Below are 56,595 nucleotides of genomic sequence, written 5' to 3' on the forward strand. Positions count from 1 at the left end.
CTGCGGGGCCGCCTCCTCGGCGGCCAGCAGAGCCCGGTAGCACTGTTCGGGCTTGTTCCACTGGTCGAACGCACGGGCCACATCGGTGAAGAACCGGGCTTGCCGCTCGGCGGTCGGCAGCGCGGTGGGGTCGATCGTGGAGGCCAGCTCGATTGCTCGGCCGGCGTCACCAAGCTCGTAATGCACCGACAACTCGTGCAGGGCGACGCCCTGGATGCCGTCGACCAGGCCGGAAGCCCGGCCGGCAGCTGCGGCGCTGTCGGCAGCCTCACGGATCAGCGAGTGCGCGTAGGTGCGGTCGCCGGTCTTCGCGGCGGTATAGGCCGCAGTGGCGTACAGGTCGCCGCGGGCGGCCAGGCGGGCAGACTCGGGGACCGCGGTGTCGGCGAGGAGGTCTTCGGCGGCGACCACCACGATGTCGGTTGCTCGGGCCAGGCTGCCCTGGCGGCGCCAGGCGCTGGAGACCATCCGCTGTGCCTCGGCGACCACTAGCGGGTCGCCGCCGTCCCGGGCGGCGGTGAGCGCGCGGTCGGCGGTGATGGCCACCAGGTTGTTGTCACCGATCTTGATGCACAGCCGAACTGCGATGTTGTAGAGCCGGGCGACGTTGCGAGCCCGCTCCTCGGTGCTGCCGACCATCTGGGCGGTAGCGATCCGGCTCGGCAGAGCCTCAGCGAGCGCGTCGTACTTGGCTGCCTTGAACTCGCGACGGGACGTCAGGAGGGAGGCGGCGACTGTCTCGTGGGTGGGCTCGCTGCGGGGCGCCGGAACCCGCCCTGTCCCGTAGAGCAGCAGGTCCTCCAGGCCGGCCAGCGGTGAGGCTGCCTCGGCGTGCGCGGCCTGCTGGCCGGCAACCGGGGTGAACAGGGCGGCAGCCGCCAGGGTCAGGAACGGGCGGCGTCGCACATCGTCCTCCTCGGCAGCGGAACTGCTCGTCAGCGTAGCCGAGGTGGACTTGCGGGGGCGGGACCTCGGCCGGTCTGCGGCTGGTTGCGGTAAGGCCATCAGCTCGTTGAGCTCGCAGCTCAGTACCTCCGCGAGGCGCCGGAGCAGGGTCAGATCTTTCACCTGCTGCAAGTCCCGTTCGACCAGGGACATCCAGACCTCGCTGCGGTCGAGCTCAGTGGCGAGGCGGAGCTGGGTCCACTCCATCTCGGCGCGACGGAGCGCGATGAACTTGCCGAACGTGATGCCGTTGCCCCCCACGCTGGCCCCCGGTGCCGTGTTGAAGCCACTACGGATCGCTACCGTACCGATGCTGGGGGCCACGGTGTAGTGCTTTCGGACCGGAGCTGGCAGTGACCGCGTTGTCCGGGAAGGTGCTGCTGGTTCGTGGGCCGGCCCTGGAATGCCTGAGGCCCGCTGTGTAGGCGAGCCTCAGGCTGCGGGTCACGACCAGGTAGTGCCGGCGAGCAGGCCGTCGAAGGCAAGTGCCCGCATGGCGGTTCCGTAGTCGTCCCACTCGTGTTCGGGGGCGGTGAAGTGCAGGTCGAAGTAGGCGCGGGTGAGGTCGGGCTCGTGCCACTCGGTCGCGCAGCGGCAGCGGACGAAGACCTGGTGGCGGACGTTGAGGAGGAGCCAGTCCCGGCGGGCGCGGCAGTCGGGGCAGGTGATGGGGATGCCGCGGGCGTCGAGTTCGCCGGGGTGGGGGACGGCGCGGATGACGGCTCTGTGGTGGCCGTCGTGGTCGGTGCTGGGGTTGGTCAAGTGGGGCCCTTCGGTGTCGGGTGACGGCTGGCAAGCACACAAGACGCACGGCGGCCGGGGTGGTTCCCGGCCACCGGAGAAGACATCGAACCGACATCTATGGCACGGGCGTTCGTGTGACTTGGGGGCGCGGTTCAGGCACGTGAGCATCAGCGTCGGCGGGTGGGATCGCTGGCGGCCTTGGGGCTGGTCGGCACGGCGGGCGTGGTGGGCGCGGCCTTCGCGGTGGTGCTGGTGGTGTGGGCTCGGGCGGCCTGGGCGCGCTGGTCGATGCGGTCGCTGGTGGCGTTGCGCAGGCGCCAGAGGAGGACTTCGGCGGGTCGGTCGGCGGTGGTGAGTTCCCGTTGCTGGGCGGCCTCGGTGAGGGCTCGGCGGGGTGGTTGGCCGGAGGATTCGGCCTGGGCGAGCGCGGTGGCGAGGGCGGGCCAGGACGGGTCGGCGAGGATGCGCTGGGCGTGGTCAGGGACGGCGGCCTGGACCTGGGCGGCGAGGCGGTCGGTGGTCTTGGGGGTGGGGGTGCGGCGGGTGAGGTCGGCGATGACCGGCTCGGCCGTCTGCCGGTAGGCGGTTCGCAGGTGGACGAGGGACTGCTGGGCGGCGAGGGCTTGCTGCTGGTGGCCTCGGGTCTGGTGCCAGCGGGCAATGGCGATCACGACGAAGACGGCGGTGGACAGCAGGGCAGCGGCGGCGGCGCCGTCCTCGCCGGAGCCAGCGGTGTGCAGGAGTTGCTTGGCGGCGGTGCGAAGGGCTGCGGCCTGCTGGTGTTCGGCACGGACCTTGGATCGGGTGGCGCGGTTGAACGCGTTTGCGGCGGCTCGTAGTTCGGCGCGGGTGTGGGCGGGGGCGGTGAGGGCTGCGGTGTGGAGGAGTTCGCCGAAAGCGGCGGCCTGGGCCTGGACGACGGTGTCGAACGCGTCGACGTCGGGCACGTCGGGGTGGTGTTGGTCCTGGAAGGCGAAGCGGGCGGTCTCCCGCAGGGTGGTCTCGGCCTGTCGCCAGCGGTCCGGTTCGACCGTGCCCCGTGCGGGCGTGGTGGGCTGCTGGGTGGCGAGGCGTTCGCGCAGGCGGTTGATGGACAGGTCGGGGGAGAGCTTGGAGCCGCCGAAGTAGACGGGTTCGCCTTGGGCGTTGACGTCGCCAGGGCGGGCGAGGCTGTAGCCGATGACGTCGCCGCTCTCGGGTCCGATGCGGTAGCGGACCTGGATGCCGAGGGCGGTGAGGGTGGAGAAGTACTCCTGCTCGTCGCGGACGGCGGCGGCGACGGCTTGGGCCTGTTCCTGCAGCCACTCCTTGGCGGTCTGCTGGTGGCCGGTGCGCTGGGCCTTGGCCTGCTCGGCGCTGGTGGGCATCGGGGCGGCGGTGTGGTCGCCGGAGTTGAGCTGGCGCAGGCCGAGTTCCTTCTCGATCTTGCGACACTCGGCCTGGGCGCGTTGGCCGTCGCGCTTGTTGCGGGGGCGGCGGCCGTCCTCGCGGACGCTGGTGGCCATGATGTGGATGTGGTCGTCGGCGTGGCGTACGGCGATCCACCGGCAGCCCTTGTCGTCGCCATCGGGCGCGATGCCAGTGGCGTGGACGATCCGGCGGGCGACCTCGGCCCACTCGGCGTCGGTGAGGTAGCGGTCGCCCGGGGCGGTGCGCACAGGGCAGTGCCACACGTGCTGCGGGACCGTCGCGCCCAGGCGCCTCTCGCGGGCGCGGACGGGCTGGTCAAGGTAGTCAGCCAGTTGGTCGAGGAGCTGATGGTGCTGGTCGAGGGGGGCTCGGCCGGGGTCGGGCAGGCCGGGCATGGCGAACGCGGCGACGATGTGGGGGTCGGTGTGTTCGTCGCGCCGGCCGGGGCCGAAGAGGTAGGAGAGCAGGCCGCGGGTGCGCGAGCCGGTGGAGACGTCAGGCACCACGGCGGCCTCCCGGCAGGACGCGCTGGTAAGCGTGACGGGCCTGGGTCGCGCAGGCGTGCAGCTCGGTCAGGACTTCCATGGCGCGCTCGGGGATCGGGCCGCTGTAGACCTCGACCATGAGCTGGTTGAGGTTGTTGCCGGCCCGGTCGATTGCCCGCTGGTGGGTGCCGATCGCTTCGGTGAGGAGGGCGATGGCCTCGTAGTCGGGCATGGGGACGAACGCATTGAGGCGGCCGGTCCGCATGTACGCCTGGGCGACGCTCATGGCGGAATCCGCGAGGAACGCGGATCGAGAGCGCTTGAGCTTCGTGGCGACGAAGTCGAGCAGTTCCTTCTCCGCCGGCTCGACCGAGCAGGTGATCTGGTCGTCGCGCTTGGTTCCGGAACGCGGCCGGTACATGCGTTCGGCAAGCGGAGCGGTGTTGTCGTCCACCGGAAGCGCGGGGCGGTCGAGCACCGGAACGCGCTCGTGGATGAACTCGGCAGGGGTCACGGTCGGCGCTTCACGCACGACGCGGTCGTCGGCGTCGGCACGCTCGGCGTCGATGTCGTTGTGCGGCTCGGTGTCGTACGGGGGAAGTTTGTCGTGGTCATGACCGCCCTCGGTCATGACCTCCTGGTCCGGCGCGCCCTCGCGCCGGTCCTGCCCCGCCACCCCTGGGGCGGGGTCAAGCGCAAAGTCCGCGGCGCCAACGGCGTTGTGGACTTTGCCCCAGCTTGCTCCGTCGTCGTCGTGACCGTGGCCGCTCCAGGGCAGGGCCTGCTTGACGCGGGCGAATATGCCACCACGTCCGGGCTTGTCGCTACCGGTTCCGCAGGGCTGTGCTTCCTGTTCGGGCGTGGCGGAAGCAGGGGCGAGGTGGTGCTGCTGGTCGGGCACGGGGATCTTCCGGTTCTTCTGTGAGGGCAGGGGGTTGTCGGCTGGTGGGGCGTTCGCCGGATGCGGGGTGATGGTCCGGCGGAAGAGGGGTTTGGCGGTGCCGGAGTTCCGGTGTAGACGTCGCCGGTTCAGGACTTCCGGGGTCTCCGGATGGACGCTGGGGGAGTTCCGGTGAGCGTCGGTCAGCTTCGGTGAGGGGCCGCTCGCCCGGTCCGGAAGCGGTCCGGTGCTCGGGCGAGCGGCGCGGGCCTCAGGCCGCCGAGGCGCTGGCTTGCGCGGCGGCCTGCTGCCTGGCCTCTTCGTCCTTGAAGCGCTGGGTCAGCTTGCCGAGGCGGTCGCTGGCGATGGGTATGCCGGCCTCGCGCAGGACTGTCCTGATCACGGCCTGGGTGGGGCCGTGCTCCTGGACGGCAGGCCGGACGATCTCGGCCAGCTCGTCCATCGAGGCGGCGGGCTTGCGGCCGGTGCGCTTGGTGCCCACCACCGGTTCCCGGCTGTCGGGCCGGACGTCGTCGTCGGGCTCAAGCACCGGTTCGTCGGCGGGCAGGTCGCCCTGCTCCGCGTCCGTCACCGGTGCGGACTCGGTTGCCGGTGCAGGCTCGGGGTTTTCGCGGAGCGGGAGTTCGCCATCGGCGCGCTTCGGGTCGGTGGCGGTGGTGTTGTGGGCGAGGAGGGTGCCGCCGAAGAAGGCGAGGGCGGGCCATCCGGCGACGAGGATCCGTAGCCAGGCGGGGACGTGGGCGAGGTCGAGGAGGCCGGCGGTGGCGACGTTGGCGCCGAGGGAGGCGGTCAGGGCGATGGCGAACCAGGTCCAGGCGGTGCCGGCGGGGCGGCCGGTGGTGCGCAGGGTTCGCATGCGGTGCCAGGCGGCGACGAGCAGCAGGTCGACTGAGACGGGGTAGGCCCAGGCTTTCCAGCCGTGTTGTCCGGCGGCTTCGGCGATGTCGTGGAGGTGGGCGAAGGACAGGGCGCCTGCGATGGCGGCCTGTACGAGGACGGCGTCCGGGCGGGGCAGACGCGGTGGGGTGGTGGAGGTCATGCGGAAGTGGTCCTCGCGGGTCGGGCGGTGGTGGTTTGTGGGATTGCCGTCTTTGCCGTCTTGCCGTCTTGGTGCTGCGGGACGGTCTGTGGGCTGGGGCGGATTCGGCTGCCCGGGTGGTGCCTTGGACGCGGCGGAGCTCGGGTTCAGGCCGGTGCGGTATCCGTCTTGGGGCTTGTATCCGTCCCGGAGGCATGGCCTTTGACCTGCGGTTTTACGGCAGGGACGGCTGGGACGGCACAAGACGGATGTGTTTCCCGTCCCGCCACCGGGCCCGCCGCTCACGCCCCGGACGGGGGCGGCGGCGGGCGCTGGCGGGAGTGGACGGCTGCCGTCTTGGCATGGGGCCTGATCCGTCTTGGTGCGGATGCCGTTGCCGTCTTGGGGTGCCGTTCCGTCTTGGCGGCAGGTGCGGTGACTTGCGGTTTTACGGCAGGGACGGCAGGGACGGCATTTCGGGGAGGGTGGTCAGCCTCTGCTGCCCGCTGCGGTGGCGTTCACGGGGTGGACTGCGGGGCAGTAGCGCCGCCAGGCGTCGAGGAACTTGTTGCGCAGGTAGCCCTTGCGCTGGGTTCCGTCGGGCATGCGGACGTTGCCGGAGGAGATGCCGAACTCGCGGAGCATCGCGCCGAGGCCGCGCGGGGTCAGCCCGCCTCGGCTGGTCTCGGCCCAGGGGGCCTCGGGGTCGCCGTTGAGGTTGAACAGCAGTTGGTCGGTGGCGATGCTGTCCGGCTCACCGGCGGCGTGGAAGATCCGCCGGATGTCCGCGAGGATCCGCGCGCCGCCGGGGTTGTCCTCCTCGGTCTGGACCTCGGCGTCGACCATGCGCTTGCACGCCTGGCGGGCCAGGCGGGGCCATGGTCCTCCGGCGAGGTCGGCGATGATCACCAGGGGTTCCCAGGTGTCGGCGGCGCGGTCCTCGACCGGCATGCTCGGCTCCAGGTGGAGGGCCTGGTCCGCGAGGGGTGCGGTCCAGCGGGCGATCTTGTCGCGGATCGCGTGCAGGGCGGGGCGGTCTCGCGCGGTGCGGTACGGCGCGACGCGCTCGCCCTCGGCTCGGCGGCGCATGCGGATCACGATCGAGCGGTCCATGATCGTGTCGGGGAGGTCGCCGATGCCGGCGATGGCCGCCATGGCGAAGGTGGGGAACTGGCGAGGGGTGTGGTCGTTGCCGACCACCCGCAGCACGTACCGGTCGCGCTGGTGCCCGGCGTTCAGCAGGCCACGCATCTCCTCGTTCTTCTCCGCCGCCTTCGGGCTGCCGAAGATCGTGTCCGCCTCGTCCACGAGCAGGGTGGGCGGCTCCTCGCTGATCGAGCGGAAGATGGCGGCCGGAGAAGAGTTCACCGTCAGCATCGCCTGGTGGACCGTCTCGGCGAGCACGTCGAGCAGGCGCGACTTGCCGCAGCGCTTTGCCGGGCCGACCACGGCCAGGCGCGGGGCGTGCTGCCACGAGCCCTGCAGGTGGGTCGCGGCGACCCACAGCGTGGCGGCGTCCAGGGCCTGCCCGGAGGGAAGGATCACGAACTTCGCGATCAGGGCCCTCAGCTGCGCGAGCAGGTCGGCGCCCTCGGTCACCTCGGTGTCGGGCATCAGGTCGGTCCCGTCCGGGACGGTGGGCTCGGCAGGCGCCGCCTCGGCGTCGTGTCCACAGGCTGTGGACACGACGGGCTGCTGGGCGGGCAGGTAGGTGCCGGGCTCGCCGGCCTTGGCCACGGGCGGCCATGCGACGGCGGGCTTGTCCGCTGGGAGGGGTGTGGCGTGGGGCTGGGAGGCAGTAACCTCGGTCATGGAGATCCTCACTCGGCGGCTCCGGGGGGCAACCCGGTCCGCCGTAGGTCGACTGTCCTGGGATGGGCGGTGGCGAGGTTTTCGATCAGCCCCCGGTGTTCGTAGCGCCGGGGGCTTCGCGTTTTCCTGGGGGCATTCGGGCTGGCGCCCGACCCGGCTTAACCTCTTCTCGGTTGGTAGTTTCATGCTGGCATGGTCGAACGTAGCGGGATATCGGCTCCAGTCAAGCGATTCACGCATGGCAATCTCAACCTCTCTCGGCATTTCTGCTGGCTGGACTGATTCGTGAAGGTTTCGTGAAGGTCCAGGCAACCGCTTGGCGGTTGGGCTTTTCATGCTGCTACAGTCACTCCTGTCGTCGCGCCGCGCCTGCTCGCAATCGGAAGGAGGTTGATATGGTCAACCCCATGGTGCATCGGTACAAGGCCCTGGAGGGCGAGGCCCTCGTGGCCCACAACCTGAAGGTCTTGCGCAAGGCCGCCCGCCTCTCCCAGGAGGACGTGGCCGAACGCATGACCCGGCTCGGCTTCAAGTTCCACCAGACCCAGGTCGCCAAGATCGAGAACGGAACCCGCCCGGTCCGCTTCGACGAGGTGATCGGCCTGGCCAAGGCACTCAGCGTCCCGCCGGCGAACTTCATGACCGAAGCCGTGGCCGGCCCGGACGAACCGGACTACGAGCTGCAGGAAGCAGGCTTCGCCGTCGAGAAGGCCGAGCAGGAGTGGAGAACCGCCCACGACCTCGAACAGGCCGCCAAGGCCCGGTACGACGAGGCCCTGCGCACCTACGAGGAGATCGCCGAACGGCTCGAAGCCCAAGGCGTCGACCTCGGCCCCTCCGGCGCCGAGCCCACCTGGTACCCGGCCCCCAGCTCCCAGTGGGACCCGCTCCGCAAGGACCCCTCGGCCGACCGGTAAGCGAGCCCGCCCAGCTCGCCGCCTGGGGCATCCTCGCCGCGACCCGGCCGGAATCCTAAAAAGGCCAGACCGGCGCACGCGCCCAAGATCTTTTTTCGTTTCCGGCCGGGGCCGCCGTAGTGTGCCCGTCCCGCCCACCACCCCGCTGCCCGACCCTCGGCGCTACGAACGCTGAGGGCCGCCCCAGCTCGGGATCGACGGCCTCGCGGAGCATCATCGCCGCGACCCGGCTCGCAACCTAAAACGCTCGACCCGGCCCATGCGTCCAAGATCGTTTTAGGCCCCGAGCCGAGACCGCCGTAGTGTGCCCGCCCCGCCCACCACCTACCCCGCTGCCCGTCCCCCGGCGCTACGAACGTCGAGGGCCGCCCGGCAGCCCATCAACCCACCGCCCATCCCAACAGTCGCCACGGCGGCGCGTTGCCCCGCGCCGCTGGGAGGAACACCTATGCCTGAAACGCCCCTGTCCCTCGCGCGCCTTGCCGGCGCAATCGGCCTCACGGAGCACCAGCTCCTCGCCCTCGTCGCCAGCTGCGGCACGGAGGTGCCGGACCCGACGCTCGTCGCCCTCACCGTGGAGGAAGCCGCCCGTCGTCTCGGCGTCGGCCGGACGACCATGTACGCCCTGGTCGCCTCCGGCGAAGTCCCGTCCGTGACGATCGGCCGTCTCCGCCGAGTGCCCGCCGAGGCGCTCAAGGAGTACGTGGCCGCCCGTACGCAGGCTGCCCCTTCGACCGTCGCGCTCGCGGCCTGAGCGGGGGAACCGAATGGCGAACACCCGCAAGCCCAACGGCGACTCCTCGATCTACCAGGGCAGCGATGGCCGCTGGCACGGCCGCGTCACGGTCGGGGTCAAGGACGACGGCACCCCCGACCGCCGCCACGTCAGCGCCAAGACCCGCCCCGAGGTCACGGCCAAGGTCCGCAAGCTGGAGAAGCTGCGCGACAACGGCACCGTGCCCAAGGCTGGCCAGAAGTGGACGGTCGGCAAGTGGCTGACCCACTGGATCAAGGAGATCGTGCCGGGCACCGTCAGCGAGAACACATACGCCGGATACGAGGTCGCTGTCCGCGTGCACCTCGTCCCCGGCCTCGGCGCGCACCGCCTGGAGAAGCTGGAGCCCGAGCACCTGGAGCGCTTCTACAAGAAGATGCAGGCCGCCGGCAGCGCCGCCGGTACCGCCCACCAGGCCCACCGCACCATCCGTGTCGCCCTCGGCGAGGCTCTGCGGCGCGACCACCTCACCCGCAACGTGGCCACGATCGCCAAGGCCCCGAAGCTCGAAGAGGAGGAGGTCGAGCCGTTCGAGATCGAGGAGGTCCAGGCGCTCATGGACACGGCGCGCAAGCGCCGCAACTCCGCCCGCTGGATCTTCGCGCTCGCCCTCGGCCTGCGTCAGGGCGAGGTGCTCGGGCTCCAGTGGAAGGACATCGACTTCACCCGAGGCGTCGCCTGGGTCAAGCGCGGCCGACTGCGGCCCAAGTACCGGCACGGCTGCGGCGACCGCTGCGGGCGCAAGCCCGGCTTCTGCCCGAAGAAGGAGCCGATCCGGCGCGAGACCAAGGACACCAAGTCCCGAGCCGGGCGACGCGCGGTGCCGCTGCCCGAGCCGCTCGTCGTGATCCTCCGGCAGCACAAGGAGGAGCAGGACCGCGAGCGGGCCCTCGCGCGCGACCTCTGGACGGACAAGGGCTACGTCTTCACCTCGGAGACCGGCGAGCCGCTCAACCCCAGCACCGACTACCACCACTGGAAGCGTCTCCTGCGCGAGGCCGGCATCCGTGACGGCCGCCTCCACGACGCCCGCCACACCGCCTCGACCGTCCTGCTCCTGCTCGGCGTGCCGGAGCGGATCGTAATGGCGATCATGGGCTGGTCCTCGACCTCGATGGCCCAGCGCTACCAGCACGTCACCGAGCCGATGCTGAACGACGTCGGCAGGAAGATCGGCGCGGCTCTGTGGGGCGACGTCGGATCTGGCCCAGAGGACGCCGGCGAAGACGCCGCCTGAGGCCCAGAACCCCAACTGAGACCAAAACTGAGACCACGACATGAAGAAGGCCCCGACCGGAAACCCGGTCGGGGCCTTCAACTGCCTTGCTAGGCAAAGGCGGAGGATACGAGATTCGAACTCGTGAGGGGTTGCCCCCAACACGCTTTCCAAGCGTGCGCCCTAGGCCACTAGGCGAATCCTCCGTGGGAGAGCTTAGTACATGTTTTGGGGTGCTCGCGACCACGTATCCCGTAGGTCGGAAGCGGGGGTGGCCTGCGGATGGTGGGGCGGGGTGGTGGTGGAGGGGTGGGGCCGGGATCCGGTAGTGTGGGGGCCAGCCCCTCGTGTGGCGCTAACTCTCTGAACTCCCCCAGGGCCGGAAGGCAGCAAGGGTAGGAGGGCTCTGGCGGGTGCGCGAGGGGTCTTTGCGTTCCCGGGGGGCCGGTGGGGCGCGGGGCGTCGAGGGGCGACGCGTTTGTCGGTCCGTCCCGATATCGTCGGGGGTGTGTCCCTAGCCCTGTACCGCCGCTACCGCCCGGAGACCTTCGCGGAGGTCATCGGGCAGGATCACGTGACCGCTCCGCTCCAGCAGGCCCTGCGTAACAACAGGGTCAATCACGCGTACTTGTTCAGCGGCCCCCGCGGCTGCGGCAAGACGACGAGTGCCCGCATCCTGGCCCGCTGTCTGAACTGCGAGCAGGGGCCGACGCCCACGCCGTGCGGTGAGTGCCAGTCCTGCACGGACCTCGCCACGGGCGGGCCCGGGTCGATCGACGTGATCGAGATCGACGCGGCCTCGCACGGTGGTGTGGACGACGCGCGCGACCTCCGGGAGCGGGCCTTCTTCGCGCCGGTGCACAGCCGGTACAAGATCTTCATCCTGGACGAGGCGCACATGGTGACCTCGGCCGGCTTCAACGCGCTGCTCAAGGTGGTGGAGGAGCCGCCGGAGCATCTGAAGTTCATCTTCGCCACCACCGAGCCGGAGAAGGTGATCGGGACGATCCGGTCCCGGACCCATCACTACCCGTTCCGGCTGGTGCCGCCCGGCACCCTGCGGGACTACCTGGCGGAGGTGTGCGGCCGGGAGGGGATCCAGGTCGAGGACTCCGTGTTCCCGCTGGTGGTGCGGTCGGGCGCCGGTTCGGTGCGTGACTCGATGTCCGTGATGGACCAGCTGCTGGCCGGCGCCGCCGAGGGCGGTGTGACGTACGGGATGGCCACGTCGCTGCTCGGGTACACGGACTCGGCGCTGCTGGACGAGGTGGTGGACGCGTTCGCCGCGCACGACGGGGCGACGGTGTTCCAGGTGGTCGACCGGGTGGTCGAGGGCGGTCACGACCCGCGCCGGTTCGTCGCGGACCTGCTGGAGCGGCTGCGCGACCTGGTGATCCTCGCCACAGTGCCGGACGCGGGGGAGAAGGGGCTGATCGACGCCCCGGCGGACCGGATCGCGGTGATGCAGGCGCAGGCGGACGCGTTCGGGGCGGCGGAGCTGAGCCGGGCGGCGGACCTCGTCAACACCGGGCTGACGGAGATGCGTGGCAACGCGGCGCCCCGGCTCCAGCTGGAGCTGATCTGTGCCCGGGTGATGCTGCCGGGCGCGTACAGCGACGAGCTGTCCTTGCAGGCGCGGCTGGACAAGCTGGAGCGGCGGGCCGCGAGCGGTGGGTTCGCCGTGGCCGGCGGTGTCGCCGTGCCCGGCGGTCCGGTGGCGGCGGCGCCGATGGCCCAGCCGGTGCAGGCACCGGCGGTGGCGCCGGCGGTGTCCGAGATGCCGCAGGTCGCGCCGCAGGTCCCGGCCCCGATGCAGCCCGCGCCCGTTCCCACCCCCGCCCCCGCGCAGCCGGCCGGCCCGGCACCCGGGGCGTGGCCGATCAAGCGCAGCTTCCCGCCCGCCGGGGAGGCGCCCGCGGCGGAGGCCCCGGCCCCTGTGGCCGCCCCGGCCCCCGCGCAGCCCGCTCCGACGGCAGCCCCGGTGGCTCCGGCGCCGGCTCCCGCTCATGCCCCCGCTGCGGCGTCCGGCGGGCAGCCGTCGGCGGCGGCGCAGCAGGGCGCGGGCCAGGTCAGGCAGCTGTGGCCGCAGATCCTGGAGGCGGTGAAGAACCGGCGCCGGTTCACCTGGATCCTGCTCAGCCAGAACGGCCAGGTGGCCGGATTCGACGGCAGCGTGCTCCAGGTCTCGTTCATCAACGCCGGTGCCCGCGACAGCTTCGTGAGCAGCAACAGCGACGACGTGCTGCGGGCCGCGCTGGCGGACGCGCTCGGCGTGGACTGGCGGGTCGAGTGCATCGTCGACCCGTCCGGTGGCGCGGGTGGCCCCGGTGGCGGCTCCGCCGGTGCCGCGGCCCCGAGCGGTGGCGGCGGGGGTGGCTGGGGTGCCGCACCGGCGCGTCCGGCGGCGCCCGCGCCCCAGATGGCGCCCGTCGCGCCGGCTCCCGCAGCCGCGCCCGCTCCGGCGCCCCGTCCGGTCGCCGCGCCGGCCCCGGCGCCGGTCGCGCCGGTGCCGCCGCCCGTCCAGGCCCCGCCCTCGCCGTCCCCGGCGTACCCGGCCTACCCGGCGCAGGGGGTGGCCCCGGAGGACGACGTGCCGGAGGAGGACGACCCCGATCTGAACGAGGACGTGTTCTCCGGCCAGGAGCTGATCATCCGCGAGCTGGGCGCCACGGTGCTGGAGGAGATCCGGCACGGTGGCAACTGAGCAGCACGTAGGCTCGTCGAGGACGTAGCAGGAGCGGACCGAACGCAAGGAGTGAGCCGTGTTCCCCGGTGGTGGCCAGCCCAACATGCAGGCGCTGCTCAAGCAGGCGCAGAAGATGCAGCAGGACCTCGCCCAGGCGCAGCAGGAGCTGGCCGAGGCCAAGGTGAGCGGTTCGGCGGGCGGTGGCCTGGTCGAGGCGACGGTGACCGGTTCCGGCGAGCTGGTGGCGCTGACCATCGCCCCGGCCGCCGTCGACCCGGAGGACACCGAGACGCTGGCCGACCTCGTGCTGGCGGCCGTCCGGGACGCCAACCAGGCCGCGCAGAAGATGCAGGCCGAGCGGATGGGCCCGCTGACCCAGGGCCTCGGCGGCGGGATCCCGGGTCTGCCGTTCTGACGGTGGCTCGCGAGCGTGGCGCCCCGCCCGTGACAGCGGGTACGGACCGGGACACCGGAGCGTACGGGGCGGACGGTCGGGTCCGGAGTTCGGACAACGGACCTGTGTGATTAATGCGGGAGTCGGGCGTCGGGCGATGCGCCCGGCGTCCGATTCGTTGGATGATGGCACCGGAGCACCCCGCGCGGGTGCCACCGGTCCAACCCGAGGGAAGGCGCGACGTGTACGAGGGCGTGGTTCAGGACCTGATCGACGAACTGGGCAGGCTGCCCGGCGTCGGGCCCAAGAGCGCGCAGCGGATCGCCTTCCACGTCCTGCAGGCCGACCCGGTCGACGTCCGCCGGCTGGCGCACGCGCTGCTGGAGGTCAAGGACAAGGTCCGGTTCTGCGCCGTCTGCGGCAATGTCGCGGAGGCCGAGCAGTGCCGGGTCTGCCTGGACCCGCGCCGCGACCTCGCGGTCATCTGTGTGGTCGAGGAGTCCAAGGACGTCGTCGCCATCGAGCGCACCCGGGAGTTCCGCGGCCGTTACCACGTGCTGGGCGGCGCGATCAGCCCGATCGAGGGCGTCGGCCCGGACGATCTGCGGATCCGCGAGCTGCTGGCACGCCTGGCGGACGGCACTGTCACCGAGCTGATCCTGGCCACCGACCCCAATCTGGAGGGGGAGGCGACCGCCACCTACCTGGCCCGGCTGTGCAAGCCGATGGGCCTGAAGGTGACCCGCCTGGCGAGCGGCCTGCCCGTCGGCGGGGATCTGGAGTACGCGGACGAGGTCACACTCGGTCGCGCCTTCGAAGGGAGACGACTGCTCGATGTCTGACCGGACGATCAACCAGCAGCCCCACGCGCCCCATCAGGCCGGGCCGGAGGAGGAGCGGGACACCGCGCAGGTGCCGCACCCTCCGCACACGCACGCCCACGGCTCGGAGCCGGACGACTTCGCGGTGCAGATCGCGGACTCGGTGGAGAGCTTCGTGCTCTCGGTCACCGAGGTCGCCAAGGGTGACGAACCCGGCAGCGCCGTCTCCCTCCTCCTGCTGGAGGTCTCGCAGCTGCTGCTGGCCGGCGGCCGGCTGGGCGCCATCGAGGACGTCGTCCCGGAGGACCGGTTCGAGCCCGACGCCGGTCCGGAGCCGGACGGCGAGCAGCTGCGGGAGCGGCTGGCGGTGCTGCTCGCGCCGATCGACGTCTACCACGAGGTCTTCGACCCGTACGGCCCGCCGGAGAAGCCGAGCGCGTTCCGGATCTCGGACGACCTGGCCGGGGTGGTGAGCGAGCTGCAGCACGGGCTCACCCACTACCGCGAGGGCCGGGTCAGCGAGGCGCTCTGGTGGTGGCAGTTCTCCTACCTGTCCAACTGGGGCACCACCTGCACGGCCGTCCTGCGGGCGCTGCAGTCGCTGATCGCGCACGTCCGGCTGGACAGCCCGATCGGGGCGGCGCCGGACGGGGCGGACACCGACAACGACGGGCTCACCGACGAGCAGCTGGAGCAGCAGGCCGGTGACCTGATGGCGGCGGAACTCGGTCTGGGCCACTGACGCCACCCGAAGGCGCGGGACAGAGGGGCACGAGCCGCCCGGGGCCCCCGGCGGCGGGAGTGTGACGGAAACCTCACTCCCGGCCACCGGACGGAAAACCCCGGGGCGGCCGTCCCTTCGTCCGCCGATTCTTCGGAACGGCGGACGCCCGCCCGCAGACCTGCCGGTGGCGGTATCCGCACCCCCGCTCACCTGCCGAAACGTGTGTCTCATCATATGGAAAGCGGAGGTCGGGGCACCCCCGCTCGGTAGACTGGCGCCGACCGCACAGCCCCCGCCACCCGGGGGTGCGGGGGCCGAGGGCCCCCGGAAACGACACAAGTCGAGGAGCGCACGTGGGCCTTGTCGTGCAGAAGTACGGCGGCTCATCCGTTGCGGATGCCGAGGGCATCAAGCGCGTGGCCCGTCGAATCGTTGACGCCAAGAAGGCCGGCCATGAGGTCGTCGTCGTGGTGTCCGCGATGGGCGACACGACGGACGAGCTCATCGAACTCGCGGAGCAGGTGTCACCTCTCCCCGCCGGCCGCGAGTTCGACATGCTGCTGACCGCTGGAGAGCGCATCTCCATGGCACTGCTGGCCATGGCGATCAAATCCCTGGGCCACGAGGCGCAGTCGTTCACAGGGAGCCAGGCCGGCGTCATCACCGACTCCGTCCACAACAAGGCGCGCATCATCGATGTGACGCCGGGCCGCATCCGCACCGCCCTGGACGAGGGCAACATCGCGATCGTGGCCGGCTTCCAGGGCGTCTCGCAGTCGAGCAAGGACATCACCACGCTCGGCCGGGGCGGCTCGGACACCACCGCCGTCGCCCTCGCCGCCGCCCTCAAGGCCGAGGTCTGCGAGATCTACACCGACGTGGACGGCGTGTTCACCGCCGACCCGCGCGTGGTGAAGAAGGCCCGCAAGATCGACTGGATCGCCTACGAGGACATGCTGGAGCTGGCCTCGTCCGGTTCCAAGGTGCTGCTCGACCGCTGTGTGGAGTACGCCCGGCGCTACAACATCCCGATTCACGTACGCTCGTCGTTCTCGGGTCTTCCCGGGACGATCGTCAGCAACGACAACCCGCACCAGCCCGAAGGGGGCGAGATGGAGCAGGCCATCATCTCCGGAGTCGCCCACGACACGTCCGAGGCCAAGGTCACGGTCGTCGGCGTCCCCGACAAGCCGGGCGAGGCGGCGCGCATCTTCCGTGCCATCGCCGACGCCGAGGTCAACATCGACATGGTCGTGCAGAACGTCTCGGCGGCGTCGACCGGTCTGACCGACATCTCCTTCACCCTGCCGAAGGCCGAGGGCCAGAAGGCCATCGACGCGCTCGACCGGGTCCGGGAGGGCATCGGCTACGAGTCGCTCCGCTACGACGACGCGATCGGCAAGATCTCGCTGGTCGGCGCGGGCATGCGCTCCAACCCGGGCGTCACGGCGACCTTCTTCGAGGCGCTCTCCGCGGCCGGCGTCAACATCGAGCTGATCTCCACCTCGGAGATCCGGATCTCGGTGGTCACCCGCGCCGACGACGTCAACGCGGCCGTGCAGGCCGTCCACTCCGCCTTCGGGCTGGACAGTGAGACGGACGAGGCCGTGGTCTACGGGGGCACCGGGCGATGACCCGGCGGCCGAACCTCGCCGTCGTCGGCGCCACCGGCGCGGTCGGCGAGGTGCTCCTCGGCCTGCTCTCCCTCCGCCAGGACATCTGGGGCGAGATCCGTCTCGCCGCCTCCCCGCGCTCGGCCGGCCGCAAGGCGGTCGTGCGCGGGGAGGCCGTCGAGGTGCTCCCGCTGTCCGAGGAGCTCTTCGACGGGGTGGACGTCGCGCTGTTCGACGTCCCCGAGGAGATCTCCGCGCGCTGGGCGCCGATCGCGGCGGCCAAGGGCGTCGTGGTGGTCGACAACTCCGGCGCGTTCCGGCTGGACGACGCCGTCCCCCTGGTGGTGCCCGAGGTCAACGCGGCCGCGGTCCGGATGCGCTCGCGCGGGATCGTGGCGAGCCCGGACTCCACCACCCTGACCATGCTCGCGGCGATCGGCGCCCTGCACGCCGAGTACGGCCTGGAGTCGCTGGTGGTCGCCTCCTACCAGGCCGCCTCCGGGCTCGGCCGGGACGGCACGGACACGCTGCGCGCCCAGCTCGCCCAAGTGGCCGGCACCGAGGTCGGCGAACAGACCGGCGACCTGCGGGCGGTGATCGCCGACCACGGACCGTTCGCCGCCCCGCTCGCGCTCAACGCGGTGCCGTGGGCCGGTGTGCTGACCGACGGCGGCTGGTCGTCGGAGGAGCGGACCGTGCGCGACGAGTCCCGCAAGATCCTCGGCCTGCCCGGGCTCAAGGTCTCGGCGACCTGCGTGCGGATCCCGGTGGTGCGCACCCACGCGCTCGCCGTGCACGCGGTGTTCGAGCGCGAGGTCACCCAGGAGCACGCCCACGAGATCCTCCGCGACGCCCCCGGGGTGCTGCTGTACGACGACCCTGCGGCGGGCGAGTTCCCGACGCCGAACGACGTGGTGGGGACGGACCCGGTCTGGGTCGGCCGGCTGCGGCGCGCCCTGGACGACCCGAACGCGCTGGACCTCTTCCTCTGCGGCGACAACCTGCGCCGGGGCGCGGCGCTGAACGCCCTTCAGATCGCCGAGCTGGTGGCGCGGGAGATCGCCGACGGGGCCGCGGCGACCTAGGCCGAGCCGGCCGAGCGTGCCGGCCGTTCCGGTGCCGGCCGTTCCGGGGCGGGCGCCGGGCCGGATGCCGAGGGTGCCGGGACGGGCGCGGACGGTGTCGGAGCGGGCCGGGTCCGCCCGTCCACCCGGAGTCTGCGCGGTTTGTTCGCGGACTGCTTGACGAATCCTCGCCGAATTCCCTGGAGGGGCGTTCGGCCCATGCGCGAGAATGTGCGTGGGGCCGGGCAACCATGACAGGGGATCGAGTGTCCAACGGGCGTGGCGAACGTGATGGTGGGGGCAGGGGCGGGCATCTCGGCGGCAGCCGCGGTGACGTTCCCGTCGCGTGTCCAGTGGCCTGCGGATAGGCCGGAAGAAAGCCAGATGACGGCAGTTGCACCCGGTGCCGCGGGGCCTGGCGCCGGTATCGCTGCCGGTACCAGCGAGGACCTGCTCACCGAGACCTATCAGGCGCACTACCGCTCCTTGCTGCGGCTGGCCGCGCTGCTCCTCGACGATCTGTCGAGCTGTGAGGACGTGGTCCAGGAGGCCTTCATCCGGGTGCACGCGGCCAGGCGGCGGGTGCGGGAACCGGAGAAGACCCTCGCCTATCTGAGGCAGACCGTGGTCAACCTGTCCCGGTCGACGCTGCGGCGCAGGATCCTCGGGCTGCGGCTGCTGCCGAAGCCGATGCCTGACATGGCCAGTGCAGAAGAAGGCGCCTACGATGCGCTGGAGCGGGACCAGTTGAAGGTCGCGCTACGGGGTCTGCAACGCCGTCAGCGGGAGGTGCTGGTGCTGCGCTACTTCGTGGACATGACGGAGGCGCAGGTCGCCGAGACCCTCGGCATCTCGCTCGGTTCGGTGAAGGCGTACGGCTCACGGGGGCTTGCCGCGCTGAGGGTCCAGATGGAGGCCGGGCATGGCTGAGGACGGTCGGACGGGTGACGGCGGCCGGGGGGGATCCCCAGCGTCGGCCGGTCAGGACGAGCGGCTGGTGAGGGAGTTGATGCTGCGGGCGGTCGCCGGGGTGCAGCCGGACCCCGGCGGACTCCAGCGCATCCGGCGGGCGGTGCCGCGGCGGAGGGCCGCCCGGCGCGGGGCCTGGACCGGCGCCGCCGCCGTGGCCGTGGTCGCCTCCTTCCTCCTGCCGGCCCTGCACACCACCGACCACCTCGGCCTGTCCGGCGGTCCCGGCTCGTCCGGCGCGGGGAGCGGCAGCGTCTCCCCGAGCGTCGCCGGCACCCTCCCCGGGGGAGGCAGCGGCGGCGCGCACCGGCCGCCGGTCCCCGACAGCGGGACCTCGACCGTTCCCGGCAGCCCGTCCGGCAGTGTTGGCAGCGAGCCGAGCGCCGGGCAGAGCAGCACCGGTCAGCCGCCCGGCACCTTCGACCCGAGCCCCACCACCACCGGCGGCGGGGCCGACAACCCGGTCCTGGCGCTGTGCACCCGGGCCGACCTCGGACAGGGCACCGCGCAGCTCGGCGCCCCGGACGCGGACGGCCGGGTCTACGGCTCCTTCACGATGACCAATGTCTCCGGACGCAGCTGCCGGCTCGGCGGGCCCGGATCGGTCACGGTCACGGGCAGGACGGGAGCCACCGGCAGCGCCGGCAGCACGGGGGCGGACTCCGGGCGGATCCGGATCGCCTTCCACACCGCGGGCGACCCGGCGACCGGTCTGCCCGCGCCCGGACCTTCGGCCGGCCCCGCGACGGGGGCCGACGCCGGGAGCAACGGCCTCGTCCTCGCGCCGCGCGCGGTCTACCGGGTCGACATCGCCTGGATCCCGGATCCGGCGGGCTGTCCCGTCGCCGGAGGGACGACCTCACCGAGCCCCTCGGCCGGTTCCGGGGGAGCGGGCTCGACCGGCGGCGGTGCGGCGGGCGGTGCGACCGGTGGCGGCGGTGCGACCGGTGGCGGTGCCACCGGGTCCGCGGCGGGTGACGGCGGCGCGACCGGCGGCCCGGGGACGGGCGGGGGCGGCGCGCTTCCCGGGGCGGGCGGCCCCAGCAGCACGGGCTCCGGTTCGGGTTCCGGCTCGGGTTCGGGCTCCGGGTCCGGTACGGGTGCGAGCACGGGCGGTGGCTCCGGGCCGGGTGCCGCCGGTGTCGCGGCGGCGGGCGGCCGGTCGGGCGGGCCCGGGACGTCGACCGGTGCTCCCGTCGGCGCGAGCGAGGTGAGCAGGGCGGGCGGGGCCACCGAGGGGGCTCCGGCGGTCGGTCCCACCGGGTCGCCGAGCACGGCCCCGCAGCCGAGCGGCTCGACCACCGGGGGGAGCACCGGGACCCCGAGCCCGTCCGCCACCCCGGCGCCCGGTCCGAGCCGGGTCCCGTCGAGCGTCACCCTGGCGTACACGCCGGCCCCGGGCAATCCGGCCGCGGCCCGGATCGTCCTGGCCGAGGCCTGCGCGGGCACGGTCTACCGCACCGCGCCGAGGGCCGTCGTGCCGGACGGCCAGGCCCCGGCGCCCGGCGCCTCGCCGTCGGCGGGGTGACGTCTGCGGGTTGACGTCGGCCGGGGTGACGTCCGTGACGTCCGTGAGGTGATGTTCGCGGGGCGACGTCCGAGGGCCGACCGCGCGGCCGTTCCGCCCGGTCGGAGCCGCGCGCGGGAAGTCGGCGGGTCCGACTTCCCGGCCCGAGGTGGGGGCCTGGGGACGGGCGGAGTGTGAGGAGTGGTTACCGTGGGGGGTGTGTACCGGTTTCTCCTCACCCCGCGCTGGCTGAGCGGCACCGCCCTGGCCGTGGCGGCCGTGGCGGTGTGCGTCTGGCTCGGTTCCTGGCAGCTGGGCCGGTTCGAGGACCGCGTCTCCTCCCACCAGGAGATCAGCCGCGCCGTGAACGACTCCGGCGCGCCCCGTCCGCTCGGCGAACTGCTCGCCGCCGACCGACCGCAGGTCACCACCGACACCGTCGGTCGCGCCGTGACGGTCACCGGCACCTTCGACCCGGCGCACCAGCTGCTGGTCCCCAACCGGGAGCTGGACGGCCGGCAGGGCTACTACGTGCTCACCCCGCTGCGCACCGCCGACGGCCGGACGGTCGCGGTCGTCCGCGGCTGGGCACCCGGGACACCGCCGGCCGGGGCGTCCGCGCCCGGTGCGCCGGTGGACGCGCCCACCGGCGAGGTGACCCTCGGCGGCCGGCTCCAGGCCGGCGAGACCAGCGGCAGCAACGGCGCCGTGGCCGGCGGCCTCCCGGAGGGACAGCTCGGCACCATCAACCGTGCCGCCCTCGTCAACAAGCTCGCCCTCGACGGCTGGTACGACGGCTGGGTGTCCGCCGACGTCGCGCCGGAGGGGCTCACCCCGGTGCCGACCGTCCAGCCGCAGGGCGGTGACGGCCTCTCGCTGCGGGCGTTCCAGAACCTGGGCTACACGCTGGAGTGGTTCGTCTTCGGCGGCTTCGTGGTCTTCATGTGGTTCCGGCTGCTGCGCCGCGAGGCGGAGGCCGAGCAGGACCGGGCGCTCGGACTGGACCCGGTCCTGGACTGACCGACCGGCGGCGCCCCCGGTGATCGGGGGCGCCGCCGTCTTCGTCAGCGGGTGGGCTTCGCCGGTGGCACGGCCGGTGCCGCCGGCTTGGACGGCAGTACCGGCGACGGTGCCTTGCCGGACGGCGCCGCTGGCACCGCCGTACCCGAGGGCGAGGACACCGTGCCCGACGGCGTCGGCGAGGCGGTCGGTGACGGCGAGGCGGTCGGCGGCGGGTTGTCGCACCGGCGGCCGTTGTTGTTGCCGCTGCCGTTGGAGTCGTCGTCCGAGTCGTACCGGTCGGTGTGGTGACGCGTCGTGCGGCCGCTCTTCGAACTCTTGGAGCTCTTCGACCCCTTCGAGCCCGACTTGGCGAGCAGCACCACGCCGCCCTCCTCCCCGCCCGCGGCCACCGCCGTGCGGAAGGCGGCCTTCACCGCCGCCGAGGTGGCCGCCGGCGGAACGACGGCGGCCGGCGGGGGAGACACGGGCGAGGACGACGGCGCGGCGGAGGACGGCGACACGGCCGGCGGACAGGCCGCGCTCCCGCCGCCGTCACCGCCGTCCTGCCCCGAGCAGCCGGTGAGCACCAGTGCCCCGGCCACCCCCGCCCCCAGGATCGTCAGCAGGCGTCTCACCCGTGTCCCCCGTTCACTGCTTCTCGGTGTCCGCCCGATTCTCGCCGACCGGCAGGCCGCCGAGGTGCCGGCGGACGAAGTCGATCTCCAACCGCAACTGCTTGATCCGCTCGTCCACGACCAGCGAGCCGTGCCCGGCGTCGTACCGGTACACCTCGTGCGGCTTGCCGAGCCGCTCCAGCCCCTCGACGTAGTTGTCGATCTGCTTGATCGGGCAGCGCGGGTCGTTGACCCCGGCGCTGATGTAGACCGGCACCGCGACCCGGTCGATGTACGTCAGCGGGGAGGAGGCGGTCCAGCGCTCCGGCACCTCCTCGGGGGTGCCGCCGAAGAGCGTGCGGTCGATCGCCTTCAGCGCCTCCATCTCGTCGTCGTACGCGGTCAGGTAGTCCGCGACGGGAACGGCGGCGACGCCGAGGCTCCACAGCTCGGGCTGCACGCCGAGCCCGAGCAGCGTGAGGTAGCCGCCCCAGGAGCCGCCGGCCAGCACCAGCCGGTCCGGGTCGGCCAGTCCGCTCTCCACCGCCCAGCCGCGCACGGCCGCGATGTCCTCCAGCTCGATCAGGCCGACCCGCTCGCGCAGCGCGTCCGTCCAGGCCTGGCCGTAGCCGGTCGAGCCGCGGTAGTTGACCCGGACCACCGCGAAGCCGTGGTCCAGCCAGGCGGCCGGCCCGGCGGCGAAGGAGTCGCTGTCGTGGTGGGTCGGGCCGCCGTGGATCTCGAACACGGTCGGGAACGGACCCTCGCCCGCCCCGGCCGGACGCTGGACCAGCGCGTGCACCCGGCCGCCCGGCCCGTCCACCCAGACGTCCTCGACCGGCACCGAGCCGGGCGGGACGTTGCCGGGCGCGCGCAGCACGACCGTGCCGGCGGTGGAGCGGACGGCGGACGGGTCGGCGGCGGAGGACCAGAGGAACTCCACCGTGCCGTCGGGGCGGGGGGTGGCGCCGCCGACCGTGCCGCGCGGGGTGTCCAGTCGGGTGAGCACGCCGTCGTCCAGGGAGTAGGAGAACAGCTCGCTGCGCGCCTCGTACTCGTGCTCGATCAGCAGCGCCCGGGCGCCGGGGCGCCACTGGGCGGAGAGGTCGCCGGGCAGTTCGCGGCCCTGTTCGTCGCGGAGCGCCAGGGCGGTCTCCTTGCCGGTCGCGACGTCCCAGATCATCGGCTCCCAGCGGCCGGTGCGCTGGTGGGCGACCAGCAGCCGGGTGTCGCCGTCGACGGGCGCGAAGCCCAGGCAGGCGACCCCGCGCGGGTGCTCGTGGCCGGTGACCTCGTCCAGCTCGGCGACGGTGGGGACGGCGGTGGCGTCGGTGGTGGCGTCACCGGGGGCGGTGGCGTCGTCGCCGGGCCCGGCGGTTCCGTCGCCGGAGAGGCGGACGACCCGGATCGCGCCGTGCATGGCGTCACCGTGCTCGGTGTGGTCGATGGCCAGCAGGGTGCCGTCGTGGCTCAGGTCGCCGACGCCGCCGTACTCGGCGTGCCGGTAGATCTCGACGGCCTCGGCCGCGCCCGGGCGGCGCAGGTGCAGGGTGGTGCCGTCCTCGTCGGTGGACCGGCCGACCACCACGGTGCCGTCGCGGCCGAGGGCGAGACCCGCCTCGTAGGACGGGGCCAGGCCGGGGACGGCCTCCTCGTCCGGACCGGCGGCGCCCTCGGGGCGGCCGGCGAACGGCTGGCGGCGCCAGACGCCGTACTCGTCGCCGTCGCTGTCGTCGAACCACCAGATCCACTCGCCGTCGGGGGACAGCTCGGCATCGGTGGTGCCGTTCGGGCGGTCGGTGGCCCGCCGGTGGGTGTCGGTGGCGCGGTCCCAGGCGTAGACCTCGTAGGTACCGCTGGAGTTGGACACGTACAGCGCCCGGTCGGGGGCGTCCTCGGCCCAGTCCGGCAGGGAGACCCGTGCCGCCCTGAACCGCTGCTCCCACGCCGGAACGGCGCTCTTCTCCTCGCTCATCCACCCACCCAACCAGATCGGGGCGAGGAAACGGAACGGGACGGGGAAACGGGGGTGGGGAGGACCGGTACGGCCCTCCCCACCCCCGTTCCCGCAGGTCCTTCCGGTCGTTCCTGTTCTCCTCGTCCTCCCTGTCCTCCCTGTCGTACCTGTCGTACCTGTGGTCCCGGTCCTTCCGACCCGCTCACCCCGTCCGGCGGGGCAGCAGCTGGACCAGGCCCGCCAGCAGCACCTCCAGGACCGCCAGCGCCGCCAGGCTGCGCCCGAAGGCGGTGGCCGGGTCGGCGGCGCCGTAGTAGAGGATGCCGATCAGCGCGACCCCGAGTGCCCCCGCGACCTGCTGGACGGTGGCCACCAGACCCGCGGCCGAGCCGGCCAGCCGGGGTTCGACGCCGGCCAGCACCAGCGAGGTCACCGGGGCGATCACCAGCCCCATCCCGAGCCCGTCCACGAACAGGCCCGGGGCCAGCCACCAGACGCCGCCGGCGGTGCCCGCCAGGTGCACGGCCAGCCCGAGCAGGCCCAGCCCGGCGGCCATCAGCAGCCCGCCCAGCGCGATCGCCTGCCGGCCGAGCCGGGCGGCCACCCGGTGCGCGGTGGTGGAGGTCAGCAGGTAGCCGAGGCCGATCGCGGTGAAGACCAGGCCCGCCCCGAGCGCGTCCAGGCCGAGGCCCGGCTGCAGGTAGAGGGCGAGCACCAGGAAGAACGAGGCCTGGCCGAGCCAGAAGGCCAGCTGGGCGAGCAGGCCGGTGGTGAACGCGCGGTCCCGGAACAGCCGGGTGTCGACCAGCGGCGAGCCGCCCGACCGCCCGCGCCGGTGCTGGTGGACGGTGAGGAGCACGAGCAGCGCCGCAGCGCCGCCCAGGCAGAGTCCGGTCCACAGCGGCCAGCCGCTCTCGCGGCCCTGGATCAGCGGCAGGACCAGGCCGGTCAGGGCGAGGGTGACCAGTACGACGCCCACCGGGTCGAGACCCGGCCGGTGCGGGGCGCGCGACTCGGGCAGGCAGCGCCGCACCAGGGCCAGGGCGGCCAGACCGACCGGCAGGTTGAGCAGGAAGCAACTGCGCCAGTCCAGGCCGAACAGGTCGGCGCGGATCAGCACACCGCCGATCAGCTGGCCGAACACCGCTCCGAGCCCCATCGTCAGCCCGTACATCGCGAACGCCCGGGCCTGGGCCGCGCCGCTGTACGCGGTCCGCAGGATCGCCAGCACCTGCGGGCCCATCAGCGCCGCCGCCAGCCCCTGGGCGATCCGGGCGCCGACCAGGGTGCCCGCCGTCGGGGCCAGGCCGCAGGCGGCCGAGGCCAGGGTGAACAGGGCCAGGCCGAGGCCGAACATCCGGCGGCGGCCGTACCGGTCACCGAGCCGGCCGGCGGTGATCAGTCCGACGGCGAGGGCGAGGCCGAAGCCCGCGACCACCCATTGGACGGCGGCGGGGCCGGCTCTCAGGTCGGCCTGGAGGGAGGGGATGGCGACGTTGACGACGAAGACGTCGAGGGCGGTCATGAAGGTCGCGGTCAGCAGGACCGGCAGCAGGCCGCGCGGGGCGGGGGCGGCGGGGGCGGCGGTCGGGGTGGTCGCCGGGGTGGTGGCGGGGGTGGTCGCCGGGGTGGTGCTGCGGGAGGTCAGGGTGCTGGACAAGGTCTGCTCCGGTGGGTGTGCGGCGGGAGTGCGTGCGGCGGGCGGGGCGGGAGTTCCGGCCCGGGGTCGGGGCGGGCGCACGGGTCGCCCGCCCCGGGGGTACTTCCGGCGGTGGGAGGGCGCCGACGGCTCAGGCGCCGGGCACGCGGTCGAGGAAGCCGTGGACCGAGGCGATCCGGCCCTCCGCGTCGGCGACCAGCACGTCGAAGCCGATGACCAGCGGCTCCTCCCCGGCCGGGCCGAGGTTCCACGTGAAACGTGCGATGTCGTGGTGGGCGTCGACCGGGCCGAGGGTGAACACCAGGCCGGGGAACTGCCCCTGCGCCGCGCCGATCAGCGCGTCGACGCCCTCGCGCCCGGTGACGGCGGCCAGCGGGTCGGTGTAGCGGCCGTCCTCGGCCCAGGCCTCGTCGATCAGCTTCCGGCGGGCGGCCGGGTCGGTCTCGTTCCACGCGGCGAGGTAGCGGGCGGCGAGCTGTCCGAGGTCGGTGGGCAGGTTGGCGGTCATGGTCTTCTCCCTTGTCCGGTGCGGTGGTTGGTGCGGTGGTCGGCGGGCCGTTCCCCGCTGGTCCAGAACCTACGGACGGCGGGCGACGGGCGAATCAGTCACGGATAGGTAGGGGTGACCGGTAGGGGTGACCGGGGTGGGCGCCAGTAGGGTCGAATCCGCAGGGCGCGGGGCCTGCGGGGGAGGGGACCGGGATGCTGTACGGGCGGGAACGGGAGCGGGCCGCCGTCGACGCGCTGCTCGACGGGGCGCGCGGCGGTCGCAGTGGCGTGCTGCTGCTGCGCGGCGAGCCGGGGATCGGCAAGACGGCTGTGCTGGAGTACGCGGTGGCGGCGGCCGGTGACGGGTTCCGGGTGGTCCGGGCGACCGGCGTCGAGTACGAGGCCGAACTCCCCTTCGCCGGGCTGAGCCTGCTGCTGGCGTCCGGCCTGGACCGGCTGGACGCCCTGCCGGGACCGCAACGGCGTTCACTGGAGAGCGCGTTCGGGCTCGGCGAGGCGACCGGTGGTACCGACCGACTGCTCGCCGGGCTGGCCACGCTCGGATTGCTCGCCGAACTCGCCTCCGAGCGGCCGCTGTTGTGCGTGGTCGACGATGTGCAGTGGCTCGACCGCTCCTCGCTGGACGCCCTGCTGATCGCGGCGCGCCGGCTCCGGGCCGAGGGTGTCGCCCTGCTGCTCGCCGCCCGTGACACGGGGGCCGGGGCGGACGTCGGTGGGGTGGCCGCCGACGGGGCGGAGGGTGCGGGGGCGTACGGCCCGGCCCGGCCGGGTGCGACGGCCGGACCGCTGGCCGGCCTGCCCGAGCTGCGGCTCACCGGCCTGGCCGAGCCGGACGCCGTCCGCCTGCTCGACGACCGTACGGGCGCGCCCCTCACCGGCCCGGCCCGTCGGCGGCTGCTCGCCGAGGCCGCCGGGAATCCGCTGGCCCTCGTCGAACTGCCCTCCGGCGAAGCCGACTTGGCCTCCGGTGGACTCGCCCTCACCAGTCGGCTCCGGATCGCCTTCCACGGCCAGGTCACCGGGCTGCCGCCCGCGACCCAGACCCTGCTGCTGGTCGCCGCGGCCGAGGAGAACGGCGCGCTGGACGTCGTCCTGGCCGCCGCCGCGGCGCTCGGTGCGGGCGCCGACGCGCTGGAGCCCGCCGAACGGGCCGGACTGGTCACCGTCGGTGCCGACCGCCGGTTCGCCTTCCGGCACCCGCTGCTGCGCGCGGCCGTCCTCCAACGGGCCCCGCTCCAGCAGCGGTTGGCCGCCCACCGGGCGCTCGGCGAGGCGCTGGAGGAGGGCGACCGGCGGACCTGGCACCTCGCGCTCGCCGCCACCGCGCCCGACGCCGGACTCGCCGACGCGCTGGAACGGACCGCCGCCCGGGCCGAGGCCCGGGGCGCCCACGGCGGCGCGGCCGCCGCGTACGAGCGCGCCGCCGGGCTCACCCCGGACCGCGACGGGGCCACCCGGCGCCTCGTGCTGGCCGCCGAAGCAGCCACCGAGGAAGGCAAGTTGGAGCTGGCCGAGGCGCTCGCGGAGCGGGCCGGCGCGCGCACCGACAGCGTCTTCGCGCACGCGCTGCTGGACCAGGTCCGGGCCGTCGCGCACTTCTGGCGCGGCGCCTACCCGGCCGCGTACCGGCTGCTGCTGGACGCCGCCGCGACCGACATCGAACCCGCGCACGCGGCCCGGATGCTGCTCCAGGCCTTCCATGCCGCCTGGTACGTCGGTGAGGAGCCGGTGGCCACCGTGCTCGACCGGCTGGCCGCTCTGCCGCTGGGCGCGGACGAGCCGCTCGCCCCGCTGGCCCGGCACCTGCCGGCCGCCGTGCTGCCCGCGCTGGGGCGTCCGGCCGACCCGCTGCCCGACGTCCGCGCCACCGCGGCGGCGGCCCGGAAGGCCGGGGCGGAGAGCCCGGTCGACCTGGTGCAGCTGTGCGGCGCCACCCTCGTCCTCGGGCGGGACCACGAGACGCTGGAGCTCGCCGCCGAACTCACGGCCGAGGCCCGGGCCAAGGGCACGGTCGGGGTGCTGCCGACGCTGCAGTTCTTCCTCGCCGAGGCCGAGCTGTTCCACGGTCGGCACCGCGACGCCGAGGTGACGGCGACGGAGGGCCTCGCGCTCGCCCGGGACACCGGCCAGGCCCAGTGGACCAGCCAACTCGCCTCGCTGCTGGCCTGTGTGGCGGCCTTCGCGGGGGACGACGGGCGGTGCGCGGAGCTGGCCGCGGCGGCGCTGGTCCCCGGTTCGGCCGCGCCCGCCGCCGGGGAGCCGTGGGCGCACTGGGCGCTCGCCCTGCTGGACCTCGGCCGGGGCCGCGCGGCGGCGGCCGCCGACCGGTTGCACGCGCTCACCACCGGGCCGTACCGGCACCATGTCGGTGCCACCCGGGCGGTTCCCGACCTGGTCGAGGCGGCCGTCCGGCTGGGCGAACCGGAGCGGGCGGCCGAGCCGTACGAGCGCTTCGCCCGCTGGGCGGGCGCGGCCGGGACGCCCTGGGCGGAGGCCCTGCGGCTGCGCTGCCAGGCATTGCTCGGGCCGGACGAGTTCGCCGAATCCGCGTACCTGGCGGCCCTCGACCTGCACGAGGGCGTCCATCGTCCGTTCGAACGCGCCCGCACCGCCCTGCTGTACGGCGAGTGGCTGCGGCGGGAGCGCCGGCGTACGGACGCCCGCCCGCATCTGGGCGCCGCCCTGGAGACCTTCGAGCGGCTCGGCGCCGAACCCTGGGCGGACCGCGCCCGCGCCGAACTGACCGCCACCGGCACCGCCGCCCCGGCCCCGGCCGTCGCCGCGAGCGCGCTGACGGCGCTCACCCCGCAGGAGTTGCAGATCGCCCGGCTGGCGGCCCGGGGGCTGACCAACCGGGACATCGCCGCGCAGCTCTTCCTCAGCCCGCGGACCGTCGGGCACCACCTCTACAAGGCCTATCCGAAGCTGGGGATCGCCTCGCGGACGGAGCTTGCGGCGGTCCTCCGGGCCTGACCTTTCCCTCGACTCCATTGCAACGGAGGTCGCGGCCCGGCATTGCCTTTCGACTTCAGGTCCATTGCAACGAAAGACCCCATCGGCCCATGATTTGCAGCCTTTCACCCTCCATCGTCGTTGACGAACCTGTGAACGCAATGTAGCTTCTTGAGCGTTCGGAAATTCATGAACACCACGGGACGGGGAGGGTCACCATGACCAGCAGCAACGGAGGCTTCACCGACGAGGGCCTGCGCAAGGTGCGCGAGGTGCTGACGCGGCACGTCGAGTCCGGCCGGGTCCCGGGCGTCGTCGCCCTGATCGGCCGGGGCGACGAGACGCACGTCGAGGCCATCGGCACCATGAGCCACGACGGCGGCGCACCGATGGCCCGGGACACGATCTTCCGGATGGCCTCGACCTCCAAGCCGGTCACCATGGCCGCCGCCGCGGTCCTGCTCGACGACTGCCGGCTGCGGCTGGACGACCTCGTGCAGACCTGGCTGCCGGAGCTGGCCGACCGCCGCGTCCTCAAGCGCATCGACGGGCCGCTCGACGACACCGTGCCGGCCCGGCGGCCGATCACCGTCCGGGACGTGCTGACCTCCACCTTCGGCCTCGGCATGGACATCACCGCGCTGGGCAGCCCGATCATGGGCGCGATCATCGAGAACGGCCTCACGCCCGACCTGCCGCAGCCGATGCCGGAGCCGGACGAGTGGCTGCGCCGCCTCGGCACGCTCCCGCTGATGCACCAGCCCGGTGAGCGCTGGCAGTACCACATCGCCAGCGACCTGCTCGGCGTGCTCGTCGCCCGGGTCACCGGCCGGTCGTTCGAGAGCTTCCTCCGCGAGCGGGTCTTCGGTCCGCTGGGCATGGCGGACACCGGCTTCCACGTGCCCGCCGAGAAGATCGACCGGCTGCCCGCCCTCTACGCCCCCGACCCGCAGACCGGCGAGTTCCACGTCTGGGACGAGTCGGCGGACGGCCGCTGGAGCAAGCCCCCGCTGTTCCCCGGCGGTGGCGGCGGCCTGGTCTCCACCGTCGACGACTACCACGCCTACTTCCGGATGCTGCTCGACGGCGGCCTGCACGGCGGCGAGCGCGTCCTCTCCCGCCCGGTGGTCGAGCTGATGACCACCAACCGCCTCACCCCGGAGCAGACCGCCCTGCGCGAGACCCTGGCCAAGGACAACGTGCACCTGTCGTACGGCCAGGGCCAGCACGGCGGCTGGGGCCTCGGCTCGGCGGTGCGGACCTATCGCGGCGACTACGCCCCCGTCGGCCAGTTCGGCTGGGACGGCGGCAGCGGCACCTCCACCTACGCCGACCCGCGGCACGGGCTCGTCGGCATCGTGCTCACCCAGGTCGGGATGACCGTCCCGAACTCGGCCCACCTGATCCACGACTTCTGGACCGCGGTCTACCAGGCCGTCGACGCCTGACCGGGCCGAGCGCCCGGGCCGAGTGACCGGGCGGCTAGGCGGAGTCCCGGAGGCCGCTCCCGGTGCTCCCCCCGACCCGGACGGCCAGGTCCCGGCCGAGCGCGTACGCGGCCGAGACCAGCGTCATGTGATGGTGCCAGCCGGTGTACGAGCGGCCGGAGAAGTCCAGCAGTCCGAAGTCCGAACCGAGCCGGTCCACGGTGCTCCGCGTGGCCGAGGCGGCGTCCAGCAGCGCGAGCACGCCGGGGGCGTCCTCGGCCAGATCGGTCAGCCAGTACCGCCGCGGCCCGCCGTCGCCGTCGCACCGCGCCCACAGCCGGTGCACCGGCGCCGCCGATGCCCCCGAGGGCGGTGCGGCCGTCGGGCCGGGCGGCAGCACGGGGGTGCCGCGGAGCACCGCCACCGTGTCGGCCGCCGTCCGCGACCGCCAGCGGGGGAACAGCGATTCGGCGGGCACGGCGCCCTGGCGCACCCGCCCGTGCCGGCCCGTGGTGGCCTGGAGCACCGGCCGGACGGCCTGCCCGCCGCGGACCTCCAGCAGGTACGGGACGGAGCGGCGGGCGAGTGCGGCGGCCAGCCGGATCGGGTCGTCCGCCGCGTCGAGGCCGACGACCAGCGGCGCCACCGGATGGTGGGCGGCGAGCCGGTCCACCATCCCGACCAGCAGGTCGCCCGCCGGGTGCGGGGCGACGTCCTCGGGGATCCGGGCCCGGGCGCGCCGCTGCGGGTCGTCCGTCCAGCTCGGGTCGAGCAGCAGCGACCAGTCCACCGGGACGGCGTCCCGGTCGGTGGCGACGAAGAGCCCGCTCGCCGCCTGGCATTTGACGATCCGCCCGATCGTCGGGTCGAACCGCCGATGGACGCCCACCACCTGGTCGCCGCGCTTGGGGACGACCGCCAGCGCGGCGGTCCAGGCCCGCACCGGGCGGGGACCGGCGGCGAGCTCGGCGAGCACCCGGCGGGCCGGACGCCAGTCCCAGGGGCTGCCGTTGATGAACTGCTGGAGCGAGAGCGACACGGTGGCCGCCTCCGCCGGCCCGGTGGCCAGGCTGGCGGCCAGGTTGGCCAGGGACTTGCGACCGGGCGCCGCGAGCAGCCCCTGCAGATAGGCCCGGGCCCAGCGGCGCTGATCGGTCCGGCCCAGATGGGCGAACACCAGCTCGGCGAACCGGGAGACGGCGGCTTCGCCGACCGGTGAGAGGGGTTGGGCGTCCATGTGATGAGCTCCCCGGGGTGGTGTGGTGCCGTGAGGTGCCGTCCTCGGGAGGATAGTGAACGATCGCTTTGTTCCGACTTCCCTCCGGGCCCCGGAACCGCTTTGGCGAATTCCGGTATCCCGGTGGCCGACGGCCGTGCAGCGGACGCAGTCAAGTGTTCGGTGTGGAAGCCCGGTTGGGACCTCCTGCCGCCGCGTGCTGCCAGAGCCGCCGGAGCCGCCGCCGGACCTCCTCCGGAGTGGCCGGCCCGGCGCCGCCCAGGGGGACGATCCCCCGCCGCAGCGCCGCCGAACCCGCCACCAGGCAGTGCGCCAGCGTCTCCAGATCGACCTCGTCCAGGACCGGAGCCGGAGCGAGTCCCGCGGGCCCGACGGACCGTTCCACGGCCAGCCGGTCACGCAGCTCGGGCCCCCAGACCTCGTGCCAGTTGCCCGCCGACTCCGGCTGCTCCCAACTGAGCCGAGCGGCTGCCCGCACACTCGGCTCCTCGTCCAGCAACCGGGTGAGCAGCTCGATCAACCCGCCCACACCCGGCTCGACCCGGCGCCCCCCGCCGTCCGCCTCCGGCACCGCGGCACCCGTGAGAGCGGCCCCCTCGGAGCGGACGGCATCCGCCAGCGCGGCCTTGGACGGGAAGTGGAAGGTGAGCGCCCCCAACGTGACCCCGGCGGTCCGACTGATCCGCGCCAGCGAGGTCCCCTCGTACCCGTGCAGATCGAACTCCGTGGCCGCAGCGTGCAGAAGAGCACGACGGGTCTGCCGAGCACGTTCCTGCCTCATCACGCGCCACCGCGAACACGGCGAGCACGGAGCAGGAGATGCGAATGGCCCAACCACATGGTGGAGACGCCCCCTTCGAGCGATCGGAACGCGCCGGTACGTACCGGAACGACAACACTCCGACGCTACGCCGCCCCACCCCCCACCCACCCCCCATCCACCGGATTCCCACCCCACCCCCCACCGGCCCGCCCCGGCAACCACTGGCGCGGCCACTGGGAACCGCCACGACCACGCGACCCGCTCGGGCCGGCCGGCGCACAGACGGGGGCACGACCTCGACGGGACGACAGTGACAGGGGCCCTGTCGGCGGGATCCGAACCCACGACCTCTTCGTCCCGAGTCAGGCCCTTGGAGACGGCTGATCCGAGGTTGCCAGTAAAGATGCAGGCCAGAGCATTGCTGCGTGTCGGTCTTCGTTGGATCGTCGAGGCCTCGAACCTGAGATCACCTCCAGGATTGGCCAGCAGTCAGGGGCCGGGTGGGGCCGCCGTGGCGGGTCGGCGGCCTCAGCAACTGGACGGTCAGGGGCATTCGAAGACCTGGGCTGCCGCCTCAATGCGGGTGTTGCCGTCGGCGGGGAGTCTGGCGATCGGTGATCGCTGATCCAGTCGGGCGATCGTTATGTTGTCTGTAAATACGTCAAACTGATTGCGCTGACGTCGCGTTCTGGGGAAGACTCCCGGGCAGTGACGCGGGACACGCGTGACAGCGTCCTCCGACGGAGCGCCGACTTCAGACGAGGAGTATCGAGGCCCACAAGAGCGCCATCTGCGGCGCTGAGGCCGATGTGACGCTGCCTGGATGTGTTCCTGCCGCTCTCGTTGACGTGGGCTGGATCCGCGGATGTGAGTGCGTGGGCCGACTCGGCGTCTTCGGCTCCCGCGTGGTGTATTCCGCGGGAGAAGTGCTCCTACGGATCCAGGGAGCCTGAAGGAGGCCGTCTCTTGGTACCCCCGACCCCGAACAATGGTGAGCTGACCGTCAACGGTGAGCGGACCGAGCTGTCCAAGCCCCTCCGCCGTGTGCCGTCCATCCCGGATCCCGCGTTGCACAAGGACCTGCGTGCCGCGCTGAAGGCGCGGGGCATGGCCGACCGTGTGGCTGGCGCGATCTCGACCATCTGGACCGACCCGGCTTCTGTTCTGCCCCAGGTCGCCAACCCGCAGCGGCGCCGGATTCCTGGTGCCTACCTGCTGGTGGTCTCCGGATCGGTGTACACCTCCCGGCTCGTGCCCGACCCCCTCAACCCGCGCAACGCGGACCACGTCCAGTTCGCTCTTGCCCAGGCCGCAGGTGCGTCGCCGGCAACCCTGGGACCCGCCGTCCAGGAGGGCGAAGGCGAGCTGGCGATACACGTCGAGAGCCGTGAAGCACTCGCCGAGCAGGTCGACTGGGCTATCGAGACCACCCGCACCCGAAACAGCCCGGTGCCGGACATTGCCGACCAGGGCATCATGGACCCGCCGATCGGTGTGGCGACCACCGTCTATTACGACGGAACTGACGAGAGTCCCACGACGCACATCATCGTGCGCGAGGGTTCGAGCCGCACGAGCCACGGCCTGTACAACGTGGGTGTCTCTGCGGACGATGTCCTGTTCGGACTGCCCCGCAGTGCCAGCCCGATGCAGGCTCACATCGATAAGATCAACGGATTCATCAGCAAGGCCGCCGAGGACGTCCTCCCCATCGAGAAGGCGGCGATCCGCTGCGCTGTCACGGACTTCGAGCTCATCATCGGGGTCGTCCCCGATGTTGTGGGAGCCGTCGACCTGTCGCAGGCCATCAAGGCTCGAGTGGCCCAGGACCACCTCAACACGAAGGAGCCCTGGACCGACGCTGCAAAGCATACGGCGCTCGCCGAGGAGTGCCTGATCTCCGCCCGAGCCGCAGGTGTCATCACCAGCGATGCCGAGGCGGACTGGCTGGGGGGCCGCCTCACCCCCAAGGAGGCTGAGGCCAGCAAGATCGAGCCGTACCGCGATGACCGGGCGGCACGGGCGGTGCACCTCTTCACCACCAGCGATCCCCATATCCACAACGCTGTGCGCCAGCCGATCGCACTGGTGCTGACCAACGAGCCCACCGGCAGCCGCAAGCGCACCCGGGTCACCACCAAGACCAAGCTGCCCCTGGCTGTTGAGCTCATCGCCAGGGAGAAGCGCGGAGCGGCTTCCGAGGGTGAGCTCGACAAGTTCCGCAAGGCTCTCGCTGACGCCCTGCCGGGAGATCTCCAGAAGGTGTCCTGGAAACCGACCAGGCGCACCCCCGAGGCGCTCTACCAGGCGGCGGTCAGGGAGGTCGAGGAGGCTCAGGACGTCCGCCCGGCCGTGGCCGAGCTCTGGGTGCGTGCAGCGTATGTCCTGGCCAAGCACGGCGTAATCGGCAGCGCCCGCCACGATGTCGGGGCTGGAGGTGACCGCCGGAGCGCCAGTGCAGTGATGGAGGCCCTGGCCGACACAGAACAGGGGCTGCTGCACCTTCGCCAGGCGGTCGAGGACGATCGGGCCGGCCTCGCACCGCGCCAGGTGGACGCCCAGGGGCAGCCGCGCAAGAACGGCGCGGGCGAGGACCTGGCCATCGACAACACGTTCCTGCGTACCAAGCTCGCGCCCGTGGGCGGTCAGGCTCCACTGCCGCTCCCGGGTCCCGAGGCCGCCGTTCACGAGCACTACAAGCGTGCCGTACAGGCGACGAAGGACGCTCTCCGCAATCTGGACTCGGAGATGCGCAACCTAGCCGGCCTGGTCGACGAGGACGGCGAGCCGCTGATCGAACGGGAGGGTAAGGCCCATGCCCGACTCCTCAAGGACAAGCTGCAGCAGCTCGCCGCAGAAGCCCAGGACTGGTGGGAGAAGGCGGTGGAGGCCCAGGGGTCGCCTGCGGCCTCCGCCAAGACCGACGACGAGGGCGGCGAGGACGAGGCTGCCTGATGAAGGTCGGCACCTATGCGGCCCTCGCGGAGCTGTGCAGCCCGCATCTGCGGTTGCCGCGGCTGCCGCAGCAGGTACTCCCGCCTCGCCCCGGCGCCATGCCGGATGCATCCTGCGCTGTGTATGCGGCGATCGATAGTCGGGGCAACGTGTGCTACGTCGGTTCGGTCTGCCGACCCGGTGATACGCAAGGCCTTGCCAGCCACGTCGCCGAGTACCTCGAGAACCTGCCCAAGACGGCAAAGTGGACAGGCCTGTACGTGTTCCCGCTACGCCCGGACACGCCGGAGGCGGAGGTAAGGAGGATCGGCGGCGACATCGCTGGCTGGCTCCTTCCCTACGACCGCGAACGTTGGCCGCGCTTGGCATAGGACTGGTTCCTGTGGGACGGCGGGATGCTCGCCGTCCCACAGGAACCAGTTCAGCAATTGCAGCCCGACCACCAGTGGTCCGCCGAGCGCGGTCGCCGGACAGGCTCGTCATCCGTGTACTGCTCTGCACAGCCGCACCGCACCAGACCTTGGGGGAAACGTATAAATGACCACCGTCGCGATCCAGCCGTCGTTCGGGAATGCGACGGCACGCCGCCACTGGCGGGACACCCTGGACCGTGAGGTCGTTTTCACCAGCTCCCGCCACGTCAATGAGCTGACGCCCAGCCAGCAGGGCGCCCTCCTGGAAGCCCATCCTGCCGGACGGGCGCGGTTCTGGGGGGCCACCAAAGCCCAGGACAGGAACATGGAACGCCTCAAGGCCGGAGACGTGGTCCTGTTTACTGGGAAGAACCATGTCCGCGGGGTGGGCGAGGTCGGGATCACATTCAGGAGTAAGGCCTTCGCCGACACCATGTGGTCACAAGACCCCAAGAACGGGAGTTGGCACAACGTCTACAGCCTCACGTCCTTCCAGCCGACCGAGATCCCCTACTCGGAGATCTGGGCACTCCCCAGCTTCAACGCCAACGATAACTTCATGGGACTGCGTATCCTGGAAGGCGACCGGGCGGAAGAAGTCCTCCAGGGGCTCGGCATCGAAACTGCCGCCGACGCCCGACAGCTGTCCTCTCTGGAGTCCGCTGTTGCTGCCGCCCTCGCCGAAGGGACTCGGGTTGTCGCCGTCGAGAGCCTCCACACCCACACGGCTGCGTACCAGCGGGACGCCGGACCCGTGCTTGTCCACCGTGCTGAAGCCCTACTGGTCCGTGAGTACGCATCCAGCATCGCCAGCCCGCAGCTGGCCATCCAGCGCTTGAGGACCCCAGCTGGAATTACAGACCTCCACATCACCGGCCCGAGCGGAACAGAGATCGTCGAAGCAAAACGCAGCGGCGACCACCGCTTTGTTCGTGAGGCTCTGGCGCAGCTTCTCGACTACGCCCCGCACAGCCCTGAGGCGGCTGACCGGCTGACAGGCCTCTTTCCCAACAAGCCGACCGAGCAGGACATCGCCCTGCTTCACCGGTACGGGATCGACTGCGTCTACCGTGTGCGGGCAGGCGCTTTCGAGCGCTCTCCAGCCCCCTCGGACAACCGAGCCTTCATGCGCAGGATCTGGCATTCGTGAAGACGGATCAGGAGCTGGCGAGAGCCATCTGTCCGCGCCGTTGCTCTGGCAGCGGTCGGTAACGCCAAGGAGGGCAGCAAATGAAAGAGGAAGAGGATTTGCGCTTTGGCTCTTTCGTTCTGAATCGAGCCTTGGGAGATACCTGATGTTGACAAAGGTGCGGGCCAGTGCGTTGCTGCGCGTCGGTCTTTGTTGGGTTGTCGAGGCCTTGAGCCCTGAGATCACCTCGGCGGCGTAGCGTCGCCACAGCGCCGGACCCGCTCCGCCTTGGAGAGGGGACGGCATGCTCACCGTGCCGAAATGCTTTCGCAGAACCAGCCGGATAGCTGGCCTGCCTGCCCAGGATTTCCTCAGGCAGTTGCTTCCGCTGCTGCGGAGCGCGGCTGGTGCAGGCCGAACGCCGCCGCGGCCACGTGGGCGGCCAGCAGTGGCGGGACGGCGTTGCCGGCCTGCTCGTACTGTTTCGTCTGGGTTCCCTGCCAGGGGTAGTCGCCGGGGAAGGACTGCAGCAGGCCCGCCTCGGGGACTGTGATGCGTGCTGTGTCGGAGGCGGAGCTGCGGTTTTTCCAGTTTCCGCGGTCGCGGGACTCGGCCAGGGCACGGCGGGCTTGGGTGGGGAAGGGTTCGGCGCCGCCGGTTTTGCCTCCGCCGGCCGTGACGGTGGGGGCGGGCCGGTCGGTGGCGCCCCAGCCGATGCCTTCCGCCATGGAGACCCAGTGGGCCCGGGACTCCCCGAACAGGTTGCCGTCCTCGCCGTGCTCGGTGTGAGTGGGCGCCGGGGGCTGGGCGGTGCGCGCGCGGGAGGCGATGAGGATGGCACGGCGCCGGGCCTGCGGGACGCCGTAGTCGGCGGCGTTCAGGTTGCCGCACCAGGTGCTGTAGCCCCAGCCGCGGAGCACCTCGGCGTAGTGCCGGAACAGTGGAAGGGCGTCAGGGACCTCCTCCATGACCACATCCTCCGGCTTCAGGTCGCGGAGGTAGCGCATCGGCTCGGCGGCGAGCAGGGAGCGGGGGTCCTGGCAGGTGGCCAGCAGTCCCTCTCGGGTGTCCCGGCCCTGGGCGAGGTCGTCGATGGCCTGGTGGACGAGGGGCTGGTCTTTGAGCCCGAGCTGCTTGCCCGCTCGGGACCACGCCTGGCATGGGGGGGACGCGATGAAACGGCGGATGCGGCCGACCATAGGAGCGGTGGCGATCCGGGCGACGTCCGCACGCACGGTCGGGTGTCCAGCAGCGGCCCGCGTACGGCACGCGGCGGCATCCCACTCAATCCCGATGTCGGTGATCCCGTGGTGGGCGCGCAGGCCCTCGGACCAGCCGCCGGGCCCGGCGAACAGGTCCAGGGTGTCGGGAACAGCGGGGACAGGCATCAGGTCTCCGGGCGGGCAGGGCTGCGGACGTGGCGCGGTCAGGTCCGGATCGCCGCATCCTGTCCGACTGGCGACAGGCGGTGCCCGTCGCCCAGCCCAAACGACCTTACAGGGACAGAAGGCCTGTCCGGCTGCCGGACGGACGCGGTTCCTGCCACACCTACGACTGCTGTCATCCACCCGAAGTCTCTGCCCGTACGACCAGTGACTGCGCGTAGTAGATCTAGGCCGTCGCATGTTCGGCGCCGTTCGGCGCAGCAGATTTGCTGCGACGGCCTTGACTATCGCTGCGCCGCATGGAAATCTTGCTGCGCAGGCGCTCTAAGGCGGAGCGCCAAGCAAGGGAGGGTGTCCCATGACCGACGAATCGGGCGTGCGTAGGACGTCGCTGGTCAAGGTCGCCGAGTTCGTGGCGTCCAAGCTGGGAGGGAAGTTCAGCAAGCTGGAGCTCTTTCGGGCGGTTCCCGAGGTGGCGCAGGCCGACCGCCGGATGCGCGATCTCCGGACCATGGGCTGGAAGATCGACAACTACAAGATCAATCCCAACCTCAAGCCCGACGAGTACCTCGTCAGGGAGCTGGGAACCCGGGTCGACCTCGGCGAGGCCGCGCCCAAGACCGTCCGCAAGAACATCACGGGACCCAAGCGTCGGCGTATCTTCGAACGCGACGGCCACATGTGCCAGGTCTGCGGCATCCGGGCCGGCCAGCCCTTCTCCGACGCCCCTGAGCGGATCGCGACCCTCACCATCGGTCATCTGGTGCCGGTGAACCGCGGCGGCCAGAACACCGACGACAACCTCCGCGCCGAGTGTCAGCGCTGCGGCGACGAGTCGCGCGACATCACCATGGACCCGCCCACCAGCCAGCAGGTCCTGACTCACGCATCCCAGGGCAGCCTCCGCGACAAGAAGCTCCTCTACAGCTGGATGCAGGCCGGTCGGCGTGAGCCGACCGACATCGAGATGGTCTTCCGGGAGTGGTCCCGGCTGTCGTACGTCGACCGTCTGGAGGTCACGGCTGCTCTCGCTGGCCAGGTCATCAAGGACACCGAGGACGCAAGGGAGTCCTGAACCCGTTCCCGAAGCCGCTGGCCCGAGCGCGTGCCGGGACCAGCGGCTTCTTCGCATGTGTGCCCTAAGAAGGGGGTGGGGCCGGTGCGTTCATCGGCTGGGTGGGAATGGAGGGGATGGGCTGGCGTTCGTACCGCGGCTGTTTCGTCTCGAACGAGGCCCGAGACGACGGGCTGCGGGCATATGCAAGAACATGCAGGCCAGTGCCTTGGGGTGGGTTGCTTTCAGCTTGGGCCGGACAGCTCCGACCTCAAGGTCTTCCCCAGGACTCTCCCAGGAGCGCTGGCTCAGGAGTCATGGCTGCGAGCGCCGCACCGCGCTTTCCTGCTGGTGGGTGTCACCGGGATCGCAGGGGTGCTCGACACCTTGCTGAGGGCCGGTCAGTAGAAGGCCCGCCGGGAGATCGTTCGGAGCGGTTTTCTCCCAGGATTCTCCCGAGAGGCCCCGGAAAGCCAGTCAGGGCCGGTCTCCCTTGCGGGAGACCGGCCCTGAGCTGGTCTTACTGGGTCAGGGTGGCGGGATTTGAACCCACGGCCTCTTCGTCCCGAAGCAACCTGAGTACCCACCTGATCTTGGCCAGCGCTTCCGCTGACCTGCGCGAACAATCCCAGAGCGTCCGTGACCGTCCGCCGAAGTGCGCACCCGTTGTAGCGCAGTTAGACACTCAGCCTCGCGCGGTCTCCGATGCGAGCCCAACTGTCATGTCGGCGTATGAGGTGCCGGCTTCAGAAGCCCGTCCTCGGGGCCGCTCGCTCAGTGCCCAGCATCAAGGCCACGATGCCTGCCACCGCCGACAGTGTCGTCGGCAGGGAGCTGGGCGGCACCCGCAACACAATCACAACGACGATCACCGTGACTGGCCAGATCTGCGGGAGCCTGGTTGACACATGCGGTGGGGTCCGAGTCAGACTCACGATGGTGCCTCCTAGGCATCGACCCGCTTGTACCCGATGCCGCCAAGCTGGAGGGTGCAAGCGGGTTGCTTTGCTTGTCGGCAGGGGAGAGCCACTGCCGATGACGGACGCTAGCAACGTGATGCCCTGCAGCCTCAGGCTGTAGGCGCAATCCGGCTTACGCCGCCGATGGGAAACGAGGCGCAGCAGAGTGCACATTGTGCCGATCGTTGTGTCAGTGTCGTATAGGCACCTATAGGCACCTATAGGCACCCCACATGCGGTGTCTCCCGAGATGGACGTTTTGTCTATCGATGTGGTCGCCCATCGGAGTGGCAATGGGTTCCCGCGAAGGGAAGTCGATGGGAACTCCCCGACAAGTCGGGCGACCGAAACTCGGCCGGATCTGGACTGTGTGGATGGCTAAGCCTCAGTGATCGACGTCCAGCGCCTCCAGTGGGGCGGAGCATGGGAAGCTCGCTAACAGAAACCCTTCAGGCATCGCGACGTGCAACGATGTCGCACACCAGCCGCTGTCAGCTATGACCACCTGGCGCCTAGTTGACCGCTATTGACCGCTCGCGCCCACCTGTTGGGGCACGGCTGGGACACGGCAGAGGCTACGTGGTCGGGTCAGGATCGCTTGCCTCCGGAGTCTCAGCGTCGCGGTTCCTTCCGCCGCCAAGCTCGTAGAAGAAGCCGAAGACGCCCATGGCCGTTAGTGGCAGGGCGAGCAGCAGCCACCAGCTTGCTAGTCCGCCATGCGCGCCCGCCCAGATGCCGAGCGCAACTCCCAGCAAGGTGAAAGTCGCCCCGAGCGCGATCGCGCCGGGCTGCCGTGATATGCCCTCAAGGCGGCAAGCCTCTCGATATGTGCTCGCCGTGGCATCCACTTGCTGCTCGATGAGGCGTTTGGCTTCAGAGCCGTCCGGTAGGTTTCCCAGTGCATCAATCTCTGCCACAAGCCGGGCCATGATGGTGTCTGACCGGCGCTTACGCCGCTCGCGGGAAGCAAAGAAGCCTGCCAGAAGAGCTACAAGCACCGGTGACAGAGCGACGAGGATCTGGGTGACTTGATCGAGATGCACAACCACTCCGATCTTCGAATGAGGCAGGCTCACCGTACCGTCGTGGACGCTAGCGGGCGGCGGAGCGGTTTTGGCCGGTGTCCTGTCTGGTCTGGGGTCGAGCATGATCGGGGGGCCGTAAGCTGCTGCGACTCGGTCAGGGCTCTTTGGGCCTGACCGCAATTTGGCCGAGTGGCCCCCCGGTCTTGCTCGACGCGGGTCCCGGTCCTGGCAGGTGGGTAAAACCGTGGAGCCGCCCGTCACCAGCCACGACCGGTAGTGGCCTCAACCCGCCCCATCGCCGTCGGCCGCCGGGCGCGGCCGGCCGCCGCCGTCGCGGGGCGCAAGACAGGAGCGGCGGCGAGCGGCTGGGCCGCGCGCTGGCGCGCCGTGCGCGCCCTTGAACCCGTAGAGAAGATTTTTACGCATTCCCTCATCACCACGCTCTCCGCGCTTCCCTGAAACCACTCACCCCCACTCCTACCTGCACCGATCCGCTTTACTCATCCAAGACAATCCGTCTCGTAGGCAAGGCTATTGTCACGGCCGTGACGATCTGACACACTCTCAGTATGGCTACACGCAAGGGTAAGCAGCGTCGATTGTCGGATCAGAGCCGAACGGTCACAGCGACGTCGGCGAAGACTCCAGGCACCTTGTCCGCGGCCAAAGAAGGAACTCCAGAAGACCTCCGCGCCCACGCTGTGCGGCAACTGTCCGGGGTTGGCAATCGTCGGATCGAGTTGGCCTCGGAACTCGCGGACCTGGACTCCGCGCTTCGGCCGCTGATCCTGGAAGCCGTCGCAGCCGGCGTGCCGTACCGACGCATCGAGGAACTCACCGGCGTCTCGCGCGCCAGCGTCACACGCTGGACCCGACAGGCGGCGTCGGGCTGAACAAGCAACGAGACTGCGCCCAATGTGAACGGATGCGGTCTAGCCGATTCGAAGGAGCCGAATCCGTGTCGAACCGAACTGACCTCATCGAGCCTTCGGTGGACCTCACCCCCCTGCCAGAGGAGGAGTGGGTGTGGGTGGTCGCCGATAACTTGGTCTGCATGTGCGATGACCACAGGTGCGGACCGGTGCCGGACGAGATCCGGGCGAACCTTGAGTTCGATGAGCTGGTCTGCCCGGTGCATCCGTCGGTCTCGCGTCGTTCCTTCGGCTCCACGAAGCTGGTGCCGATCAAGTTGCCCCCGGGCTGGGAGCCCGACCCCACGGACCTGCTTGGCCCCTGAGGTGGACCAGCCCGCCACCACGTCGCATCGATACGTTTTACGCGTGTCCCGGCCGGGTGGCCCAGTTGCCGACGACCACAGCTTGCAGGTGTCTGAGGCTTAGTCACTCAGCTAGGCACGCAGAACGAGGAAGGGCCCTACCGGATCTCTCCGGCAGGGCCCTTACCTGCTACTACTGGGTCGGGGTGGCGGGATTTGAACCCACGGCCTCTTCGTCCCGAACGAAGCGCGCTACCAAGCTGCGCCACACCCCGGTCTTTCTGTTTGTCGCTCCGTCTCCTTCGCGACGAGTAGAACTCTACCGGACGCTCGCCGAGAGACGAAATCCGGTTTCTCGGCGAGCGGGGCGGGTGGGTCAGTGGGGGGTCGGGGTGAGGGTGAGGAGGGTGGCTTCCGGGGGGCAGGCGAAGCGGACGGGGGTGTAGCGGTTGGTGCCGCAGCCGGCCGAGACGTGGAGGTAGGAGCGGCGGCCGCCGGCCTGGTGGGTGGAGAGGCCCTTGACCCGCTTGGCGTCGAGGTCGCAGTTGGTGACCAGGGCGCCGTAGAAGGGGACGCAGAGCTGGCCGCCGTGGGTGTGGCCGGCCAGGATCAGCGGGTAGCGGTCGGCGGTGAAGGCGTCGAGGACCCGCAGGTACGGGGCGTGCACGACGGCGAGGGAGAGGTCGGCGTCGGGGGAGGGGCCGCCGGCGACCTCGCTGTAGCGGTCGCGCCGGATGTGCGGATCGTCCAGGCCGGTGAACTCCAGGTCGAGGCCGGCGACGGTGAGGCGGCCCCGGGTGTTGGTGAGGTCGAGCCAGCCGGCGGCGTCGAAGGCGTCGCGCAGCTTCTCCCAGGGATTGTGGACGGCGCCGGTGATGCCGCGGCGGGCGCTGCCGTCGGCGTTGTTCATGCCGTGGCTGCCGGTGCGCATCGCCTGGAGGTAGCGGGCGGGGTTCTTGCGGGCGGGGCCGTAGTAGTCGTTGGACCCGAAGACGTAGACGCCGGGGAAGTCCATCAGTGGGCCGAGCGCGTCCAGGGTGGCCGGGACCCCCTCCGGGTCGGAGAGGTTGTCGCCGGTGTTGACCACCAGGTCGGGCCGCAGGCCGGCGAGGCTCTGCAGCCAGCGCTGCTTCCGGCCCTGGCCGCTCACCATGTGGATGTCGGAGACCTGCAGTACCCGGATGGGTCGGGCGCCTCGGGGGAGGACCGGGACCTCGACCCGGCGGAGGCGGAAGGAACGGACCTCGTACCCAACGGAGTAGGCGAGGCAGGCGGCGCCGGTGGCGGCGATTCCGAGGGGAACGGAGTACAGCGGTCGCATCGGTCCATGCTCTCAGACGGTGGATCAGCAGGTGAACTGTCGGGGTGCGCCCGGGGACACGTCCGGTCACCCCTCGGGTCGTTCGCGCCGGGCGCGCAGGGCCCGGACCTTGTGGCGGTTGCCGCAGCGCTCCATCGAGCACCAGCGCCGCCGGCCCGGCCGTGAGGTGTCGACGAAGAGCAGCTGGCAGTCCTCGGCGCCGCATTCGCGGATCCGGTCCGCGTGCGGGCCGGTGAACAGGGCGATGGCGTCGCGGGCGAGGGTGGAGGCGAGCTGGTCGCCGTCGCCGGGGAGGGGCGGCGCCGCGGTGCCGTCCGGGGCGATCTGCGGGGCGAGCGGCGGTCGGGCGGCGGCCCGGTTGAGCACCGCGTGGTCGGCGGGGTCGGCGAGGGTGAGGCCGCCGCTCGCGCGGGCCGCGGTGAGGCGCCGGAGGGCGTCCCGCAGGGTGCGGACGGCGGCCAGTTGGTCGTCGCTGATCCGGACGGTGCCGGGCGGCAGTCCGAGCCGGGACTGTGCGAGCCACCCCAGCAGGTCGGACGGCCGGTGCAGGATCTCGTACCGGGCGAAGGGGCCGGGGCCGCCGGTGGGCAGCAGTTCCAGGCAGAGCGTGCCGGGGTCGAAGTGGAAGCGCGCTCCGCCGGGGTAGTGCAGGACCAGACCGGGGCTTCGCTCGTCCGTCATGTAACCAGTTTAAGAGGTTATTGGTGACTGGGGAAGAGCGCGGGAGACAGGGGTGAGGAGGGGGAGCGGGCGGGTGGAGTTAATGGTGGGCATCGGAACGTGGCAGGTGGGAGACTCGGGGCCATGACGACGCTCAAGGAGCAGCTGCACCAGGACCTGACGGCTGCCATCAGGGACCGGGACGAGCTGCGCTCGTCCACCATCCGGCTCACGCTGTCGGCCGTCACCAGCGAGGAGGTGGCGGGTAAGACGAAGCGCGAGCTCTCCGACGCCGAGGTGCTCAAGGTGATCGGCCGGGAGGCGAAGAAGCGCCGGGAGGCCGCAGAGGCGTTCGGCAGCGCCGGCCGGACCGAGCAGGCCGCCCGTGAGGTGGCCGAGGGCGAGGTGCTGGCCGGGTACCTGCCGAAGCAGCTGTCCGACGACGAGCTGACGGCCATCGTGGCCGCCGCCGTCGCCGAGAGCGGCGCGGTCGGTCCGCAGGGCATGGGTGCCGTGATGAAGCTGGTGCGGCCGAAGGTCGACGGCCTGGCCGAGGGCGGCCGGGTGGCCGCCGCGGTGAAGTCCGCGCTCGCCGGCTGACCGGTCCGCAGAGCGGCGGCAGGGCAACGGCACGACGGAGAGCAAGCAAGAAGAGGGGCGCCCCCGAGCATCTCGCTCGGGGGCGCCCCTCTTCGTCCTGCCGGAGGCCCTGCGGCCCGGCCGTTCGCTCAGTGGTGGCCGCGCCCGTTCCCGCCGTCGCCGCCGTTCCCGCCGATGACCCCCGGCGGGAAGGTGAACCCGCCGCCGATCAGACCGCCGGCGTTGGTGCCGGGGTTCGGGTTGCCCGCCGGCGGCGGCGGGTTGCCGCCCGCGTTCGGGTCGGGCGCGGCCGGGCCGGTGGCCGGGGCGGTCGGGGTGGCGTTCGGGTCCGGCTTGGGGGCCGGGTCCGGGATGTCGATGGTCTGGAAGGTCTCCTTCGGGGAGCCCTTCAGCGCGGCGTCCATGGCCATCTTCCAGATCGGGCCGGGGCCGGTGGCGCCGAAGACGCCGTCGGCACCGTAGTAGGTCTCGCCGATCTTCATGTTCTTCATCTCGACGCCGCCGGTGGGGCCGCCGATCCAGACCGCGGTGGCCAGCTGCGGGGTGTAGCCGCTGAACCAGGCGGCCTTCTTCTTGTCGGTGGTACCGGTCTTGCCGGCGATCTGGCGGCCGTCCTCCAAGCCGAGGGTGGCGCCGGTGCCCTTCTCGGTCACATTGAGCAGGACGGTGTTCAGCGCGTCGGCGGTCTGCTCGGAGAAGGCCTGGGTGCAGGCGGTCTGCGGGACCTTGACGTCCTTGCCGTCGACCGTGCTGATCTTGTTGATCGCGATCGGCGTGCAGTGCTTGCCGCGGGCGGCGAAGGTCGCGTAGACGTTCGCCATGGTCAGCGGCGACATCTCCTTGGTGCCCAGGGTGATCGAGGGCACGACGTCCAGCTTGGCGCCGGAGGCGGTGGTGGTGATGTTGAGCTTGTCGAGCATCTGCTTGACGGGGCAGAGCCCCATGTCCTGCTCCATCTGAACGAAGTAGGTGTTGACCGAGAGGGCCATCGCCTGCTTCAGCTCGTAGGGGCCGACCTCGCTCTTGCTCTCGTTCGGGACGTAGCGCTCGTTGCCCTTGTAGGTGTTCTTCCAGGTGCCTTCGCAGGTCTTCATCGTCGGCCACTCGATGCGGTTCTCGGACGGGTACGGCTTGGTGGGCGCCATACCGTTCTCGAGCGCGGCCGCGGCGATGATCGGCTTGAAGGTCGAGCCGGGCTGGAAGCCGTTGCCGCCGCCCATCGCCGCGTCGACGTTGAGGTTGACGACGGTCTGGTTCTTGGACGGCTCCAGGCCGTACGGGCGGGTCTGGGCCATCGCCAGGATCTTGCCGGTGCCCGGCTCCATCATGGTCGCGGCGGCCGACACCGGGTCGGTGACCTTGACCTTGCCGGTGACCGCGGCCTGGGCGGCGGCCTGCTTGTCCGGGTCGAGGGTGGTGTAGATGTTCAGACCGCCCTGGTCCCAGAACTTCTTCCGGTCGGCGGCGTTCTTGCCGAAGGCCGGGTCCTGCTTGACCACGTGCCGGACGTAGTCGCAGAAGAAGCCCATGCCCGCCTGGGCGGTGATGCAGCCGTTCTGCGGGTCCTTGTACTTCAGGCCCAGCGGGGCGGCCTTGGCCTCCTTGGCCTGGTCCGCGGTGACGTGCTTGTTCTCGACCATCTTGTCGATCACGGTGTTGCGCCGCTTCACCGCGTTGTCCGGGAAGCGCACCGGGTCGTACTGCGACGGGTTCTGCACCAGGCCGGCCAGGGTGGCGGCCTCGGCGATGGTGAGGTCCTTGTTGCTCTTGCTGAAGTACCGCTGGGAGGCGGCCTCGATCCCGTACGCCTGGTGACCGTAGAAGGTGATGTTCAGGTAGTTGGTGAGGATCTGGTCCTTGGTCAGATCCTCCTCCAGCTTGATCGCGACCTTCAGCTCCTGGATCTTGCGGCCCAGGGTCTTGCGCTGGGCCTCCAGGACGGCGGCCTGGTCGTCGCCGGCCTTCTCGACGTTGACGTTCTTCACGTACTGCTGGGTCAGCGTCGAGGCGCCCTGGGACGCGGTGCCGCTCTCCGCGTTCTTGCTGATCGCGCGGAGCACGCCCTTGAGGTCGACGGCGCCGTGGTCGTAGAAGCGGGCGTCCTCGATGTCGACCTGCGCCTGCCGCATGTAGGGGGACATCTGGTCGGCGGTGAGGACGGTGCGGTCGCGCTCGTAGACCTTGGCGATCAGCCCGCCCTTGGCGTCGAAGATCTGGGTCGCCTGGGTGAGCGGCGGCGTCTTGAAGTCGTCCGGGATGTTGGAGAAGCCCTCCGCCGTGTTCTTGGCGGTCAGGCCGAGCGCGCCGACGGCAGGCAGGGCCATGCCTGCCAGCAGTACTCCGGACAGCACGCTGACCCCCAGGAACTTCACTCCGTGTCCCGCGTAGCTCAGCGGTGACCCGCGGCGCTTGCCGCGCGGAGCTCCGGTGTTGCCTGGGGGCTGGGGTGCCTGGGGGCGCTTCGGTGCCATGGGGAGAACCCTACGTTGCCGAATGCCGCACACCGGGGCAGGTGTTCGCCTAGGCTTGTCACAAGCTTGCGACAGCTTCGCTGCGTCAGCATCGATCACTCTTGTGAGTGATGAGAATTGCCCGAATTATCTACCTTCGGGGTGTTTTTGAGGCAGCTGATGGCGGCTGCACCCCTGTGTCCGGTAGCACTGTGTGACGGTCCGCGTGGCGAGAGTGGCGAGCGCGGCCCTGGCAATGCTTGCGACCTGCGATCACTCCAACGAGTGAGCTGATCGCCACCCATAGTCCAATCGGGTCATTCGAGATTGAGCCCGAAGGGGCTGTTGCAAGCTGTCGTTCTTCCGTAACGTCCTCAACTGGCAACGGTGAATATGCCGTTGCCGCCGTGGGGGAGCCTCGATTCGGGAGAGGACGGCGCCGGCATGGGCTGGGTAGACGACTGGAGTGCGCAGGCCGCCTGCCGCACGAGTGATCCGGACGAACTGTTCGTCCAGGGGGCGGCGCAGAATCGCGCCAAGGCGGTGTGCAGCGGGTGCCCCGTACGCACGGAGTGCCTGGCGGACGCACTGGACAACCGGGTGGAGTTCGGGGTCTGGGGCGGGATGACCGAGCGCGAGCGCCGGGCGCTGCTGCGCCGTCGGCCGACCGTGATCTCGTGGCGGCGGTTGCTGGAGACGGCCCGCACCGAGTACGAGACTTCGCTGGCCACCGGCGTGATACTGACGGACTACGCCCAGGCGGGCTGAGTCTTCGCCGCACGCACGGGCTCCGGCCCTGCGAAGCACAGCCGGCAGCACGGTTGGGCAAGTGCGGCCGAGCAGCAAGGTCGAGCAGCACAGGTGGGACGCACATCCCGGGTCGGGGGGCTCGGGTCCGGAGGTCCGGGTCGACACAGCCCGGACCACGCCGGTGCGGCAGCCCGGACGGGTTCGGTCCGCCGGGCCGCCGTCCTTCAGTCCGCGGACCCGCTGAGCCGCTCGCCGATCGTCCGCAGTCCTTCCAGGTCATGGACGTCCCCGGGCAGCGCGGCGACCTCGACGATCGGCACGTCCGGGTAGACCGAGACGAAGCGGTCACGGGTCCGCCGCTCGCGCACCATCACCTGCATCCGTTCGGCGTGCAGTCGCAGCAGTCCGGCCGCCAGCAGCTCGGCGTCCGGCGAGACCTGCTCCGAACCGTTCTCCTCCAGTGCCTCGGCCGCGGCCAGCGCCCGCTCGGCGGTGAGCTGCGGGGCGCCGGTCCGGTGCACCCGGTTCAGCACCAGTCCGGCCAGCGGCATCCGGTCGGCGGCCAGCCGGTCGACGAAGTACGCCGCCTCGCGCAGCGCGTCCCGCTCCGGGGCCGCCACCACCAGGAACGCCGTGCCCGGCGCCTGGAGCAGCTGGTAGGTGCGGTCCGCCCGCTCCCGGAAGCCGCCGAACATCGAGTCCGTCGCGCTGACGAAGGTCTGGACGTCCGTCAGCAGCTGGGCGCCGAAGATCTTTCCGAGGGTGCCGGTGAGCAGGCCCATCCCGGCGTTCAGGAACTTCATCGCGGACCGCCCGCCGACCTTGGCCGGCGCGGTCAGGATCCGGATCACCTTGCCGTCGAGGAAGGACCCGAGCCGGTTCGGCGCGTCCAGGAAGTCCAGCGCGGACCGGGACGGCGGGGTGTCGACGACGATGAGGTCCCACTCCTCGGCCGCCCGCAGCTGGCCGAGCTTCTCCATCGCCATGTACTCCTGCGTGCCCGCGAAGCCGGCCGACAGGGACTGGTAGAACGGGTTCTCCATGATCGCGCGGGCCCGCTCGGGGTCGGCGTGGGCCAGCACGACCTCGTCGAAGGTCCGCTTCATGTCGAGCATCATGGCCTGGAGCTCGCCGTCGCCGGTCACGCCCTTGACGATCCGCGGGGTGTTGTCGAGCTCGGTCAGGCCCATCGACTGCGCCAGCCGCCGGGCCGGGTCGATGGTCAGGACGACGACCTTGCGGCCCCGCTCGGCGGCCCGCAGGCCGATCGCGGCCGCGGTGGTGGTCTTGCCGACGCCGCCGGAGCCGCAGCAGACGATGATCCTGGTCTTCGGGTTGTCGATCAGCTCGTCCACGGCGAGCCGGCTGCCGCCGCCGCCCGCGCTGTCCTGTCCGGTGGTGCCGGTCCGCCCGCTCACGCTGCCCCCTGACGCTTCAGTTCGCCCGCCAGCCGGTAGAGCGTGCCGAGGTCCACACCCTCGCCCAGCAGTGGAAGTTCGTACGTCGGGAGCTTCAGGTGCTGCAGGTCGGCGCGTCGGGCGCGCTCCAGCTCCACCCGCTCGGCGTGCTCCCTGGCCTGTGCCAGCAGGGGATCGAGCAGCGGTTCGACCGCCGCCCGGACGGTCTCCGGCTTGCGCGAGCGGCCTCCGAGACCCGCCTCGCCGAGGGCCAGCGCGACCTCCTCACGGTGGTTGCCGTCGACCGCGGCCACCGCGGCCGCGTCCAGCAGCGGCGGCCGGACCATGTTGACCAGCACGCCGCCCACCGGCAGACCGGCCTCGCGCAGCTCGGCGATGCCGTCGACGGTCTCCTGGACCGGCATCTCCTCCAGCAGGGTGACCAGGTGCACGGCGGTCTCCGGCGACTTCAGCACCCGCATCACGGCCTGTGCCTGGCTGTGGATCGGCCCTATCCGGGCCAGCCCGGCCACCTCGGAGTTGACGTTCAGGAACCGGGTGATCCGGCCGGTCGGCGGTGCGTCCATCACCACCGCGTCATAGGTCCGCCGTCCGTCCGGGCCCTTGCGGCGGGCGGCCTCGCAGGCCTTGCCGGTCAGCAGCACGTCCCGGACGCCGGGGGCGATGGTGGTCGCGAAGTCGACGAACCCGACCTTCTGCAGGGCCTTCCCGGCCCGGCCGAGCTTGTAGAACATGTCGAGGTACTCGAGCAGGGCCTGCTCGGTGTCGATGGCGAGCGCGTGCAGCTCACCGCTCACCGGGCCGCCCGGGGAACCGCTCGCCGGTCCGCCGGCCGCGCCGCGTGCCGGTCCGCCCGTCGAGCCGTTCGTCGAGCCGCCGGCCGGCAGGCCCAGCTGGGCCGGGGTGACCGTGGCGATCCGGCGCTCCTCGTAGGGGAGTGCCGCTATGCCGAACAGCTCGGCGATGCCCTGCCGGCCCTCCACCTCGATCAGCAGGGTCCGGCGACCCTCCGCGGCGAGCGCCAGTGCCAGCGCCGCGGCCACGGTGGTCTTCCCGGTCCCGCCCTTGCCGCTGACCACGTGCAGCCGTACGCCCTCCCAGTCGGGATCGCGCCGGGCCGCCTGGCCGGGGGTGCGTGCCACGCTCCGTCTCCGTCCGTCTCCGAGGTCCGGCACCACGCAGGTGCCCTCCCGCGAGGGTAACCAGGGACCGCACCGGATGCCGGGACTACCCGGGGCGCCGGACCCGAATCATGCCCGCTTTGTGGGCCACCTCACACGCGGGAGCGCGCCCGGACGCCGACCGGGGCCGATCGCCGGGACGGAACGTCTAGAGTCTGGCCATGACCAAGTGGGAATACATGACGGCACCTCTGCTGGTGCACGCCACCAAGCAGATCCTGGACAACTTCGGCCACGACGGCTGGGAGCTCGTCCAGGTCGTACCGGGTCCGAACCCGGAGCAGCTGGTGGCCTACTTCAAGCGGGAGAAGCAGGCATGAGCAAGGTCGAGGAGAAGCTGGCCGAACTGGGCCTGACCCTTCCGCCGGTGGCCGCCCCGGTCGCCGCCTACGTGCCCGCGCTGCGCACCGGTGACTTCGTCTTCACCTCCGGCCAGCTGCCGATGGTGGCGGGCAAGCTCCCGAGCACCGGCAAGGTCGGCGCCGAGGTCACCCCGGAGGAGGCCAAGGAGCTCGCGCAGATCTGCGCGCTGAACGCCCTGGCCGCGGTCAAGTCGGTGATCGGCGACCTCGACCTGGTCGAGCAGGTCGTCAAGGTCGTCGGCTTCGTCGCCTCCGCCCCCGACTTCACCGGCCAGCCGGGCGTGATCAACGGCACGAGCGAGCTGCTCGGCAAGGTGCTCGGCGACGCGGGCGTGCACGCCCGCAGCGCGGTGGGCGTCACCGTGCTGCCGCTGGACGCGCCGGTCGAGGTCGAGATCCAGGTCCGCGTCCGCGCCGGAGCCTGACCGACCGACCGCGGCCGCGGCCGGACACCCCCGACGCGCTCGGCACCGTCGAGTGCGCCGAACACCCTCGACGCGCCGGACACCCTCGCGCAGGACTTCCTCGCACCGGACACCCTCGACGCGCCGGACACCCTCGACGCCCCGCCCGCCCCGGACCCGCACGGAGTCCGGGGCGGACGTGCGTCCGGGCGTGTCCGGGCAGGTTCTGGCAGCTCCGGGCGAGGACACCCCCGGCCCGCGAAGGGACGCTCCCCCGCAGACGGTCCGCCCAACGGATCACCCCTGTCCAAGCCCGCCCCCGGGCGCTTAGCATCCGGGCATGGACCAGCGAGCAACGACGCTCCCGATGCCTCCCGGCTGGCCCGCCCGGATCAGGGCGGCCGACGCCGGAGAGCTGACCCCGCCCGTGCCCAGGCAGTCCGCCACCGTGGTGCTGCTCCGGGACACCGGGACGGACGCCGGCCCGGAGGCGTACCTGCTGCGGCGGCGGACGTCGATGGCGTTCGCGGCCGGGATGTACGCCTACCCGGGCGGCGGGGTCGACCGTCGGGACGCGGAGGCCGAGCTCGGCTGGGCCGGTCCCGGCCCGCAGGAGTGGGCCGAGCGGCTCGGCGTGGACGCCCGGACCGCGCAGGCCGTGGTCTGCGCCGCCGTCCGCGAGACCTTCGAGGAGGCCGGCGTCCTGCTGGCCGGTCCGGACGCCGACAGCGTCGCCGAGCCCCGGGACTGGACCGCCGAGCGCGCCGCCCTGGAGGCCCACGAGCTCTCCTTCGCCGACTTCCTGCGCGACCACGGGCTGCTGCTCCGCAGCGACCTGCTGGCCGGCTGGGCCCGGTGGATCACCCCGGCCTTCGAGGAGCGCCGGTACGACACCTGGTTCTTCGTCGCCGCCCTGCCGACCGGGCAGCGCGCCGCCCGCGAGGTCGGCGAGGCGGACCGGGTCGCCTGGCTCACCCCGGCCGAGGCCGTCCGGGGCTACGAGGAGGGCCGGTTCGGGATGCTGCCGCCGACCGTCACGGTGCTGCGCGAGTTGCAGCCGGTGCGCAGCGCCGCCGAGGCGCTGGGGGCGGCGGCGGACCGATCGCTGGAGCCGGTGCTCGGCCGGGCCGAGGTGCGCGGGGAGCGCCTGACCGTCCGCTGGCCGGGGTACGACGAACTGACGATCGACGGTACGTTCCCCGAGGAACGCGTCGGCTGACCGCGCCCCACCCGTTCCCGTTCCATCTGTTCCTGCCCCACCTGTTCCTGATCCGCCCTTGCAGTGCCCCCGCTCCACCCCCGAGTGATCCGTACGAGAAAGGACCGACGCCCGATGACCCACAACGATGTGGCTCGCCGGACGGCACCCGAGATGCCCGCCCGCCGCCTGATCCCGCGCCGCCCGGCCTGCGACTCCGTCAGCTTCACCGAGGTGGCGCAGCGCGCCCTCACCCGGACGCTGCCGCTCCGGGCGCTGCACCGCGTCACCGAGGACCGCCGGTGAGCGGACTCCTGCCGGGTGACCCCGCCGCCGGGATCGGCGGCGAGGCCACCCCCCGTGCGCTCTGCGTGCTGGCGCCGAACCCGTCCCCGATGACGTTGGACGGCACCAACACCTGGCTGCTCTCCGAGCCGGACTCGGACCTCGCGGTGGTGATCGACCCGGGCCCGCTGCACGAGGGCCATCTGCGCCGGGTGATCGAGACCGCCGAGCAGCGGGGCAAGCGTGTGGCACTCACGCTGCTCACCCACGGGCACGCCGACCACTCCGAGGGGGCGGCCCGGTTCGCCGAACTGACCGGCAGCGAGGTCCGCGCGCTGGACCCGGCGCACCGGCTCGGTTCGGAGGGGCTCACGGACGGGCAGCGCCTGGACGTCGGCGGCCTCGACCTGCGGGTGATCGGCACCCCCGGCCACACCTCGGACTCGCTCACCTTCCACCTGCCGGCGGACGGCGCGATCCTCACCGGCGACACCGTCCTCGGGCGGGGCACCACGATGGTCGCCCACCCGGACGGCAGGCTCGGCGACTACCTGGACTCGCTGCGGCACCTGCACGGCATGGCCGCCGAGCACGGCGTCCGGACGGTGCTGCCGGGGCACGGGCCGGTGCTCGCGGACGCGCTCGGCGCGGTGGACTACTACCTGGCCCATCGGGCCGGCCGGTTGGCCCAGGTCGAGACCGCGGTCGAGGCCGGTTGCCGGACGTCGGCCGAGGTGGTGGCGCGGGTCTACGCGGACGTGGACCGCGCGCTGTGGCCGGCGGCCGAGCTGTCGGTCCTGGCGCAGCTCCAGTACCTCAGGGACCACGGGCTCATCCCGGACTGACCGCCTGCCCGAGCCGTACGAGCTGGTGGGCCCGGACCCGCGAAGGGCCCGTACGCCGGAGCGTACGGGCCCTTCGCACGGGCTCGGGGAGCGCGAAGCGCGGACTACCGCGAGCGGCGGGAGAGCCGCTCGACGTCCATCAGCACGACCGCGCGGGCCTCCAGCTTCAGCCAGCCGCGGCCGGCGAAGTCGGCGAGCGCCTTGTTGACCGTCTCGCGGGAGGCGCCGACCAGCTGGGCCAGCTCCTCCTGGGTGAGGTCGTGGGCGACGTGGATGCCCTCGTCGGACTGCACGCCGAAGCGGCGGGAGAGGTCCAGCAGAGCCTTGGCGACGCGCCCGGGCACGTCGGAGAAGACCAGGTCGGACATCACGTCGTTGGTCCGGCGCAGGCGGCGGGCGATGGCGCGCAGCAGGGCGATCGAGACCTCGGGGCGCGCGTGCAGCCAGGGCTGGAGGTCGCCGTGGCCGAGGCCCAGCAGCTTGACCTCGGTCAGCGCGCTCGCGGTGGCGGTGCGCGGGCCCGGGTCGAACAGCGACAGCTCGCCGATCATCTCGCTGGGGCCGAGGACGGCGAGCATGTTCTCGCGGCCGTCCGGCGAGGCCCGGTGCAGCTTGACCTTGCCCTCGGCGACGACGTACAGCCGGTCGCCGGGGTCGCCCTCGTGGAACAGCGACTCGCCGCGGGCGAGCGTCACCTCGGTCATGGAAGCGCGCAGCTCGCCGGCCTGTTCGTCGTCGAGTGCCGCGAAGAGTGCGGCGCGCCGCAGAACGTCGTCCACGTGCTTCCTCCTTCTCGGCCGGCCGTCAAGCCCTCCGGCACAAGTTCGTACAGTGCTCTGCATCACCAAGCATGGCGCATGTCGCTCCGATCATATGAGGAGGGGGTGTGCCGAGGGGTGCTGCGCGGGGCCATTCGTACCGCCGGAACCGCCCGGGCCCCCGTCCCCGGGCGGCTCGGGGACCGGTTCGGGGACGTGTTCCGGGGCCGGCTCGGGGAGCAGTCCGGAGACCGGTTCGGGGACGGTCGGGGCCCGGTTTCGGCGCCGGCCGGGAACCGTCCGGCGGTCGCCGGAGGCTCACCCGGCCCGGCCGACCGTGTCCGCCGCCCGGCCGTCCGCCTCCGTTGCCCGGCCGTCCGCCTCCGCCGCCAGCAGGGCGTCGGCGACGGCGGTGCGCGCGTGCAGGACGGCGTGCCCGGCCCGCTGCGCGCTGGTCAGCCCGGCCGCGCGCAGGGCGGTGAGGTGCTGGGAGGTCCCGGCGGTGGAGAGTCCGGTCCGCCGGGCCAGCTCGGTGGTGGAGGCCGGCGCGTCCAGTTCGGCGAGCAGCCGGGCCCGGGAGCGTCCGAGGACGGCGGCGAGCGCCTCGGCCGGGTCGGCGACCGGCCCGCACTCCCACAGGGCGGCGACGCCGCGCGCCGGATAGGCGAGCTGCGGCGGGTCCGGCGGCAGCGTCCGGGTCAGCACCCGGGGCCAGGCGAACACCGAGGGCACCAGGACCAGCCCGGCCCCGGCGTCCAGTCGCCGGACCGCGCAGTGCCGCTGCTCCAGCCGCAGCGCGCCGCCGTCCCAGCGGACCGTTTCGTGGAGGTCGTCGAGGACCTGGGCGCTGCCGCGCCCGGCGGCCTGCCGGGCCCGGTGCAGCACGTCCGCGTCCAGCAGCGCGCGGATCCGGGCCCAGTGCGGCTGCAGCGCGAACTCCCAGTACTCCTCGACGTCGGCCACCAGCAGGGGCAGCCCGGCGGCCGGGTCGCGGTACAGGGGTTCGAGGGCGGCGGGCAGCCGGCCGCCGCGTTCGCCGGCCAGGATGTCGAGATCGGCCCGCACCTGCTCGGGCGGGGTCGCGGCGATCGCGGCCAGCTCCTCGGTGAGCGCGGGAGCGGCGCCGGCGGGGACCGGGGTGAGGAAGTCCGGCAGGTGGCCGGCGGCCGGGACCAGCACGGCCAGCCGCCGCACCGCGGGCCCGGTGGCCTCCGCCGCCCGGCGGACCCGCGCGGCCCAGGGCCGGTGCAGGGCGGGGACCGCTCGGTGGGCCAGTACCCGGAGGCTGGTCACCACCTCCCACATGGGAGAGACGGCGAACCTGGTCCGCGCCAGGTCGTCCGTCGAGAACGCGAGTTCGGTCCGCATCGGTGCCCGCCCACTCTCCCGCCCCGGCCCAGGATTCAGCCCCAGCTTAATCACTGGAGGGGGCCCGCCGACCGGCCGCAGGATGTCGACGGCGCGCAACCGCCACTGCCTCCCGGGGCCTCCCGAAGCTCCTCCCGATCCCTCCTGATCCCTCCTGATCCCTCCCGACTCCGCCCGATCTCTCCCGAACCGAAAGCCGGTGACCCCTCATGTCCACCTCCTCCCCGCTCCCGCCGTCCACCCTCCGCGCGCGGGCCGAGCGGCTGAGGGCGCTGGTCGCGGACGGCGTGCTCGTGCTGCCGAACGCCTGGGACGCCGGGAGCGCCGCCGTGATCGCCTCGGCCGGCGCGGCCGCGATCGCCACCACCAGCGGCGGCGTCTCCTGGTCGCTGGGCCGGGGCGACGGCCAGCGCCTCGACCGCGCGACGGCCGTCGAGGCCGCCCGCCGAGTCGCCGCCGCCGTCGACCTGCCGGTCACCGTGGACGCCGAGGGCGGCTACGGGCCCACCCCGGACGAGGTCGCCGAGACGGTCCGGGCCCTGGTGGGGGCGGGCGCGGCCGGGGTCAACCTGGAGGACTCGACGGCGCCCGGCGGCCCGCTGTTCACGGTGGACGAGCAGGCCGGACGGCTGCGCGCCGCCCGCTCGGCGGCGGAGACGGCGGGTCTGCCGGAGCTGCTGGTCAACGCCCGGACGGATGTCTTCCTGTTCGGGCTGGGCGGGCTCGACGACGTACT

At 72.1% G+C, this 56,595-nt stretch carries 49 protein-coding genes, 2 tRNA genes and 1 other RNA gene (2 of these 52 cut by a window edge); 29 read left to right on the forward strand and 23 right to left on the reverse strand.

Features of this window, described 5'->3' with window-relative positions; genetic code table 11:
• The 6 genes from ACW14Y_RS22495 to ACW14Y_RS22520 all read right to left on the reverse strand — a co-directional run.
• Positions 1-1,269: the 5' portion of a helix-turn-helix domain-containing protein gene (locus tag ACW14Y_RS22495; RefSeq protein WP_380390144.1), read on the reverse strand. The gene continues 111 nt to the left of window position 1, outside the view; the window shows 1,269 of its 1,380 coding nt (coding positions 1-1,269); the start codon lies at positions 1,267-1,269; the stop codon falls past the left edge of the window.
• A gap of 120 nt (positions 1,270-1,389) precedes the next feature.
• Positions 1,390-1,707 (reverse strand): hypothetical protein, encoded by a 318-nt coding sequence (locus tag ACW14Y_RS22500; protein ID WP_380390146.1) that lies wholly within the window; start codon positions 1,705-1,707, stop codon positions 1,390-1,392.
• Positions 1,708-1,856: 149 nt separating this feature from the next.
• On the reverse strand, positions 1,857-3,605 hold the full coding sequence (locus ACW14Y_RS22505) for a relaxase/mobilization nuclease domain-containing protein (protein WP_456983153.1): 1,749 nt from the start codon (positions 3,603-3,605) through the stop codon (positions 1,857-1,859).
• Positions 3,595-4,485: a hypothetical protein gene (locus ACW14Y_RS22510; protein ID WP_456983155.1), complete on the reverse strand. Its 891-nt coding sequence runs from the start codon at positions 4,483-4,485 to the stop codon at positions 3,595-3,597. The genes ACW14Y_RS22505 and ACW14Y_RS22510 overlap by 11 nt, the downstream gene beginning before the upstream one ends.
• A gap of 250 nt (positions 4,486-4,735) precedes the next feature.
• Complete coding sequence (locus ACW14Y_RS22515; protein WP_380390152.1) at positions 4,736-5,524, reverse strand: DUF2637 domain-containing protein; 789 nt, start codon at positions 5,522-5,524, stop codon at positions 4,736-4,738.
• 468 nt (positions 5,525-5,992) lie between these two features.
• Positions 5,993-7,315, reverse strand: a complete 1,323-nt coding sequence (locus ACW14Y_RS22520) for a DUF3631 domain-containing protein (protein ID WP_456983157.1) — start codon at positions 7,313-7,315, stop codon at positions 5,993-5,995.
• Between the two features lie 407 nt (positions 7,316-7,722).
• Here ACW14Y_RS22520 and ACW14Y_RS22525 point away from each other — a divergent pair, with 407 nt between their 5' ends.
• The 3 genes from ACW14Y_RS22525 to ACW14Y_RS22535 all read left to right on the forward strand — a co-directional run bounded on the left by ACW14Y_RS22525 (position 7,723) and on the right by ACW14Y_RS22535 (position 10,244).
• The gene (locus ACW14Y_RS22525) at positions 7,723-8,232 is read left to right on the forward strand and encodes a helix-turn-helix domain-containing protein (RefSeq protein ID WP_380390156.1); all 510 of its coding nucleotides are present in this window, start codon (positions 7,723-7,725) and stop codon (positions 8,230-8,232) included.
• Positions 8,233-8,680: 448 nt separating this feature from the next.
• Entirely contained in the window at positions 8,681-8,986 is a 306-nt protein-coding gene (locus ACW14Y_RS22530) for a helix-turn-helix domain-containing protein (RefSeq protein ID WP_380390158.1), read from the forward strand.
• Between the two features lie 13 nt (positions 8,987-8,999).
• The gene (locus ACW14Y_RS22535) at positions 9,000-10,244 is read left to right on the forward strand and encodes a tyrosine-type recombinase/integrase (protein ID WP_456983160.1); all 1,245 of its coding nucleotides are present in this window, start codon (positions 9,000-9,002) and stop codon (positions 10,242-10,244) included.
• A 100-nt stretch (positions 10,245-10,344) separates the two neighbouring features.
• Here the strand turns inward: ACW14Y_RS22535 and ACW14Y_RS22540 are convergent.
• Positions 10,345-10,429 (reverse strand) — tRNA-Ser (locus ACW14Y_RS22540).
• Between the two features lie 133 nt (positions 10,430-10,562).
• Here ACW14Y_RS22540 and ffs point away from each other — a divergent pair.
• From ffs to ACW14Y_RS22590, 10 genes are all read left to right on the forward strand, one after another.
• Positions 10,563-10,653, forward strand: an RNA gene (ffs, locus tag ACW14Y_RS22545) — signal recognition particle sRNA small type.
• 78 nt (positions 10,654-10,731) lie between these two features.
• On the forward strand, positions 10,732-12,927 hold the full coding sequence (locus ACW14Y_RS22550) for a DNA polymerase III subunit gamma and tau (protein ID WP_456983162.1): 2,196 nt from the start codon (positions 10,732-10,734) through the stop codon (positions 12,925-12,927).
• A 58-nt stretch (positions 12,928-12,985) separates the two neighbouring features.
• Complete coding sequence (locus ACW14Y_RS22555; protein ID WP_078879765.1) at positions 12,986-13,324, forward strand: YbaB/EbfC family nucleoid-associated protein; 339 nt, start codon at positions 12,986-12,988, stop codon at positions 13,322-13,324.
• A gap of 221 nt (positions 13,325-13,545) precedes the next feature.
• Entirely contained in the window at positions 13,546-14,145 is a 600-nt protein-coding gene (recR, locus tag ACW14Y_RS22560; RefSeq protein ID WP_209417322.1) for a recombination mediator RecR, read from the forward strand.
• Positions 14,138-14,866: a DUF5063 domain-containing protein gene (locus ACW14Y_RS22565; RefSeq protein WP_380300243.1), complete on the forward strand. Its 729-nt coding sequence runs from the start codon at positions 14,138-14,140 to the stop codon at positions 14,864-14,866. Before recR ends, ACW14Y_RS22565 begins: the two co-directional genes overlap by 8 nt.
• 335 nt (positions 14,867-15,201) lie before the next feature.
• Positions 15,202-16,482, forward strand: coding sequence for an aspartate kinase (locus ACW14Y_RS22570; protein ID WP_030392623.1), 1,281 nt, complete (start codon positions 15,202-15,204; stop codon positions 16,480-16,482).
• Positions 16,479-17,546, forward strand: a complete 1,068-nt coding sequence (locus ACW14Y_RS22575; RefSeq protein ID WP_456983166.1) for an aspartate-semialdehyde dehydrogenase — start codon at positions 16,479-16,481, stop codon at positions 17,544-17,546. The genes ACW14Y_RS22570 and ACW14Y_RS22575 overlap by 4 nt, the downstream gene beginning before the upstream one ends.
• A 363-nt stretch (positions 17,547-17,909) precedes the next feature.
• The gene (locus ACW14Y_RS22580) at positions 17,910-18,455 is read left to right on the forward strand and encodes a SigE family RNA polymerase sigma factor (protein ID WP_380300272.1); all 546 of its coding nucleotides are present in this window, start codon (positions 17,910-17,912) and stop codon (positions 18,453-18,455) included.
• Complete coding sequence (locus ACW14Y_RS22585; RefSeq protein ID WP_456983168.1) at positions 18,448-20,022, forward strand: hypothetical protein; 1,575 nt, start codon at positions 18,448-18,450, stop codon at positions 20,020-20,022. Before ACW14Y_RS22580 ends, ACW14Y_RS22585 begins: the two co-directional genes overlap by 8 nt.
• 198 nt (positions 20,023-20,220) lie before the next feature.
• Entirely contained in the window at positions 20,221-21,021 is an 801-nt protein-coding gene (locus ACW14Y_RS22590; protein WP_456983170.1) for an SURF1 family protein, read from the forward strand.
• A 44-nt stretch (positions 21,022-21,065) separates the two neighbouring features.
• On the opposite strand, the gene ACW14Y_RS22595 is transcribed toward ACW14Y_RS22590, so the two are convergent.
• From ACW14Y_RS22595 to ACW14Y_RS22610, 4 genes are all read right to left on the reverse strand, one after another.
• Positions 21,066-21,638, reverse strand: a complete 573-nt coding sequence (locus ACW14Y_RS22595) for a hypothetical protein (protein WP_456983172.1) — start codon at positions 21,636-21,638, stop codon at positions 21,066-21,068.
• Positions 21,639-21,651: 13 nt separating this feature from the next.
• Complete coding sequence (locus ACW14Y_RS22600; RefSeq protein WP_456983174.1) at positions 21,652-23,592, reverse strand: S9 family peptidase; 1,941 nt, start codon at positions 23,590-23,592, stop codon at positions 21,652-21,654.
• A 184-nt stretch (positions 23,593-23,776) separates the two neighbouring features.
• Entirely contained in the window at positions 23,777-25,234 is a 1,458-nt protein-coding gene (locus ACW14Y_RS22605; protein WP_456983176.1) for an MFS transporter, read from the reverse strand.
• A 130-nt stretch (positions 25,235-25,364) separates the two neighbouring features.
• Positions 25,365-25,742, reverse strand: a complete 378-nt coding sequence (locus tag ACW14Y_RS22610; RefSeq protein ID WP_380310630.1) for a nuclear transport factor 2 family protein — start codon at positions 25,740-25,742, stop codon at positions 25,365-25,367.
• Positions 25,743-25,936: 194 nt separating this feature from the next.
• Here ACW14Y_RS22610 and ACW14Y_RS22615 point away from each other — a divergent pair, with 194 nt between their 5' ends.
• Together ACW14Y_RS22615 and ACW14Y_RS22620 are read left to right on the forward strand one after the other, a co-directional pair.
• Complete coding sequence (locus ACW14Y_RS22615; RefSeq protein WP_456983178.1) at positions 25,937-28,717, forward strand: AAA family ATPase; 2,781 nt, start codon at positions 25,937-25,939, stop codon at positions 28,715-28,717.
• A gap of 197 nt (positions 28,718-28,914) precedes the next feature.
• On the forward strand, positions 28,915-30,144 hold the full coding sequence (locus ACW14Y_RS22620) for a serine hydrolase domain-containing protein (protein ID WP_456983180.1): 1,230 nt from the start codon (positions 28,915-28,917) through the stop codon (positions 30,142-30,144).
• 34 nt (positions 30,145-30,178) lie between these two features.
• Here the strand turns inward: ACW14Y_RS22620 and ACW14Y_RS22625 are convergent, their stop codons facing one another.
• Both ACW14Y_RS22625 and ACW14Y_RS22630 read right to left on the reverse strand, forming a co-directional pair.
• A complete protein-coding gene (locus tag ACW14Y_RS22625) occupies positions 30,179-31,360 on the reverse strand; it encodes an IS701 family transposase (RefSeq protein WP_456983182.1) in 1,182 nt (393 codons plus the stop codon).
• Between the two features lie 151 nt (positions 31,361-31,511).
• Positions 31,512-32,141, reverse strand: coding sequence for a TetR family transcriptional regulator (locus ACW14Y_RS22630; protein WP_456983184.1), 630 nt, complete (start codon positions 32,139-32,141; stop codon positions 31,512-31,514).
• A 948-nt stretch (positions 32,142-33,089) separates the two neighbouring features.
• On the opposite strand from ACW14Y_RS22630, the gene ACW14Y_RS22635 reads away from it, so the two are divergent.
• The 3 genes from ACW14Y_RS22635 to ACW14Y_RS22645 all read left to right on the forward strand — a co-directional run bounded on the left by ACW14Y_RS22635 (position 33,090) and on the right by ACW14Y_RS22645 (position 36,641).
• Complete coding sequence (locus ACW14Y_RS22635) at positions 33,090-35,078, forward strand: hypothetical protein (protein WP_456983186.1); 1,989 nt, start codon at positions 33,090-33,092, stop codon at positions 35,076-35,078.
• Complete coding sequence (locus tag ACW14Y_RS22640) at positions 35,078-35,449, forward strand: hypothetical protein (protein ID WP_456983188.1); 372 nt, start codon at positions 35,078-35,080, stop codon at positions 35,447-35,449. The genes ACW14Y_RS22635 and ACW14Y_RS22640 overlap by 1 nt, the downstream gene beginning before the upstream one ends.
• A 166-nt stretch (positions 35,450-35,615) precedes the next feature.
• Complete coding sequence (locus tag ACW14Y_RS22645; RefSeq protein ID WP_456983190.1) at positions 35,616-36,641, forward strand: hypothetical protein; 1,026 nt, start codon at positions 35,616-35,618, stop codon at positions 36,639-36,641.
• A 350-nt stretch (positions 36,642-36,991) separates the two neighbouring features.
• Here ACW14Y_RS22645 and ACW14Y_RS22650 read toward each other — a convergent pair whose 3' ends face one another.
• The gene (locus ACW14Y_RS22650) at positions 36,992-38,008 is read right to left on the reverse strand and encodes a DNA cytosine methyltransferase (RefSeq protein WP_456983192.1); all 1,017 of its coding nucleotides are present in this window, start codon (positions 38,006-38,008) and stop codon (positions 36,992-36,994) included.
• 355 nt (positions 38,009-38,363) lie between these two features.
• Between ACW14Y_RS22650 and ACW14Y_RS22655 the strand changes: the two genes are divergently transcribed.
• On the forward strand, positions 38,364-39,080 hold the full coding sequence (locus ACW14Y_RS22655) for an HNH endonuclease (protein ID WP_456983194.1): 717 nt from the start codon (positions 38,364-38,366) through the stop codon (positions 39,078-39,080).
• A 1,513-nt stretch (positions 39,081-40,593) separates the two neighbouring features.
• On the opposite strand, the gene ACW14Y_RS22660 is transcribed toward ACW14Y_RS22655, so the two are convergent.
• A complete protein-coding gene (locus tag ACW14Y_RS22660) occupies positions 40,594-41,094 on the reverse strand; it encodes a hypothetical protein (RefSeq protein WP_456983196.1) in 501 nt (166 codons plus the stop codon).
• A 518-nt stretch (positions 41,095-41,612) separates the two neighbouring features.
• Between ACW14Y_RS22660 and ACW14Y_RS22665 the strand changes: the two genes are divergently transcribed.
• The gene (locus tag ACW14Y_RS22665; protein ID WP_456983198.1) at positions 41,613-41,936 is read left to right on the forward strand and encodes a hypothetical protein; all 324 of its coding nucleotides are present in this window, start codon (positions 41,613-41,615) and stop codon (positions 41,934-41,936) included.
• 65 nt (positions 41,937-42,001) lie between these two features.
• On the forward strand, positions 42,002-42,280 hold the full coding sequence (locus tag ACW14Y_RS22670) for a hypothetical protein (RefSeq protein ID WP_456983200.1): 279 nt from the start codon (positions 42,002-42,004) through the stop codon (positions 42,278-42,280).
• 180 nt (positions 42,281-42,460) lie between these two features.
• Here the strand turns inward: ACW14Y_RS22670 and ACW14Y_RS22675 are convergent.
• The 3 genes from ACW14Y_RS22675 to ACW14Y_RS22685 form a co-directional block, all read right to left on the reverse strand.
• A tRNA-Pro gene (locus ACW14Y_RS22675) sits at positions 42,461-42,534 on the reverse strand.
• A 101-nt stretch (positions 42,535-42,635) separates the two neighbouring features.
• Complete coding sequence (locus ACW14Y_RS22680) at positions 42,636-43,580, reverse strand: metallophosphoesterase (protein ID WP_045939776.1); 945 nt, start codon at positions 43,578-43,580, stop codon at positions 42,636-42,638.
• A gap of 66 nt (positions 43,581-43,646) precedes the next feature.
• Positions 43,647-44,261 (reverse strand): CGNR zinc finger domain-containing protein, encoded by a 615-nt coding sequence (locus ACW14Y_RS22685; RefSeq protein ID WP_456983203.1) that lies wholly within the window; start codon positions 44,259-44,261, stop codon positions 43,647-43,649.
• A gap of 123 nt (positions 44,262-44,384) precedes the next feature.
• Between ACW14Y_RS22685 and ACW14Y_RS22690 the strand changes: the two genes are divergently transcribed.
• Positions 44,385-44,840: a GatB/YqeY domain-containing protein gene (locus ACW14Y_RS22690; RefSeq protein WP_380310618.1), complete on the forward strand. Its 456-nt coding sequence runs from the start codon at positions 44,385-44,387 to the stop codon at positions 44,838-44,840.
• Positions 44,841-44,968: 128 nt separating this feature from the next.
• Here ACW14Y_RS22690 and ACW14Y_RS22695 read toward each other — a convergent pair whose 3' ends face one another.
• Positions 44,969-47,311, reverse strand: coding sequence for a transglycosylase domain-containing protein (locus ACW14Y_RS22695; RefSeq protein WP_380299629.1), 2,343 nt, complete (start codon positions 47,309-47,311; stop codon positions 44,969-44,971).
• A gap of 423 nt (positions 47,312-47,734) precedes the next feature.
• Here ACW14Y_RS22695 and ACW14Y_RS22700 point away from each other — a divergent pair, with 423 nt between their 5' ends.
• Positions 47,735-48,058 carry a WhiB family transcriptional regulator gene (locus ACW14Y_RS22700; RefSeq protein WP_037779213.1) on the forward strand — a complete coding sequence of 108 codons (324 nt, stop codon included), beginning with the start codon at positions 47,735-47,737 and terminating at the stop codon, positions 48,056-48,058.
• Between the two features lie 206 nt (positions 48,059-48,264).
• Here ACW14Y_RS22700 and ACW14Y_RS22705 read toward each other — a convergent pair whose 3' ends face one another.
• Positions 48,265-49,458 carry an ArsA family ATPase gene (locus ACW14Y_RS22705; protein ID WP_456983206.1) on the reverse strand — a complete coding sequence of 398 codons (1,194 nt, stop codon included), beginning with the start codon at positions 49,456-49,458 and terminating at the stop codon, positions 48,265-48,267.
• Positions 49,455-50,600: an ArsA-related P-loop ATPase gene (locus ACW14Y_RS22710; RefSeq protein ID WP_380299627.1), complete on the reverse strand. Its 1,146-nt coding sequence runs from the start codon at positions 50,598-50,600 to the stop codon at positions 49,455-49,457. Before ACW14Y_RS22710 ends, ACW14Y_RS22705 begins: the two co-directional genes overlap by 4 nt.
• 200 nt (positions 50,601-50,800) lie before the next feature.
• On the opposite strand from ACW14Y_RS22710, the gene ACW14Y_RS22715 reads away from it, so the two are divergent.
• The 5 genes from ACW14Y_RS22715 to ACW14Y_RS22735 all read left to right on the forward strand — a co-directional run bounded on the left by ACW14Y_RS22715 (position 50,801) and on the right by ACW14Y_RS22735 (position 53,733).
• Positions 50,801-50,959 carry a DUF4177 domain-containing protein gene (locus tag ACW14Y_RS22715; RefSeq protein ID WP_093860985.1) on the forward strand — a complete coding sequence of 53 codons (159 nt, stop codon included), beginning with the start codon at positions 50,801-50,803 and terminating at the stop codon, positions 50,957-50,959.
• A complete protein-coding gene (locus ACW14Y_RS22720; RefSeq protein ID WP_030392643.1) occupies positions 50,956-51,426 on the forward strand; it encodes a RidA family protein in 471 nt (156 codons plus the stop codon). Before ACW14Y_RS22715 ends, ACW14Y_RS22720 begins: the two co-directional genes overlap by 4 nt.
• 319 nt (positions 51,427-51,745) lie before the next feature.
• The gene (locus ACW14Y_RS22725) at positions 51,746-52,624 is read left to right on the forward strand and encodes an NUDIX hydrolase (protein ID WP_380299626.1); all 879 of its coding nucleotides are present in this window, start codon (positions 51,746-51,748) and stop codon (positions 52,622-52,624) included.
• 114 nt (positions 52,625-52,738) lie between these two features.
• Positions 52,739-52,909, forward strand: a complete 171-nt coding sequence (locus tag ACW14Y_RS22730) for a hypothetical protein (RefSeq protein ID WP_266270834.1) — start codon at positions 52,739-52,741, stop codon at positions 52,907-52,909.
• Entirely contained in the window at positions 52,906-53,733 is an 828-nt protein-coding gene (locus ACW14Y_RS22735) for an MBL fold metallo-hydrolase (RefSeq protein WP_340631239.1), read from the forward strand. Before ACW14Y_RS22730 ends, ACW14Y_RS22735 begins: the two co-directional genes overlap by 4 nt.
• Before the next feature lie 104 nt (positions 53,734-53,837).
• Here ACW14Y_RS22735 and ACW14Y_RS22740 read toward each other — a convergent pair whose 3' ends face one another.
• Positions 53,838-54,512 (reverse strand): Crp/Fnr family transcriptional regulator, encoded by a 675-nt coding sequence (locus tag ACW14Y_RS22740; protein ID WP_030392646.1) that lies wholly within the window; start codon positions 54,510-54,512, stop codon positions 53,838-53,840.
• Positions 54,513-54,809: 297 nt separating this feature from the next.
• Positions 54,810-55,859, reverse strand: a complete 1,050-nt coding sequence (locus tag ACW14Y_RS22745; RefSeq protein ID WP_456983211.1) for a DUF5937 family protein — start codon at positions 55,857-55,859, stop codon at positions 54,810-54,812.
• 209 nt (positions 55,860-56,068) lie between these two features.
• On the opposite strand from ACW14Y_RS22745, the gene ACW14Y_RS22750 reads away from it, so the two are divergent.
• Positions 56,069-56,595 carry the 5' portion of an isocitrate lyase/PEP mutase family protein gene (locus ACW14Y_RS22750; protein ID WP_380299623.1) on the forward strand. The gene runs 313 nt beyond the window's last position, so 527 of the gene's 840 nt are visible here — the first part of the coding sequence; it begins with the start codon at positions 56,069-56,071; its stop codon lies off the right edge, out of view.

This window comes from Kitasatospora sp. cg17-2 (assembly GCF_054031055.1).

Coding starts and splice junctions, on each gene's coding strand:
- ACW14Y_RS22515 (WP_380390152.1), bottom strand. CDS start 5,524: ATGACCTCCACCACCCCACCGCGTCTGCCCCGCCCGGACGCCGTCCTC.
- ACW14Y_RS22520 (WP_456983157.1), bottom strand. CDS start 7,315: ATGACCGAGGTTACTGCCTCCCAGCCCCACGCCACACCCCTCCCAGCG.
- ACW14Y_RS22525 (WP_380390156.1), top strand. CDS start 7,723: ATGGTGCATCGGTACAAGGCCCTGGAGGGCGAGGCCCTCGTGGCCCAC.
- ACW14Y_RS22530 (WP_380390158.1), top strand. CDS start 8,681: ATGCCTGAAACGCCCCTGTCCCTCGCGCGCCTTGCCGGCGCAATCGGC.
- ACW14Y_RS22535 (WP_456983160.1), top strand. CDS start 9,000: ATGGCGAACACCCGCAAGCCCAACGGCGACTCCTCGATCTACCAGGGC.
- ACW14Y_RS22565 (WP_380300243.1), top strand. CDS start 14,138: ATGTCTGACCGGACGATCAACCAGCAGCCCCACGCGCCCCATCAGGCC.
- ACW14Y_RS22575 (WP_456983166.1), top strand. CDS start 16,479: ATGACCCGGCGGCCGAACCTCGCCGTCGTCGGCGCCACCGGCGCGGTC.
- ACW14Y_RS22580 (WP_380300272.1), top strand. CDS start 17,910: ATGACGGCAGTTGCACCCGGTGCCGCGGGGCCTGGCGCCGGTATCGCT.
- ACW14Y_RS22585 (WP_456983168.1), top strand. CDS start 18,448: ATGGCTGAGGACGGTCGGACGGGTGACGGCGGCCGGGGGGGATCCCCA.
- ACW14Y_RS22600 (WP_456983174.1), bottom strand. CDS start 23,592: ATGAGCGAGGAGAAGAGCGCCGTTCCGGCGTGGGAGCAGCGGTTCAGG.
- ACW14Y_RS22610 (WP_380310630.1), bottom strand. CDS start 25,742: ATGACCGCCAACCTGCCCACCGACCTCGGACAGCTCGCCGCCCGCTAC.
- ACW14Y_RS22615 (WP_456983178.1), top strand. CDS start 25,937: ATGCTGTACGGGCGGGAACGGGAGCGGGCCGCCGTCGACGCGCTGCTC.
- ACW14Y_RS22620 (WP_456983180.1), top strand. CDS start 28,915: ATGACCAGCAGCAACGGAGGCTTCACCGACGAGGGCCTGCGCAAGGTG.
- ACW14Y_RS22625 (WP_456983182.1), bottom strand. CDS start 31,360: ATGGACGCCCAACCCCTCTCACCGGTCGGCGAAGCCGCCGTCTCCCGG.
- ACW14Y_RS22630 (WP_456983184.1), bottom strand. CDS start 32,141: ATGAGGCAGGAACGTGCTCGGCAGACCCGTCGTGCTCTTCTGCACGCT.
- ACW14Y_RS22640 (WP_456983188.1), top strand. CDS start 35,078: ATGAAGGTCGGCACCTATGCGGCCCTCGCGGAGCTGTGCAGCCCGCAT.
- ACW14Y_RS22645 (WP_456983190.1), top strand. CDS start 35,616: ATGACCACCGTCGCGATCCAGCCGTCGTTCGGGAATGCGACGGCACGC.
- ACW14Y_RS22650 (WP_456983192.1), bottom strand. CDS start 38,008: ATGCCTGTCCCCGCTGTTCCCGACACCCTGGACCTGTTCGCCGGGCCC.
- ACW14Y_RS22655 (WP_456983194.1), top strand. CDS start 38,364: ATGACCGACGAATCGGGCGTGCGTAGGACGTCGCTGGTCAAGGTCGCC.
- ACW14Y_RS22665 (WP_456983198.1), top strand. CDS start 41,613: ATGGCTACACGCAAGGGTAAGCAGCGTCGATTGTCGGATCAGAGCCGA.
- ACW14Y_RS22680 (WP_045939776.1), bottom strand. CDS start 43,580: ATGCGACCGCTGTACTCCGTTCCCCTCGGAATCGCCGCCACCGGCGCC.
- ACW14Y_RS22685 (WP_456983203.1), bottom strand. CDS start 44,261: ATGACGGACGAGCGAAGCCCCGGTCTGGTCCTGCACTACCCCGGCGGA.
- ACW14Y_RS22690 (WP_380310618.1), top strand. CDS start 44,385: ATGACGACGCTCAAGGAGCAGCTGCACCAGGACCTGACGGCTGCCATC.
- ACW14Y_RS22695 (WP_380299629.1), bottom strand. CDS start 47,311: ATGGCACCGAAGCGCCCCCAGGCACCCCAGCCCCCAGGCAACACCGGA.
- ACW14Y_RS22700 (WP_037779213.1), top strand. CDS start 47,735: ATGGGCTGGGTAGACGACTGGAGTGCGCAGGCCGCCTGCCGCACGAGT.
- ACW14Y_RS22715 (WP_093860985.1), top strand. CDS start 50,801: ATGACCAAGTGGGAATACATGACGGCACCTCTGCTGGTGCACGCCACC.
- ACW14Y_RS22720 (WP_030392643.1), top strand. CDS start 50,956: ATGAGCAAGGTCGAGGAGAAGCTGGCCGAACTGGGCCTGACCCTTCCG.
- ACW14Y_RS22725 (WP_380299626.1), top strand. CDS start 51,746: ATGGACCAGCGAGCAACGACGCTCCCGATGCCTCCCGGCTGGCCCGCC.
- ACW14Y_RS22730 (WP_266270834.1), top strand. CDS start 52,739: ATGACCCACAACGATGTGGCTCGCCGGACGGCACCCGAGATGCCCGCC.
- ACW14Y_RS22745 (WP_456983211.1), bottom strand. CDS start 55,859: ATGCGGACCGAACTCGCGTTCTCGACGGACGACCTGGCGCGGACCAGG.